The 57,671-nt window shown below is 47.6% G+C and carries 55 protein-coding genes, 1 rRNA gene and 1 riboswitch (1 of these 57 running past the window's edge); of the genes, 3 read left to right on the plus strand and 53 right to left on the minus strand.

Annotated elements, in window-relative coordinates; all coding sequences use genetic code 11:
• Nucleotides 1-92: ribosomal RNA gene (locus tag CRO25_RS30845) — 16S ribosomal RNA — on the minus strand; the annotation flags it as partial.
• Between the two features lie 511 nt (nucleotides 93-603).
• On the minus strand, nucleotides 604-1,161 hold the full coding sequence (locus CRO25_RS30850; RefSeq protein WP_306291832.1) for a hypothetical protein: 558 nt from the start codon (nucleotides 1,159-1,161) through the stop codon (nucleotides 604-606).
• Nucleotides 1,162-1,238: 77 nt separating this feature from the next.
• Between CRO25_RS30850 and CRO25_RS30855 the strand changes: the two genes are divergently transcribed.
• Nucleotides 1,239-1,838, plus strand: coding sequence for a TetR/AcrR family transcriptional regulator (locus CRO25_RS30855; RefSeq protein WP_063568393.1), 600 nt, complete (start codon nucleotides 1,239-1,241; stop codon nucleotides 1,836-1,838).
• 150 nt (nucleotides 1,839-1,988) lie between these two features.
• Here CRO25_RS30855 and CRO25_RS30860 read toward each other — a convergent pair whose 3' ends face one another.
• The 37 genes from CRO25_RS30860 to pth form a co-directional block, all read right to left on the minus strand.
• Nucleotides 1,989-3,326 carry a TrkH family potassium uptake protein gene (locus CRO25_RS30860; protein ID WP_063568394.1) on the minus strand — a complete coding sequence of 446 codons (1,338 nt, stop codon included), beginning with the start codon at nucleotides 3,324-3,326 and terminating at the stop codon, nucleotides 1,989-1,991.
• 192 nt (nucleotides 3,327-3,518) lie between these two features.
• Nucleotides 3,519-5,036, minus strand: a complete 1,518-nt coding sequence (lysS, locus tag CRO25_RS30865; protein ID WP_064641381.1) for a lysine--tRNA ligase — start codon at nucleotides 5,034-5,036, stop codon at nucleotides 3,519-3,521.
• A 121-nt stretch (nucleotides 5,037-5,157) separates the two neighbouring features.
• Nucleotides 5,158-5,634: a transcription elongation factor GreA gene (greA, locus tag CRO25_RS30870; RefSeq protein WP_053778901.1), complete on the minus strand. Its 477-nt coding sequence runs from the start codon at nucleotides 5,632-5,634 to the stop codon at nucleotides 5,158-5,160.
• 244 nt (nucleotides 5,635-5,878) lie between these two features.
• Nucleotides 5,879-6,898, minus strand: a complete 1,020-nt coding sequence (gene dusB / locus CRO25_RS30875) for a tRNA dihydrouridine synthase DusB (RefSeq protein WP_063568396.1) — start codon at nucleotides 6,896-6,898, stop codon at nucleotides 5,879-5,881.
• A 113-nt stretch (nucleotides 6,899-7,011) separates the two neighbouring features.
• Nucleotides 7,012-7,215: a helix-turn-helix domain-containing protein gene (locus CRO25_RS30880; protein ID WP_063568397.1), complete on the minus strand. Its 204-nt coding sequence runs from the start codon at nucleotides 7,213-7,215 to the stop codon at nucleotides 7,012-7,014.
• On the minus strand, nucleotides 7,167-7,715 hold the full coding sequence (gene folK, locus CRO25_RS30885; protein WP_024633743.1) for a 2-amino-4-hydroxy-6-hydroxymethyldihydropteridine diphosphokinase: 549 nt from the start codon (nucleotides 7,713-7,715) through the stop codon (nucleotides 7,167-7,169). Before folK ends, CRO25_RS30880 begins: the two co-directional genes overlap by 49 nt.
• Nucleotides 7,716-7,724: 9 nt before the next feature.
• On the minus strand, nucleotides 7,725-8,087 hold the full coding sequence (folB, locus tag CRO25_RS30890; RefSeq protein ID WP_053778905.1) for a dihydroneopterin aldolase: 363 nt from the start codon (nucleotides 8,085-8,087) through the stop codon (nucleotides 7,725-7,727).
• Nucleotides 8,088-8,189: 102 nt separating this feature from the next.
• Entirely contained in the window at nucleotides 8,190-9,053 is an 864-nt protein-coding gene (folP, locus tag CRO25_RS30895) for a dihydropteroate synthase (RefSeq protein ID WP_079697624.1), read from the minus strand.
• Nucleotides 9,050-9,934, minus strand: coding sequence for an aminotransferase class IV (locus CRO25_RS30900; RefSeq protein WP_079697625.1), 885 nt, complete (start codon nucleotides 9,932-9,934; stop codon nucleotides 9,050-9,052). Before CRO25_RS30900 ends, folP begins: the two co-directional genes overlap by 4 nt.
• Before the next feature lie 2 nt (nucleotides 9,935-9,936).
• Nucleotides 9,937-10,512 (minus strand): aminodeoxychorismate/anthranilate synthase component II, encoded by a 576-nt coding sequence (gene pabA, locus CRO25_RS30905; protein WP_063567564.1) that lies wholly within the window; start codon nucleotides 10,510-10,512, stop codon nucleotides 9,937-9,939.
• A gap of 48 nt (nucleotides 10,513-10,560) precedes the next feature.
• Nucleotides 10,561-12,132, minus strand: coding sequence for an anthranilate synthase component I family protein (locus CRO25_RS30910; protein WP_079697643.1), 1,572 nt, complete (start codon nucleotides 12,130-12,132; stop codon nucleotides 10,561-10,563).
• Nucleotides 12,133-12,273: 141 nt separating this feature from the next.
• Nucleotides 12,274-13,212, minus strand: a complete 939-nt coding sequence (cysK, locus tag CRO25_RS30915; protein WP_063567563.1) for a cysteine synthase A — start codon at nucleotides 13,210-13,212, stop codon at nucleotides 12,274-12,276.
• Between the two features lie 338 nt (nucleotides 13,213-13,550).
• A complete protein-coding gene (locus tag CRO25_RS30920) occupies nucleotides 13,551-14,501 on the minus strand; it encodes a peptidyl-prolyl cis-trans isomerase (protein ID WP_079697626.1) in 951 nt (316 codons plus the stop codon).
• A 24-nt stretch (nucleotides 14,502-14,525) separates the two neighbouring features.
• Nucleotides 14,526-15,416, minus strand: a complete 891-nt coding sequence (hslO, locus tag CRO25_RS30925; protein WP_072735832.1) for an Hsp33 family molecular chaperone HslO — start codon at nucleotides 15,414-15,416, stop codon at nucleotides 14,526-14,528.
• 95 nt (nucleotides 15,417-15,511) lie between these two features.
• A complete protein-coding gene (locus CRO25_RS30930; RefSeq protein WP_072735831.1) occupies nucleotides 15,512-16,282 on the minus strand; it encodes a type III pantothenate kinase in 771 nt (256 codons plus the stop codon).
• A 6-nt stretch (nucleotides 16,283-16,288) separates the two neighbouring features.
• Complete coding sequence (gene nadC, locus CRO25_RS30935; protein ID WP_072735830.1) at nucleotides 16,289-17,155, minus strand: carboxylating nicotinate-nucleotide diphosphorylase; 867 nt, start codon at nucleotides 17,153-17,155, stop codon at nucleotides 16,289-16,291.
• Complete coding sequence (gene nadB / locus CRO25_RS30940) at nucleotides 17,152-18,771, minus strand: L-aspartate oxidase (protein ID WP_079697627.1); 1,620 nt, start codon at nucleotides 18,769-18,771, stop codon at nucleotides 17,152-17,154. Before nadB ends, nadC begins: the two co-directional genes overlap by 4 nt.
• Before the next feature lie 36 nt (nucleotides 18,772-18,807).
• Nucleotides 18,808-19,746: a quinolinate synthase NadA gene (nadA, locus tag CRO25_RS30945; RefSeq protein WP_024633731.1), complete on the minus strand. Its 939-nt coding sequence runs from the start codon at nucleotides 19,744-19,746 to the stop codon at nucleotides 18,808-18,810.
• A gap of 298 nt (nucleotides 19,747-20,044) precedes the next feature.
• Nucleotides 20,045-22,090: an ATP-dependent zinc metalloprotease FtsH gene (gene ftsH, locus CRO25_RS30950; protein ID WP_079697628.1), complete on the minus strand. Its 2,046-nt coding sequence runs from the start codon at nucleotides 22,088-22,090 to the stop codon at nucleotides 20,045-20,047.
• A 101-nt stretch (nucleotides 22,091-22,191) separates the two neighbouring features.
• Complete coding sequence (gene hpt, locus CRO25_RS30955; RefSeq protein ID WP_024633729.1) at nucleotides 22,192-22,731, minus strand: hypoxanthine phosphoribosyltransferase; 540 nt, start codon at nucleotides 22,729-22,731, stop codon at nucleotides 22,192-22,194.
• Between the two features lie 53 nt (nucleotides 22,732-22,784).
• On the minus strand, nucleotides 22,785-24,224 hold the full coding sequence (gene tilS / locus CRO25_RS30960) for a tRNA lysidine(34) synthetase TilS (protein WP_063567557.1): 1,440 nt from the start codon (nucleotides 24,222-24,224) through the stop codon (nucleotides 22,785-22,787).
• A gap of 44 nt (nucleotides 24,225-24,268) precedes the next feature.
• A complete protein-coding gene (locus CRO25_RS30965) occupies nucleotides 24,269-25,216 on the minus strand; it encodes a protein kinase (RefSeq protein WP_024633727.1) in 948 nt (315 codons plus the stop codon).
• Complete coding sequence (locus tag CRO25_RS30970) at nucleotides 25,200-25,952, minus strand: VWA domain-containing protein (protein ID WP_064641402.1); 753 nt, start codon at nucleotides 25,950-25,952, stop codon at nucleotides 25,200-25,202. The genes CRO25_RS30965 and CRO25_RS30970 overlap by 17 nt, the downstream gene beginning before the upstream one ends.
• 85 nt (nucleotides 25,953-26,037) lie before the next feature.
• Nucleotides 26,038-28,545, minus strand: coding sequence for a stage II sporulation protein E (gene spoIIE, locus CRO25_RS30975; protein ID WP_179132319.1), 2,508 nt, complete (start codon nucleotides 28,543-28,545; stop codon nucleotides 26,038-26,040).
• 502 nt (nucleotides 28,546-29,047) lie between these two features.
• Complete coding sequence (locus CRO25_RS30980) at nucleotides 29,048-29,581, minus strand: S1 domain-containing RNA-binding protein (RefSeq protein WP_063567555.1); 534 nt, start codon at nucleotides 29,579-29,581, stop codon at nucleotides 29,048-29,050.
• Nucleotides 29,582-29,780: 199 nt separating this feature from the next.
• A complete protein-coding gene (locus tag CRO25_RS30985; RefSeq protein ID WP_063567554.1) occupies nucleotides 29,781-30,116 on the minus strand; it encodes a septum formation initiator family protein in 336 nt (111 codons plus the stop codon).
• 12 nt (nucleotides 30,117-30,128) lie between these two features.
• Complete coding sequence (gene yabQ, locus CRO25_RS30990; RefSeq protein WP_063567553.1) at nucleotides 30,129-30,698, minus strand: spore cortex biosynthesis protein YabQ; 570 nt, start codon at nucleotides 30,696-30,698, stop codon at nucleotides 30,129-30,131.
• Nucleotides 30,695-30,979: a sporulation protein YabP gene (gene yabP, locus CRO25_RS30995; protein WP_053778920.1), complete on the minus strand. Its 285-nt coding sequence runs from the start codon at nucleotides 30,977-30,979 to the stop codon at nucleotides 30,695-30,697. The genes yabQ and yabP overlap by 4 nt, the downstream gene beginning before the upstream one ends.
• Before the next feature lie 179 nt (nucleotides 30,980-31,158).
• Nucleotides 31,159-31,437: an RNA-binding S4 domain-containing protein gene (locus CRO25_RS31000; protein WP_024633720.1), complete on the minus strand. Its 279-nt coding sequence runs from the start codon at nucleotides 31,435-31,437 to the stop codon at nucleotides 31,159-31,161.
• The gene (locus CRO25_RS31005; RefSeq protein ID WP_017691362.1) at nucleotides 31,437-31,709 is read right to left on the minus strand and encodes an HU family DNA-binding protein; all 273 of its coding nucleotides are present in this window, start codon (nucleotides 31,707-31,709) and stop codon (nucleotides 31,437-31,439) included. The genes CRO25_RS31000 and CRO25_RS31005 overlap by 1 nt, the downstream gene beginning before the upstream one ends.
• 303 nt (nucleotides 31,710-32,012) lie before the next feature.
• Complete coding sequence (gene mazG, locus CRO25_RS31010; protein WP_079697629.1) at nucleotides 32,013-33,506, minus strand: nucleoside triphosphate pyrophosphohydrolase; 1,494 nt, start codon at nucleotides 33,504-33,506, stop codon at nucleotides 32,013-32,015.
• 249 nt (nucleotides 33,507-33,755) lie between these two features.
• Nucleotides 33,756-35,456: a polysaccharide biosynthesis protein gene (locus CRO25_RS31015; protein ID WP_079697630.1), complete on the minus strand. Its 1,701-nt coding sequence runs from the start codon at nucleotides 35,454-35,456 to the stop codon at nucleotides 33,756-33,758.
• 189 nt (nucleotides 35,457-35,645) lie between these two features.
• Nucleotides 35,646-36,188 carry a stage V sporulation protein T gene (gene spoVT / locus CRO25_RS31020; protein WP_024633717.1) on the minus strand — a complete coding sequence of 181 codons (543 nt, stop codon included), beginning with the start codon at nucleotides 36,186-36,188 and terminating at the stop codon, nucleotides 35,646-35,648.
• A gap of 318 nt (nucleotides 36,189-36,506) precedes the next feature.
• On the minus strand, nucleotides 36,507-37,649 hold the full coding sequence (locus CRO25_RS31025; RefSeq protein ID WP_063567550.1) for a peptidylprolyl isomerase: 1,143 nt from the start codon (nucleotides 37,647-37,649) through the stop codon (nucleotides 36,507-36,509).
• A complete protein-coding gene (gene mfd / locus CRO25_RS31030; RefSeq protein ID WP_076292118.1) occupies nucleotides 37,633-41,160 on the minus strand; it encodes a transcription-repair coupling factor in 3,528 nt (1,175 codons plus the stop codon). Before mfd ends, CRO25_RS31025 begins: the two co-directional genes overlap by 17 nt.
• Before the next feature lie 278 nt (nucleotides 41,161-41,438).
• Nucleotides 41,439-41,669, minus strand: coding sequence for an anti-sigma-F factor Fin family protein (locus tag CRO25_RS31035; RefSeq protein WP_024633714.1), 231 nt, complete (start codon nucleotides 41,667-41,669; stop codon nucleotides 41,439-41,441).
• 98 nt (nucleotides 41,670-41,767) lie between these two features.
• A complete protein-coding gene (pth, locus tag CRO25_RS31040; protein WP_079697631.1) occupies nucleotides 41,768-42,328 on the minus strand; it encodes an aminoacyl-tRNA hydrolase in 561 nt (186 codons plus the stop codon).
• Nucleotides 42,329-42,657: 329 nt separating this feature from the next.
• Here pth and CRO25_RS31045 point away from each other — a divergent pair, with 329 nt between their 5' ends.
• Nucleotides 42,658-42,858 (plus strand): hypothetical protein, encoded by a 201-nt coding sequence (locus CRO25_RS31045; RefSeq protein ID WP_064641977.1) that lies wholly within the window; start codon nucleotides 42,658-42,660, stop codon nucleotides 42,856-42,858.
• A 109-nt stretch (nucleotides 42,859-42,967) separates the two neighbouring features.
• Here the strand turns inward: CRO25_RS31045 and CRO25_RS31050 are convergent, their stop codons facing one another.
• The 13 genes from CRO25_RS31050 to CRO25_RS31110 all read right to left on the minus strand — a co-directional run bounded on the left by CRO25_RS31050 (nucleotide 42,968) and on the right by CRO25_RS31110 (nucleotide 55,936).
• A complete protein-coding gene (locus tag CRO25_RS31050; protein WP_017691370.1) occupies nucleotides 42,968-43,921 on the minus strand; it encodes a ribose-phosphate diphosphokinase in 954 nt (317 codons plus the stop codon).
• Nucleotides 43,922-44,022: 101 nt separating this feature from the next.
• Nucleotides 44,023-45,414 (minus strand): bifunctional UDP-N-acetylglucosamine diphosphorylase/glucosamine-1-phosphate N-acetyltransferase GlmU, encoded by a 1,392-nt coding sequence (gene glmU, locus CRO25_RS31055; RefSeq protein ID WP_371121682.1) that lies wholly within the window; start codon nucleotides 45,412-45,414, stop codon nucleotides 44,023-44,025.
• A gap of 392 nt (nucleotides 45,415-45,806) precedes the next feature.
• Complete coding sequence (spoVG, locus tag CRO25_RS31060; protein ID WP_017691372.1) at nucleotides 45,807-46,091, minus strand: septation regulator SpoVG; 285 nt, start codon at nucleotides 46,089-46,091, stop codon at nucleotides 45,807-45,809.
• A gap of 188 nt (nucleotides 46,092-46,279) precedes the next feature.
• Nucleotides 46,280-47,107: a pur operon repressor gene (gene purR / locus CRO25_RS31065; RefSeq protein ID WP_064641410.1), complete on the minus strand. Its 828-nt coding sequence runs from the start codon at nucleotides 47,105-47,107 to the stop codon at nucleotides 46,280-46,282.
• A 98-nt stretch (nucleotides 47,108-47,205) separates the two neighbouring features.
• Nucleotides 47,206-48,060 carry a 4-(cytidine 5'-diphospho)-2-C-methyl-D-erythritol kinase gene (gene ispE, locus CRO25_RS31070; protein ID WP_063567568.1) on the minus strand — a complete coding sequence of 285 codons (855 nt, stop codon included), beginning with the start codon at nucleotides 48,058-48,060 and terminating at the stop codon, nucleotides 47,206-47,208.
• 149 nt (nucleotides 48,061-48,209) lie between these two features.
• Entirely contained in the window at nucleotides 48,210-48,386 is a 177-nt protein-coding gene (locus CRO25_RS31075) for a small, acid-soluble spore protein, alpha/beta type (RefSeq protein ID WP_079697632.1), read from the minus strand.
• A gap of 224 nt (nucleotides 48,387-48,610) precedes the next feature.
• Entirely contained in the window at nucleotides 48,611-48,886 is a 276-nt protein-coding gene (gene veg / locus CRO25_RS31080; RefSeq protein WP_053778931.1) for a biofilm formation stimulator Veg, read from the minus strand.
• 153 nt (nucleotides 48,887-49,039) lie between these two features.
• The gene (gene yabG / locus CRO25_RS31085) at nucleotides 49,040-49,936 is read right to left on the minus strand and encodes a sporulation peptidase YabG (RefSeq protein WP_079697633.1); all 897 of its coding nucleotides are present in this window, start codon (nucleotides 49,934-49,936) and stop codon (nucleotides 49,040-49,042) included.
• Nucleotides 49,937-49,995: 59 nt separating this feature from the next.
• Nucleotides 49,996-50,898, minus strand: coding sequence for a 16S rRNA (adenine(1518)-N(6)/adenine(1519)-N(6))-dimethyltransferase RsmA (gene rsmA / locus CRO25_RS31090; protein WP_079697634.1), 903 nt, complete (start codon nucleotides 50,896-50,898; stop codon nucleotides 49,996-49,998).
• Between the two features lie 4 nt (nucleotides 50,899-50,902).
• On the minus strand, nucleotides 50,903-51,448 hold the full coding sequence (gene rnmV, locus CRO25_RS31095; RefSeq protein ID WP_079697635.1) for a ribonuclease M5: 546 nt from the start codon (nucleotides 51,446-51,448) through the stop codon (nucleotides 50,903-50,905).
• A 156-nt stretch (nucleotides 51,449-51,604) separates the two neighbouring features.
• Nucleotides 51,605-52,789: a 3D domain-containing protein gene (locus CRO25_RS31100; protein ID WP_063567543.1), complete on the minus strand. Its 1,185-nt coding sequence runs from the start codon at nucleotides 52,787-52,789 to the stop codon at nucleotides 51,605-51,607.
• 273 nt (nucleotides 52,790-53,062) lie between these two features.
• A riboswitch (cyclic di-AMP (ydaO/yuaA leader) is annotated at nucleotides 53,063-53,316 on the minus strand.
• A gap of 241 nt (nucleotides 53,317-53,557) precedes the next feature.
• Nucleotides 53,558-54,328 carry a TatD family hydrolase gene (locus CRO25_RS31105; protein WP_179132320.1) on the minus strand — a complete coding sequence of 257 codons (771 nt, stop codon included), beginning with the start codon at nucleotides 54,326-54,328 and terminating at the stop codon, nucleotides 53,558-53,560.
• 327 nt (nucleotides 54,329-54,655) lie between these two features.
• Nucleotides 54,656-55,936, minus strand: a complete 1,281-nt coding sequence (locus CRO25_RS31110) for an HD domain-containing protein (RefSeq protein WP_079697636.1) — start codon at nucleotides 55,934-55,936, stop codon at nucleotides 54,656-54,658.
• Between the two features lie 318 nt (nucleotides 55,937-56,254).
• Here CRO25_RS31110 and CRO25_RS31115 point away from each other — a divergent pair, with 318 nt between their 5' ends.
• Nucleotides 56,255-56,509 carry an AbrB/MazE/SpoVT family DNA-binding domain-containing protein gene (locus tag CRO25_RS31115; RefSeq protein WP_024633700.1) on the plus strand — a complete coding sequence of 85 codons (255 nt, stop codon included), beginning with the start codon at nucleotides 56,255-56,257 and terminating at the stop codon, nucleotides 56,507-56,509.
• A 291-nt stretch (nucleotides 56,510-56,800) separates the two neighbouring features.
• Here CRO25_RS31115 and rsmI read toward each other — a convergent pair whose 3' ends face one another.
• On the minus strand, nucleotides 56,801-57,671 hold the 3' portion of the coding sequence (gene rsmI / locus CRO25_RS31120) for a 16S rRNA (cytidine(1402)-2'-O)-methyltransferase (protein ID WP_063567541.1). The gene runs 11 nt beyond the window's last position; 871 of the gene's 882 nt are visible here — the last part of the coding sequence; the start codon falls outside the window, past its right edge; the stop codon is at nucleotides 56,801-56,803.

The raw sequence follows: 57,671 nt of genomic DNA on the forward strand, positions 1-57,671 counted from the left end.
GAGAAGCAAGCTTCTCTTCAAGTCCGCTCGACTTGCATGTATTAGGCATGCCGCCAGCGTTCGTCCTGAGCCAGGATCAAACTCTCCAATAAAGTATTGAAAAGAGCGATAAGCTCATTTTGAAACTGACGAGATTAAAAATCTCATTTATTTTGCTTTGAAATCATACAGTCCGAAGACGTGTACCGATTTCTCAGCGTCGATCTTGCAAGCAAGATCGTTACTCACTCGTTGTTCAGTTTTCAAAGATCAAACTTGTTTCATTGCCGTGTGTTGTTCACCTCAGCAACTTTTATATCTTATCACATCCGAACCAACTTTGCAAGCTCTTTTTTTAAGTTTCTTTCGAAGCTTATTTCATTCGCTTGCGGCACCGTGTTTCTCGTGTTTTCTTGGCCGGAATTAGAATATACCATGTACAGATTCGGAACGCAAGCTTTATTTTCAATAAATTATATTTAGTCTCTCGTATAGCTATTCACTTAATGCCGGAGTTATTTAAGATCCCTTCAATCCTTATTAAACACTCTCTTCCCAGAACATGTGATTCACCTTTCCTCCATGGATAATCCGCATGTTCCTCCCGCCCTATCCGATTATATGTTACTTCAATTTCTCCACAGGCATCTTTCGCGGCCATAAGCTATAACTGAAGCTGATTATAAAATCGATCCCCAGTATAATCCCCCATACTCTTATGAGATTAGAAAATGCCGCAGTACGCTCCGTATCCCCAATCCACCAGATCATCGCGAGCAAGAACAAGCTACCTATACCCCAAGCCAATAGATGTCTAAGCCATCCCACTCTTTCACGACTAGCATGCTCGCTGCCATACACCTTGCTGCTCCGAGGATTATCCCCTCCCTTAAACCAGTAAAGGAAATAACGATCAGCCCAAGCGATCATCTGATGACCATAAGCAATACTCACACCTATATATATAGCTGCAATGCCGTGAACCATACTTGCCGTAGCACCCCGTTGAAGATCCATCACCGTCGCTACCATAAGAAGAACATCCACAATGGGCGTTGCCATTAACAGCGCGACCCCTGTCCGTTTCATCCCAAACAGATAACGCACACTCAGACCTGAAGCGACAAATACCCAGAAGGCAATCTCACATCCAATAATAAAATAGGCAATCAAATGATTCACTCCTTTTATAATACGAATGTATTAAATATAATTTAACACGTTTGTATTATAATAATCAACAATGATATAATCTTTTTATGCCAAAAATAGTTGATCACGATAAACAACGTCTGCTCGTAGCCGAAGCGGCTTGGCGTGTCATCCGAAGAGATGGCATGGAACAGGCCTCCGTTCGAAATATTGCGGTAGAAGCTGGAATATCGGCCGGGTCTATGCGCCACTACTTTTCAACCCAATCAGAACTACTCCTATACGCAATGAATCTGGTATCCGAACGTGTATCGAATCGAATCACACAGATTTCCTTTGATGCATCTCCTTTGGAGAATATGAAGCTTCTGTTGTTAGAACTCTTGCCAAGTACGGATGAAAAAATGGCCGAAATGGAGGTGTGGTACGCTTTTACAGCCAAGTCCAAGACTGACCCTGTTCTCAAAGAGCATGCCGACAAAGTATATGATGAACTCAGACACGCGATGGCTAAAGTTATCACCTACCTCATGGAACTCAATCTCTGCCGAACAGACATCGACAAGGAACTGGAAATTGAAAGGCTGTACGCACTGGTCGACGGTTTGGGTATTCATGCGATTCTTCGTCCTGACCAGATGAACACCAAGATTATGGAGAACATCCTTACCACACATCTTGCAACGTTATGCCGGGATGCAGAATAACATTCGATCACATAATTAAATACAGCTCAATCCTTCGTACCAGCAAGAAACAAGTAATTGCTTCTATGAAACAAAAAAACCGTCAGGCATTAGTTGTAACTAACCTATTCCATGATAGGGTTAGTCCTAGATGCGTGACGGTTTTTCTTTTTATCCAATAATAATTCGGCCCTCCGGATGGCGATACAGCTTTTTCTCTTTGCGCGGACGAAGCGCGTATGCGATGGTTAGTGGTCCAATACGTCCGATAAACATCGTGAAGGCGATGATCACTTTTCCCCATACCGTTAATTCATGCGTTACTCCCACCGACAGACCTACTGTCCCAATCGCCGAGGCCGCTTCAAACATAAGTGAAAGGAACGGTGCATCCTCTGTGGTAAGTAGTAGCATTACTACAACCATGAATATGATCAAGGAAACCATAATAATCGTCAATGCTCTCATCAGCAAATCTTTCGGAACACGCTGACGGAAAAATACAATATCTTTATTGCCACGAATCATGGCATACACCGCTCCAATCATGATCAGGAACGTTGTCGTCTTGATCCCACCCCCGGTTGATCCCGGAGATGCCCCAATGAACATCAACAGAATGAAGAAGAACTGGGTGGCCTGCCTCATCTCGGTAATATCAATGGTGCTCGTACCCGACGAACGTGTAGAGACCGATTGGAAGAACGAGGCGTATATCTTTTCACTCCAACTTAGAGACGCCAGTGTGTGTCCATTGGTGAACTCAAATACAAACAGTACAATTGCTCCAATACCAATCAGTGCACCTGATACGGACAATACCAGTTTGGACTGCAACGATAAGCGACGGCGCTTGCGGAACTCAAACAAATCATTCAGCACCACAAAGCCGAGTCCACCCGATACAACCAGCACGGAAGCTGTCAGGTTAAACAACCAGTCCCCTGTATAATACTGAAAACTGTTGCCAAACAGATCGAAACCACCATTATTAAATAATGAAACCGAGTGAAACGCCCCATAGTATACCGCCTGCCAAAAGGGCATCTCCGTTGCCCAGCGTAGTGCCAATATAACAGCAGCCACCCCTTCAATGGTAAACGAAAAAATGAGCACTTTGCGGATAATACGTACAATGCCTTCCATACTGTCAGCGTTGATAGCCTCTTTCAGCAGAAGCCTGTCCTTTAGCGAGATACGCTTACCCAATACTAATGCAAACAACGTTGCGATGGTCATGAAGCCAAGTCCACCTAGCTGCATAAGCACCATAATCACGATTTGACCAAACAGGTTGAAAGTCGTCCCTACATCCACAACGACCAGCCCGGTTACACATGCGGCAGAGGTAGAAGTAAAAAGCGCATCAATAAACGCCAAATGCTCGCCGCTTTGATTGGAGATAGGTAACATGAGCAGAATCGTACCGATCATGATAATAAGCATAAAACCACCAACCAGAATCAATGGGGGTGATAGGAATTTAGCAATGTGAAGCCTAAACTTCATGGAGGGCACCTCTTTTAACATAATACAAGCAGGTAGGCGAACAAAATTCTGTCACCACACTTTAGTCACACATGTTGTTTCGACGAATCTGTCACTTTCAATGCCTATGTAAACCTAAAGAGGAACTTGCCACCAGCATCATACTGAACGGCAGGTTCCTCTTCTATTATGAACGAGTTAAACGTTCCTTATTTAATCCTGTGTACGAGGACGCATGTGCGGGAAGAGCAGTACGTCACGAATGGACGGCGAATTGGTCAACAACATGATCAGACGGTCGATACCGATTCCCAGTCCACCTGTTGGTGGCATACCATATTCGAGCGCACGGATGAAATCATCATCCATTTCGTGCGCTTCGTCGTTCCCGTGTTCTTTCTCCAGCAATTGTGCCTCAAAGCGCTGACGTTGATCGATTGGATCATTCAGCTCTGTAAATGCATTTGCATGCTCACGTCCAACGATAAACAGCTCGAAGCGGTCCGTGAAACGTGGATCTGCATCGCTCTTCTTCGCCAGCGGAGAAATCTCAACCGGGTGCCCCATAATAAAGGTTGGTTGAATCAACGTCTCTTCTACAAAATGTTCGAAGAATGCATTCAGAATATGACCAAATGTCATATGCTTTTCAACCGGAACTTTATGTTCTTTCGCCAAACGATGAGCTTCCTCGTTCGTCATGTGCACGGAGAAGTCCACGCCTACAACTTCCTTAACCGCGTCTACCATCGTTACACGGCGCCATTGTGGTGTAAGATCCACTTGATAGTCTGCATATTGGATAACTTGCGTACCAAGCACTTCCTGTGCGATGTGAGCAACAAGATTCTCAGTCAAACGCATAATATCCTGATAATCGGCATATGCCTCATAAAGTTCAATCATTGTGAACTCAGGGTTATGACGTGTCGACATCCCTTCATTACGGTATACACGGCCGATCTCATATACTTTCTCCAGACCGCCTACAATCAGACGTTTCAGGTGAAGCTCAATCGCAATCCGCATGTACAATTCCATATCAAGCGCATTATGATGCGTGATGAATGGACGCGCAGCGGCACCACCAGCGATGGTGTGCAGCGTCGGAGTTTCGACTTCCAGATAGCCCAGAGAATCTAGGTAACGGCGCATCGACTGAATGATTTTGGAACGAGTAATGAAGGTCTGCTGCACTTCACGATTCATAATCAGGTCAACATAGCGCTGGCGGTAACGCAGCTCTACATCCGCGAGTCCATGATATTTATCCGGAAGTGGGTAAAGTGACTTGGACAATACTTCGAGATTTTGAACTTTAACCGAAGTTTCACCTGTCTTGGTTTTGAAGATTACCCCAGAGACACCTACAATATCCCCTAAATCGAGCAGGCTGAACGCGGCGTATTTGTCTTCCGGTACAGTATCCTGACGAACATAGATCTGGATTCTGCCGCTCAGGTCCTGAATATGTGCAAAGCTCGCTTTACCCATTCCCCGCTTCGCCATAATCCGTCCGGCAATACTGACTTCGATGTGCTTCTCTTCCAGCTCTTCCTTGGTCAGTTCTTCATACTTCTTCAGAATGGAGCCGGCTTCTTCCGTACGTACGTATTTTTGGCCAAAAGGGTCGATCCCCAATTTGCGGAGCTCGTCCAATTTGTCGCGGCGAATTTGTAAAAGCTCACTTAGTTCGGTTTCGGTTTCCTGATTCAAGACTTCATCCGTCATGATCTATATTCATCTCCTTATTTACATTGCAGGCATCTTCAGAGGTATTCTGCCTCAAATGTTGAAAAAAGCTTCCCTAAGGAAGCTTTTGTCTCCGTACCCGACTGCTTCATTGCTTATATTACTTTTTGATGTCTACAATTTTATATTGAATTACGCCAGCAGGCACACTTACATCAACAACCGTACCTTTTTTCTTGCCCAGAATGGCTTTGCCAACAGGGCTTTCGTTCGATATTTTGTTTTGCAGCGGATTGGACTCCGCAGAACCTACAATCGTATATTCCGTGATATCACCGAATTCCAGATCTTCTACAGTAACTGTTGCACCCACGCTTACAGCTTCGGTATCGATCTCGTCGCTGTTGATAATCCGTGCATTCCGAAGCAATTTCTCCAACGTAATAACGCGGCCTTCAATGAAAGCCTGTTCGTTCTTCGCGTCTTCGTATTCGGAATTTTCACTAATATCTCCATACCCGATGGCTACCTTAATCCGTTCAGCCACTTCGCGGCGCTTCACCGATTTCAGCATTTCCAGTTCTTCTTCAAGCTTCTTAAGACCCTCTGGTGTAAGGATAACTTCCTTATCGCTCATCTCAACCGATTCTCCTGTCATGGGAATAATTTGATTGCACGGCAACGGAACCAGTGCTGTTTACAGAGCTCCGCCCGCATACATCTTCAAAACTATATGAAGTTCTCCGGAGAAACAGAACGTTCCTCCTGATGCACTAGCCTTATGACGCACATGGCGAATTTATACTGTGAAATTATAGGGTAACGGTCTCGAAAAGTCAATGTTACGCCCCCTATAGCTGTAAACGTTTTACAGCAGCAGATCAGGAAGCATTTTCGGCTACTGCTGGTTCTGACTCCAGATTGCCTTCCATATGCAGCTGGCCTACAAAGTTCTCCAGTATGTGCACCATCTCATCACGTTTGGTTTCTTCCATAATAACGTCTTTGATACGGGCAGATCCTTTCAGACCTTTCAGATACCAAGCCAGGTGTTTACGCATCTCGCGAACAGCAACAGCCTCACCCTTCAGTGCTATCAGACGGTCCATATGCAAAATGGCAACCCGAATCTTCTCTTCCCCATTCGGGTCAGGAAGCAGTTCGCCGGAACTCAAGTATTGAATGGTGCGATACAACATCCATGGGTTACCCAGGGCGGCACGACCGATCATAACTCCGTCACAACCCGTTTCATCCAACATACGACGGGCATCTTCCGGTGAAGATACATCTCCGTTCCCGATAACCGGGATGGAGACAGCCTCTTTGACATTTTTGATGTGTGACCAGTCCGCTGTGCCTGTGTAGAGCTGCTCACGTGTACGGCCGTGAACACTTACCGCTTGTCCGCCAGCACGTTCAACCGCAAGTGCATTCTCAACTACGTAGATATGCTCGTTATCCCAGCCGATCCGCATCTTGACTGTTACGGGCTTATCTACCGCGTCCACAACAGCGGATACCATTTCATAAATTTTGTTCGGATCAAGCAACCAGCGTGCACCTGCATCACAGCTCGTCACTTTTGGCACAGGGCATCCCATGTTGATGTCGATGATGTCAGCATTGGTTTCTTTGTCCACAATTTTGGCTGCTTCTACGAGGGCTTGACGATCTCCCCCCCAAATTTGCAGGCTCAGCGGCTTCTCACGCTCATCTACAAATAACATCTCACGTGTACGCTTGTTACCATGCACGATGGCTTTTCCACTAACCATCTCCGCACATACGAGGCCTGTTCCGAATTCTTTTGCGATCAGACGAAAAGCCGGATTACACACGCCAGCCATCGGCGCAAGTACAACCTGGTTTTTCATTTCAATGTCACCAATTTTAAGCATGGTAGTCGTTCCACTCCTTTTTAAATCCGACTCTTGCATGAATCCTGGTTGTGTTTTAGTTTGTATAAAATAAACGAATAATGACGATATTTTCTTGTTAGTAAAAAGCGACCTTAGTTCCCCTGTAACTCCTCAATGCTGATCGACAGCACCCCGGCAATTAGATTCAGCTCCCGTTCAACTACTTTGCGGTTGCCTCGTTCAATCATACCCAGAATGGCCAGCGATATGCCCGTCTCAGCAGCGAGTTCCTGTTGTGTTAAACCTTTCAGCTTCCGGAAAGCCCGGATTCGATTGGCCAATTGCACGTTTTCCAAAGCTGTATTCCATCCTTTCCATCCAGTACAGACAACGATGATTGTACAAAGGTATACAAACCTGAATGCTCATCTTCGGTTACGATATCAGCCAGTGGCACCAATACAAACGCCCGTTCACCCATCCGTGGATGTGGTAATTGCAGCCGTTCGGTATCACTCGTCTCTCCATCCATCCAAAGCAGATCCAAATCGACTGTACGAGGGCCCCAACGGATATCACGAACCCGCCCAAGCCGTGTTTCAATATCCAGCAGTTCCGTGAGCAGCTGCTCCGGCAAAAGTGTAGTCTGTACCGCAGTTGCCATATTCAGAAACGCTGGCTGGTCCACATAACCTACCGGCTCCGTTTCATATAGCGCAGAACAGCGCAGGACAGATATATGAGGATGTGCATCCAGCAACGTTAACGCCTCAAGCAGCGTCTGTTCCCGGTCACCCAAATTAGCCCCTAAAGCAATATAAGCCTCTGAAGATTCAGAGGTCGAATGTGCAATCATGATCGGTTCTCACTTTCTTGTGCGGCGAAGCTCTACAGTTACGCCCCCAAAATGAATATCGAAAGGCGGATGCGGCTTCGTCACCTTGACTGTCAGTGCATTGATAATAGTATAAGTGTCTAGTAAAGAAGATGCAATATGTTCGCCCAAAGCTTCAATTAACTGGAATGATTTATTTTCAACGATCTGTTTGACCAGCTCATGGATCTCCGCATAATTGATGGTTTTGGTTAAATCATCGTTACGCCCAGCCTCACCCAGATCCATATCGATCTCCAAATCAATATAATAACGCGCCCCCAGCTTCCGTTCCTCGGCAAATACGCCGTGATATCCGTAATACTCCATTCGATGCATTACCATTCTATCCATAAGTTCCGCCTGCCCTCTATATATAATGAATTCATGGTTCGATGTTTGTTCTTATTGCAAAACGCTGCGCTTCCACTGCACGGGTCACTTGACCCGCCAGCATCATTTCCTCCGCAAGCCTGGAGATGCATACAACATGGCATCACACATGTCCACTGTGCGCCGAATCGGCTTCACATCATGGACCCGGACCATCTGGCATCCTTGGGCTATGCCAAAAGCAACCGTAGCGGCTGTACCCTCCAGCGCATCATCCGCCTGTACCTGTAAGGTGTTCTGGATGAACCTTTTACGCGAGGTGGCAAGCAGAACGGGATAGCCCATCTCATTGAGCAACCCGAGCGATGACATGAGCACTAGGTTTTCGTTCAGATCTTTCACGAAGCCAATGCCCGGGTCCAGAATAATCTGATCGGGATGTACTCCGGCCTCTAGCGCTATCTGTATACTCTCCTCAAGATTACGGACTACATCAACCAAATAGTTGGTATAGTCTCGTTCTTGCCGGTTGTGCATTAGGATCAGAGGACATCCCAGTTCTGCCGCAGTGCGTGCCATCTCCGGGTCAGCCTTAGCACCCCACACATCATTGATGATGTGCGCTCCAGCTTGAATGGCCTGGCGAGCGACATCCGCTTTATAGGTGTCTACCGATATCGGAATATGTGGAGCCTGCTGCCGCAGTGCCTCAATGACCGGAATGATCCGGCTGAGCTCTTCATCAGCGCCAACGATATCTGAACCTGGACGTGTAGATTCCCCGCCAATATCAATGAGATCCGCGCCATCTTCCATCATCTGAATGGCGTGAGCCACCGCACGCTCCACATTGGTATAATGTCCCCCATCCGAGAAGGAGTCCGGTGTGACATTCAGAATGCCCATAATAAGTGTACGTGTGCCAAGTTTTAGCTCTGCTGGACCCCACGCATAATTCCGTTCATAGATGACTGGTGTAAGTGTCATGAAGTATACCCCGCTTTCTGCCGGTACATACCCAGAAGTACTTCTGTAACCGGGCCTATATGTCCGCTGCTGATTACCGTTTCCGTTCCATCCTCATCCCGCAATGTAGTAACTGGAACGAGTTCAGCAACAGAGCCTGTCAAAAAGATCTCATCTGCCTGTAACAGCTCCTCCCAAGGGAACAATCCTTCCTGGCAAGGTAATCCTTGGTGAACTGCAAGCTCCAGTACAACGGCTCTGGTGATTCCCGGCAAAATGCCAGTCGCAAGTGAAGGCGTGTAGAGTACGCCCTGTCTCACCCAGAACACATTGCTGACAATCCCCTCAGCTATGTAGCCATCTCGAGTTAATTGCAGACCTTCCGCACTTTGTACATGCTGCCCGTATCCGTTTAGTTCCCGTTTCGCCAAGATGCTGTTCATGTAATGTAGCGATTTGAACCGCACTTCTCCTTCAGGCGTGTTACGGGGCGTCGACAGACGTTGAAGCATTTTACCATTTTCATATAGAGATGGAGAGGGTACAGGTAGTGCTTTTGCCAATACGATATGATTAGGTTTCACATAATCCCCCGAAGGTAGCCCCAGCGGGGCTTCGCCCGCAGATACCGTATATCGCACATAGGCATCCTGGAGTTCGTTAGCAAGCAGCACACTTTTGATCCATTCCGTTACCTCCGCTGCTGTTGCTGTGAAAGGAATGCCCAGTTCACGACACCCTGCAGCCATCCGCTCCAAATGACGTTCCAGCAGAAAAGGAACTCCCTGATACGTTCGAAACGTCTCGAACAATCCGAGTCCGTACAAAAAGCCGTGATCCGTCACCGGAACCACGGCTGCCGCCATATTGACCAATTCTCCGTTTATCGCGGCATATTTCATCTCTATACCTTTACCTGCTGAGACAGGAAGTTACGCAGCATTTGATGACCGTGATCCGTAATGATGGATTCGGGATGGAACTGAACACCTTCAATCGCATATTCCTTGTGACGCAAGCCCATAATCTCACCTTCCGCCGTCTCGGCCGTAATCTCCAGACAATCTGGCAGACTGCTGCGCTCCACGATCAGAGAGTGATACCGCGTTGCCGTAAAGGGAGATGGTAATCCGGTAAATACGGATGTTCCGTTATGGTGCATCTCCGATGTTTTGCCATGCATCATGCGGTCCGCACGAATAACATTGCCTCCGAAAGCCTGTCCAATCGCCTGATGTCCCAGACATACGCCAAAGATCGGAATACTACCCTTGAATTGATCAATGACCGCCAGACTAATGCCGGCCTCATTCGGAGTACAAGGACCGGGTGAGATCAAAATATGATCAGGTGCCAATGCCTCGATGCCTGCCAGATCAATTTCATCGTTACGGCGAACTTCCACCGTCTCCCCCAGTTCACCCAGATATTGAACCAGGTTGTACGTGAAGGAATCATAATTGTCGATAACCAGTATCATATCGTTGTTCCTCCTGTTCTTCCGTCCACACAGGGGACGGCTGCTTGATTATTTTAATTTAACGGCTTCAGCTTCCTCGCTGTAATTCACAGCCCTCATCATGGCTCTTGCTTTGTTCCGGCACTCCTTATATTCCCGATATGGATCGGAGTCAATAACGATGCCTGCTCCTGCCTGTACATATCCCACTCCATCTTTAATGGAAAGTGTACGAATGATGATGTTCAATTCCATATTGCCACTGTAGTCCAGCCACCCAATCGAACCTGTATACGGTCCACGACGCACAGGCTCCAGTTCTTCAATGATTTCCATGGTGCGAACTTTGGGTGCACCCGTAATCGTTCCACCTGGGAACGTCGCTGCGATTACATCAAATACGGATAGTCCCTCGGCCAGCGTTCCCTCAACTTGAGACACCAGATGCATAACATGCGAATACTTCTCGATCGTCATCAGTTCAGGCACATGCACTGATCCATAAGCTGCAATTCGTCCGATATCATTCCGCTCCAGATCGACCAGCATAATATGCTCTGCCCGTTCCTTCTCACTGTTCAGCAGCTCAGCGGCCATCAACTCATCCTCAGCTTCATCCCGGCCTCTTCTCCTTGTTCCTGCGATCGGACGAGCACTCACCTTGCCATGATCCACTTTGACTAGCAATTCAGGCGAACCGCTCACCAGTTGGAAATCCGGACTACGCAGCAATCCCATGTAGGGAGAGGGATTTACTAGACGAAGCCATTCATAGATGTGCTCTGCACTGGACTTGAGACGTTTTTCCTGCCGCAAGGACAGATTCACTTGAAACACATCCCCCTGCCGGATATATTCCTGCACTGTACGTACCGCCTGCTCAAAGTCCTCTTGAGGAAAGGAGGTGTGCCATCCTTCCGTTTCCCGCTCCGAATCCGCTGATTGCGCAGTGAGATGAATGTGGCTATGGCGATGCTCCAATGCCTGCTGCTGCTCTTCCGCCTGGGCAAAGCCCAGAATATGCAGCCATCGCTGCTGCATGGCTGCTGCTCGCTCTTCTGCTTCTGCGTACAGCTTGCGAAGCTGAGCTTCATCCTGATCCGGCTGTACAGCCAGATGAACCATGCAGAACAGCGCCTGCTGTTCATGATCATACGCCCATATTTCTTCAAATCGCATCCACCAATAATCCGGAAGAGCCGGGTTGTCTTCTGCCAAGGTTGGCAGCTTTTCCAGGGATCTGGCTACGTCATAGCTTAGATAGCCTGCACATCCACCACCAAAGTCTGGAGCCCCGCTCACCTTTGGTGCCCTGTATGGCGCAGCCCACCTTTTTAATACTTCAAGTGGTTTACCACCGTCCGTTCGGGTACCGCCTTGAATAAGATCATGAATAACAGCTTCGTTGCCCTTGCCGGAGATAACGGATACCGGGTTTAATCCCAGAAAGGTATACCTTCCGCCTTTACCATTCTCCAACACCATTGCATAGGGTGACGCCTGCTGCCAGGCTGCTTCCCACGTTAACGGTAAACCGCCATGATACGGTCCCTTATCCGACTTAATCATATACGGCATCATGGTCCAACCTTTTCCGGCCCACTCTGTCCAGTCGGCGTATGTTGTCATCAGGTGTGTCATTGCGGTTTGCCGCCCTCCATCTGTCACTAGTTCTATTGTCTGATAGTATACTAAAGCGCCGCTGCTTTTAAAAGCATTCAGCAAAAAATCCTCCACACCCGGCATGCGGGCAAGGAGGATTTGTTTCATCACTTGTTAGGCTTAAGCTTCGAAGTTGTAAAGTGGCGTACTGAGGTAACGTTCGCCGTTACTTGGCACGATCACGACAACGCGTTTGCCTGCACCCAACTGTTTAGCCACTTGCAGACCTGCGCGGATGGCTGCACCGGAAGAAATACCGGATAGAATACCTTCTTCCTTCGCTACCTGACGAGCCGTCTCGAACGCATCATCATTCTCGATGTGAATGATCTCGTCATAGATTTCCTGATCAAGAATCTCAGGAATAAAGTTAGCACCGATCCCTTGAATTTTGTGAGGACCCGGTTTGCCACCTGCCAAGATTGGCGAAGCTGCTGGTTCAACGGCAACGATTTTAATCCCAGGGTATGATTCCTTCAATACTTCACCTGTACCTGTAATCGTTCCGCCTGTACCGATTCCTGCAACGAAAGCATCCAACGTACCGCCTACAGATTGAATAGCTTCAACAATCTCAGGGCCAGTCGTTTCACGGTGGATCTTCACGTTAGCTTTATTTTTAAATTGCTCAGCCATGAAATAAGATGGATTTTCCTTAAGCAATTCCTCAGCTTTTTTAACTGCACCATTCATACCTTCGGCTCCCGGTGTGAGCACAAGCTCAGCTCCATAGGCGCGAAGCAGGTTACGACGCTCCATGCTCATCGTTTCCGGCATAACAATAACAGACTTATAGCCTTTGGCTGCAGCCACCATAGCCAGTCCAATTCCTGTGTTACCACTTGTTGCTTCGATAATGGTATCACCCGGTTTCAGCTTGCCTTCTTTTTCCGCTTCTTCTACGATGCTAATCGCGATACGGTCTTTGACGCTTGAACCTGGATTCTGGTATTCCAGTTTCACGAATACTTCAGCACTGCCTTCAGGTACGATACGGTTCAGACGAACAAGCGGAGTACCTCCGATAAGTTCTGTTACGTTATTAACTACTTTAGCCATATGAATGCCCTCCTTAGTGGGATGAATACTACTTAAGTCCTGTTGCCATATACATGTGTGGCCGAGCAGCCTCTAGATGTTATAGAAGAACTTCGGAAATCCGCCTGAGTTCATTCCGTCTGCAATAAATCGGACAGAACCTGGGTTTTCGAAGATTTCTTTGTTCATATAAATGGTTTTATTCCGAGTAAATGAGTAGGTTTTTGATTATTTTTATCTTATCAACGTTACACCCTATTGTCAATATGAGTACTCAAAAAAATACTCCGCCCTGGGCCCTAAGGCCGTAGACAGAGTATTTTTATCAAGATGCAGTAGGACATTCGTTTGCAGGATAATCAGGATGCCGGAATTTCAGCGATGATGACAGCTTCATACTTGCTCCGCAGCCTTTCCTCCACCTGGGGCAGGGGATCAGCCTGGCTGAGAGCAAGCTGCATCCGAATTTCTTCGCGAACCTCTTCTGCAGGTTGCACCTGACGCTCTTGTTTGTCATTCATTTTAATGATGGCGTATCCTTCTTCCACCTTCACCGGCCCTGCAATATCGCCAACGTCCAGTTGAGCTGCAAGTTTGAGGATCGCTTCGGACTGAAACGGATCGTTCTGCTCAACCCATCCCAGACGACCACCCGCATCACGGGAGTAAGTGTCCGTCGATTCATTACGCGCGGTTTCTTCAAAGTCTGCTCCCTTGTCGAGCGCATCCAGGACTGATTCAGCCTGTTCCTCTTCCTTCAATACAATGATAGACAGATCATATTTTTCTGGGGAAACATAGTCTTCATGGTGTTCGTTCCAGTAATGCTCAATATCTGCATCCTTGATCTGTATACCGCTCGTCGCGATTTTCTCAAGCAGAAGTCGGTATCCTGCCTCCAACTCAAGATCTTGCCTGGATAAACCCAGTTGGGACTGCATCTCGTCAAAATATGCCTTCTCCGAATCATATCCATCCATGGCCGCGGCAAGTTCCTTCGCAATTTCTTTGGGAGTCACCATCAGATTACGATCGAGCGCTTCTGCATATACAGCTTTACGATTGAGCATCTGAAGCAGCAATTCACTGCCATAGCGCCGTTTCAATGCCTCGGTCCATTCCTTGTCGGTGATGACCTCCCCATTGATCGTTGCTACCGCATTTCCCTCTTCTTGATTGGTATCCTGAGGCGAATCTGCTCCTTCACGTCCAATTCGTAAGCCTTGCACAACCATAACCGAACCCATCACCAGCATTCCAAGCGTCAAGACAATTACAGCCGTCCATAACCCTTTTTCCTGTCTTGTCATTCCGCGTCCCGTCCCCGCATAAAATCAGTTCTTGGCTTGCTCTAGGATGGTTTCAAGTTGTTCCTTGTTGAAATCGTAAGCCTCATTGCAGAATTGGCAGACCACTTCAGCCTGGCCTTCTTCCTCAATCAATTGTTCCATTTCGGATTGACCCAGACTGATCAACGTTTTCTCTACCCGCTCACGTGAACACTCACAGTGGAAATGAATATCCATTTCGTCCATGACCTGTACATCAGGCAGTACGCGACGAAGCAGTGCTTCCAGTTCAAGCCCCTCAGCCAACAGAGACGTCACTGGCGGCATTGTACCAATGGCATTTTCAATCACCGTAATCTCATCATCCATCAAACCTGGAAGCAACTGTACAATGAATCCACCGGCTACAATAACCGAATTATCGGTATCCACTAGTACACCAACGCCTACAGCAGAAGGCGTCTGCTCCGATTTGGCAAAATAGTACGTAAAGTCTTCGCCAAGTTCCCCCGAAATAATCGGCACACTGCCGCGATAAGGCTCTTTCAGCCCCAAATCCTTCGTTACGTTCACGAATCCCTCTGTTCCGACTGCGCCAGCAACGTCCAGTTTGCCCATACTGTTGCTCGGCAGATGTACATGCGGATTGCTTACATAGCCACGAACTTCACCCTTCGCATTAGCATCGGCAACAATCTGTCCAATGGGGCCGTCGCCTTTGACTTGAATTGTCAGCTTCTCTTCTCCCTTAAGCATAGCCCCCATAATGGATGCTGCTGTAACCGTACGCCCCATAGCTGCTGTAGCCGTGGGAAACGTATCATGTCTTCTGCGCAATTCCTCAACCAGTTCCGTCGTTTGAACAGCAAAGGCCCTAACCCGTCCGTTCATTGCTGTACCGCGAATTAACCGGTCTTGTTTGTTGTTGTTTTCCAAGTCATTCAGCCTCCTTTGGCGTAATCGCCAGTTATAGAAAAAACGGCATAACATATAAGACTGTAACCTCAGCCCGCTGTTTGCCGTCTCTGTTCTTACCTTTCCCGGTTCCGCTCATAAACGATACGCAGCCCTTCAAGCGTAAGCAGCGGATCCACTTCATCGATGCTGCGTGTTTCTTCTGCAATCAGCTTGGCAAGGCCTCCGGTTGCAATGACTCTAGGCTTGGCTCCCATTTCCTCGCGAATACGCTCCACAATGCCGTCCACCTGTCCTGCATAACCAAATATAATGCCGGCCTGCATCGCATGAATGGTGTTGCGACCAATGACTTTCTTGGGCTTCTCCAATTCAATACGAGGTAGCTTGGACGCTCGTTCATAGAGTGCTTCGGTTGCAATATGGATGCCGGGTACGATAGCCCCGCCCAGATAATTTCCTTTCTCGTCAATACAGTCAAATGTAGTCGCTGTACCAAAATCGACCACAACGAGAGGGCCGCCATACTTCTCAACGGCTGCTACTGCATTAACAATGCGATCCGCGCCAACTTCACGAGGATTCTCATACCGCAGGTTCAGGCCGGTTCGAATACCAGGCCCAACGAGTAGCGGTTTTTTGCCTACGTATTTCTCACACATGGCTTCAATCACATTCACCAGTGGTGGAACCACGGATGAGATGATCACACCTTCAATGTCGCGTGTTGAAATCCCCGACATATGAAATAAATTATAAATCAATACGCCGTATTCATCCACTGTCGACTGACGGGATGTACTCAGGCGAAAATGGTGGAGCAACTCCCGGCCTTGATACACGCCGAGTACGATATTGCTGTTGCCCACGTCTACCACAAGAATCAAAGAGGTTCACCCCTCTTTCTTTTCGTTTAAATCCAGGCTGATATCCAGGCTCTCAAAAGAGTAGGTTAACCTGCCAACTGAAATTACATCCACTCCGCTCTCTGCAATACCACGAATGGTATTTAGCGAGACGTTGCCCGATGCCTCAACTTTCACATGCGGAGCCTGCTCACGAATAAGAGCGACGGCCTCACGCATCCGATCTGGGTGCATGTTATCCAGCATAATGATATCTGACCCAGCCTGCAAGGCTTCTCTGACCTGTTCCATGTTTTCGGTCTCTACTTCAATGGTCATTGTATGCGGAATGACGGCTCGCGCACGCTGTACCGCTTCAGTGATCCCGCCTGCGCCCTTGATGTGGTTATCCTTAATCATGACGGCATCATAGAGACCGAACCGATGATTTGCTCCGCCACCAACCCGCACTGCATATTTTTCAAGCAAGCGGTGTCCCGGTGTTGTTTTACGAGTATCGACCAGTCGTGTAGAAAGGCCTTCCAGCGCGTCAACATAAGTACGTGTACGGGTAGCGATACCAGACATGCGCTGAAGCAGGTTAAGAGCCAGACGCTCTCCTGTCAGCAAGCTATGTGTGCTTCCTTCTACCTCAGCCAGAATCGTACCATGTGTAACTGCATCACCGTCTTTTACCATTGGTGTGAACGCAAGACCAGGATCCACTACCTGAAACACGAGTTCTGCTACCGTAATTCCTGCAATGATTCCATTGTCTTTGGCATGTATAACGGCCTTGGACTGACTGCCAGCGGGAATCGTCACATTTGTTGTGACATCCCCTGCACCAACATCCTCACGAAGCCAGTTTTTGATTGATTCGATGAGTCCTTCATTATATCCGTTCAGTATCATGACATCAATTCCTCCACAATCGCTTGTTCTCGCTGCTGCAGACTATGCTTCTGCCATACGGCATCGTCACGCTGCGGGAAATCCTCACGGTAGTGGGCTCCCCGACTTTCCTCGCGGTGTAATGCTCCAGTGGTAACCAACCAGGCACAGGTCAAAAGGTTGGCATATTCCATCTCTTCTTTGTGAGTAAACTTCTGATCAAAAAATTGCAGTTCTTGTTGCAGTTTCTCTATTGCTGCTTGCAGGTTAGCGCCATTCCGGCGCAGCCCCACTTGACGCACCATCATTTTTTGCAGACGCAAGCGTCTTTCGGACACCGGCTTCTGCTCTTCCTTTATGATCCTGCGAATAGTTGTTAATGTGGGAATATTTGTCTGGAGTGAAGCAAGCGGAGGAAGGGATTGAATACGATCCACGATTCTCCGGCCAAATACGATTGCTTCAGACAGAGAGTTGCTCGCCAGGCGATTGGCTCCATGTACTCCAGTAGAAGATACCTCACCGCAGGCAAATAACCGGCCAATGCTGCTCTCCCCACTGAGATCCGTCTTCACTCCGCCCATCATGTAATGTGCAGCAGGAGCAACCGGAATCCAGTCTGTGGTCATATCCAGTCCGTATCGCATACAGGTCTCATAAATAGTAGGAAACCGATGCTTAATCATCTCCGCCGGTTCATGAGTGATATCCAAATATACAAACGTACTCTTTGTCGATTCCATCTCACTGACAATTGCCCGCGCGACGATATCACGTGGTGCCAGTTCAAGCTGTGTATGATACCGTTCCATGAAGCGTTCGCCTTTCACATTGCGCAAATAAGCTCCTTCGCCACGTACAGCCTCGGACACCAGGAAACGTGGTGCTCCCGGATAACAAAGGGAGGTCGGGTGAAATTGGATAAACTCCATGTCCCGGACAACTGCCCCGGCACGATAGGCCATCGCCACACCATCTGCTGTAGCCACTTCCGGATTAGTCGTATATCGATACAATTGTCCAGCTCCGCCAGAGCATAGTACGGTTGCCTCTGCCTTCACAAATACTTGCGAACCGTCAGCCTTCTGAACCAGCGCACCTACACATTCTCCCTGCTCTGTAATCAGGTCAATGACAAAATGCTCATCCCACACTTCAATCCCCGGATGTTCATTCGCCTGTGCAGCCAGTGCACGCACAATCTCATATCCCGTTGCATCCCCATTGGCATGCAAAATACGGCGGTGGCTGTGCGCACCTTCCTGCGTCAACGCCAACTCGCCGTTCTCCAGATCAAACAAAGTACCCAGTCGAATCAGTTCTTTCACTCCGTCCGGGCCCTCGTTCACCAATGCTTCGACTGCTTCGGAGCGGCATAATCCCGCTCCTGCAACAAGTGTATCCTGCAAATGGTAGGCAGGTGAATCATCCTCAGCAATAACCGCAGCGATTCCTCCCTGCGCATACCGGGTGTTACTTTCCAGTAACGACTTCTTCGTGATCATCAACACACTGCGTTGTTCACTCGCCTTGATCGCAGTAAACAAACCAGCAATGCCCGAACCAATAACCAGCACATCCGTCTCCACCATCGGCAGCGCGGACAGATCAAAATCCACTAAATATTGCGGTATCATGTTATTTCACCTGTCTTGGAGCAAGAGTAGCGCATGCTACTTCACCAGTAACATGCGCTCTAGTGATTCTCTGGCTTTGTCGGCAACCGCTGGCGGTACGTAAATTTGCGGCTTCATCGTTTCCAGACATTTAACCAGCTTTTTCAAGTTGTTGACCTTCATGTTCGGGCATACGAGGAACTTGGTAGCAAAGTGGAATTGTTTATCTGGGCTATCGAGACGCAGTTGGTATCCTGTACCATCCTCGGTACCTACGATAAATTCTTTAGCGGACGAATTCTTACAATATTCCAGAATGGCGGTTGTGCTACCTACGAAGTCACCCATCTCTACAACCTCAGGACGACATTCCGGGTGAACAACGAACTCGGCATTTGGATGCTTCGCTCTCATCTCAACCACGTCTTTGACCGTCAGCATATCATGGGTATTGCAGTAACCTTCCCAGATAATCATTTTCTTGTCTGTATGTTGTTGCACATAATGTCCCAGATTTTTATCCGGTACCCAGATGATTTCATCGGAATCAACAGATTGAATGACTCTGACAGCATTGGCCGATGTACAACAGATGTCGGTCTCTGCCTTGATCTCAGCTGAAGAATTGATGTACGTTACAACTTTGGCATTCGGGTGCTGTGCTTTCAATTTACGTAAGCCTTCAACGTTCACCATGTCTGCCATTGGGCAGCCTGCACGCTCGTCGGGGATGATAACCGTTTTGTTAGGGGCAAGAATTTTAGCGCTTTCACCCATAAAATGAACCCCGCAGAAAACGATAACATCCGCATCGGTTTGTGCCGCCTTCTGGGCCAGCAAAAACGAATCTCCCCGGAAATCAGCGACCTCCTGTACCTCGTCACGTTGATAATAATGGGCAAGAATAATGGCATTACGTTCCTTCTTCAACTCCATCAGCCGCTCGCGCAGCTCCCGGTTCATCTCAGCCTTGCGCTCTAAAGCCAGAGCTTCCACCTGTGATCCTCTCCTTATCGGGACAGCCTTATACGCTGTTTCATATGGCAAATCCAAGTCGTTATTTTCGCTTGAGAAACGAATCACAAGCGGTTTAACACCTAATGTACACAACGTTCACGACTCTGTCAATAAATGAAAACGCCCCAGAACAAGGGCATAACCGCCCATTTCCTACGTGGTTCGCCCTATAGCTCCCCGTTATCATTATCTATACAATTTAAAGGAATATATAAAAAAAGAGAGCCCGAAGGCTCTCTTTGTTCATCTGCCACTATAAACAGATGGTTGTTATAAATTAAGACGTTGGCTTCGTTCCACCATCATCCGGGTCATTGCTGTTTCCTTTGTCCAGATTCGGAGCTTCGTTAGGAATATCTCCGGCTGGTGGCTCAGGCGTTTCATCTTTGCCTTGGATACGGACGCGTACATCACCGATGTTGTCGATGATCGCCTCTCCGCTTTCGCTAGGCGTGCCTTCTCCATCATTGCTGTTCTCACTTTTTGGAGTCAGGGAACCTGTCTCGATCAATTCCTTGATCTGATCCATTTCCAATGTCTCCACTTCGAGCAATGTTTGTGCGATCAGATGCATCTCTTTCGAATGTTTTACGAGCAAGTCCTTACATTTCTCGTAACAATCGTTAATGAAGCGTTGCATTTCCTGATCAATCTCATATGCGATGGAATCCGAGTAATTCTGTTCATGACCAATATCACGGCCCAGGAATACCTGTCCCTGTGAACTTCCGAATTGCATAGGACCCAATTTCTCACTCATACCGTACTCCATAACCATACTTCGAACAATACCTGTCGCTTGCTGGAAGTCACTGTATGCGCCAGTACCAATTTCACCAATGAACAATTCTTCTGCAACACGGCCCCCAAGGAGTCCCGTTATTTTGTCCAACAGCTCCTGCTTGGTTACAAGCATACGATCTTCTTTTGGCAACATGATTACATATCCACCCGCGCGTCCACGCGGAATAATGGTAACTTTATGTACCATATCGGCATGTTCCAGGAAGTAACCTACAATGGTGTGACCTGCTTCGTGGTAAGCAATGATACGTTTCTCACGATCACTGATGACACGGCTTTTCTTCTCCGTACCTACGATAACACGGTCAATCGCCTCGTCTACCTCACGCATGGAAATATCTCTGCGATTACGACGTGCCGCAAGCAATGCCGCTTCATTCAAGAGATTTTCCAAATCTGCACCGGAGAATCCGGTAGTACGCTTCGCAATAATGTCCAGCTTCACATCTTTGGTGAGTGGTTTGTTGCGTGAGTGTACTTTCAGAACCGCTTCACGACCTCTCACGTCAGGGCGATCAACCGTGATTTGACGGTCAAAACGTCCTGGACGCAGCAAGGCAGGGTCCAGAATATCAGCACGGTTCGTTGCAGCAACGATGATAATACCTTCATTGGCTCCGAATCCGTCCATTTCAACGAGCAACTGGTTGAGTGTTTGTTCACGTTCGTCGTGACCACCACCAAGGCCAGCACCACGCTGACGTCCTACAGCATCGATCTCATCGATAAAGATGATACATGGGGCGTTTTTCTTCGCATTTTCAAACAAGTCACGTACACGAGATGCACCGACACCGACAAACATTTCAACGAAGTCAGAACCGGAAATACTGAAGAATGGTACACCCGCTTCACCGGCAACAGCACGAGCGAGCAAGGTTTTACCTGTACCCGGAGGACCTACAAGCAATACGCCTTTAGGAATCCGCGCACCTACTGCTGCGAATTTACGAGGGTCCTTGAGGAAGTCCACGACTTCAACCAGTTCCTGTTTCTCTTCGTCAGCACCCGCAACATCTTCAAACGTAACCCGTTTTTTCTCTTCGTTATAGAGACGAGCACGGCTTTTACCAAAGTTCATTACTTTACCGCCGCCGCCTTGAGCCTGATTAAACAGGAAGAAGAACAGCAGGAACATAATGATCAAAGGAATAAAGGAAGTCAGCAACGTCAACCAGATGCTGTCACCTTTCATAGGTTCCTGATGATATTGGAATTTGTTCGCTTCGCTTGCAGCTACAAGCTCACTAATCGCCTCATCCGTAGGAGGAATATACGTTGAGAAATTTTCTGATTTGGCCCCGTCAGGTATCTTTCTGTATTGACCGGTCACGAGGTACGTCTGACCGTTGAATTGAACCGTCAATTCAGAGACGTTGTTGGCCTTGATTGCCGTGCGCAACTGATCATATCTAGGATTATCGGTGGCTTCGCCGCCATTGCTGACGAACTGGACTATCCCCACCACAACTAAAAAAAGAATCAAATAAAAACCAGAATTCCGGATGAACCGATTCATCCCCTACCTCCTCTCGAGACACTTTAATTATTTTAACATAGCCCGACATGGCTTCTCAACAGAAGCCACCAACAGATATGGGCTTGGAACTAGCTTAAGCATTAGTTGCTGTAAACTTCCGGTTTCAGAATCCCGATGTAAGGGAGGTTCCGGTACTTCTCGGCATAATCCAAACCATAGCCAACGATGAATGCGTCCGGAATGTCAAAGCCGGTGTAATGAGCTTCAAGTTCGACTTTGCGACCTGAAGGCTTGTCAAATAGCGTAACCACACGGACGGATTCAGCACCGCGGTTCTGCAAGAGTTCGATGAGATAACTGAGCGTGAGTCCACTATCAATAATGTCCTCTACAATCAGAACCTCGCGTCCCTCGACGGATTCATCCAGATCCTTAATGATTTTAACAACGCCTGATGATTTGGTGGAAGCACCATAACTCGATACTGCCATGAAGTCCATCTCAACAGGTACCGTTATGTTCTTAACCAAATCAGCCATAAATATAAACGCACCCTTGAGCACACAAATGACCAAAGGATTGCGATTTGCATATTCGGCACTTATTGTTGCGCCTAATTCCTTGATTTTACTCTGAATTTCTTCTTCACTGATCAATACTTCCTGAATGTCGTTCTGCAACTGTGCGAACCTCCTAAGTTATACATATGAAAGCCTTACCTGAACCATAACCACTACCCCTGAATCGCTGAATCGCCTACAGTCATGTACAGGATTGCGGAAGTATCCTCCCTGACAGGAGCTACACTAGACCGGCGAACACCCGGTAACCAAATGACATTGCCTGCTCCATCACATACCACGGGAACCCGTGAACGGACAGATGGGGGAATTTTCTCATCGATGAAAATATTTTTCACCTTTTTGCTTCCGTTTAATCCCATCACTTTCATGGTATCTCCAGGTAACCTTGAACGCACAACCAGCGGCATAAGCAGTTGATCCGCATCAAATGCGGCATGATCCGCCGATTCCGGTACATGATAGTCCTCGGGACTCATCGGAACGATCCGAACATGCCGGTCGATTTCCGCGAGAGAAAGCTCATAAGTTCCGCTCCATTGAGCAAGACGATATTCGTAAGATTGATCCTGTACGTCAGTCCGTATGCCGAAAGAGATCAGATCATACTCCCGGGTGCAGGCGAGTGTCTGTCCTATATCCAGGCTCCAGGTCGTCGCGTCAGGCTGAATTACCTTGCGGCGAATGGTCTCAATACGGGTAAAGTCGACAAAATCACTGTCCAAAGGCAGATAATTCAATATTAGTTTAATCAACCTTCGTTGTAAAGCGACATGTAACTTCAAAAAGGAAGGCACCTCAAAGGTTTGCCTTCCGCCGTTCGCCTGCACTAGACACCTGTATGCGTCATATGCACCTTGTTCCATGAAATCGTCTTCATCGCCTACAATTTCGGCAAGTCGATTCAAAGACGGCGTCAACTGTCCATTATATTGCCCCAAAAAAGGAAGCACATCCAAGCGAATGGCATTACGCCGATATTTACGCAGGGAATTGCTTTCATCATTAAAATACAGAAAACCCTGGGTATTACAAGCTTCTACAAGGTCTGTCTTGTTTATACGAAGGCATGGACGAATAAGTTCCACATTTTTTTCTCGCCGTTTAAACTTCATTCCAGCGAGTCCGGAAAGACCACTTCCTCGCAGCAAATGGAGCATAACCGTCTCTGCCTGATCGTCGGCATGATGGGCCAGTGCAATGCTCGCCGCATCGTATTTGACAGCCACTTCATGCAAAAACTCATATCTTTTGTTGCGCGCAGCTTCCTGAGAGCCTTGACCGGTAAGCTTCATATAAGAAGGTACGTCGGCCTTAACCCATTCAAATGCAATGCCAAGTCGGTGCGCAAGTTCCTTCATCATCTCGGCTTCATGATCGGATTCAATCCGAAAACCATGGTGTACATGGGCGCAGATCAATTCCAGCGGGACATGCCTGGTACTGATCTCATGCATGATATGCAAAAAAGCTACCGAGTCCGGTCCGCCCGATACTGCGACGACAATCCGATCCCCGGGAACCCATAACTGATGCTCTTCCGCTGCATCCAGCACGTTATTCACCAGCTTGTTCCAGCGTAAAGCTTCCATACCTGTTCCTCATTCCTTACGTTATGTATATGCACTCTCACAGGTCAGAATCGCAGTGCATAGATGAGTACCCCAATAAGTAATATAACGGAGACGGCAAATGCATTTTTGAGCCAACGCGGAGTTGTACTCTTGGAACGGCGACGAAGAGGAGAAGGGCGTGCCATCATCTCTTTCCAGACCTTAGCCGCGTGTCCGGCATCCTGAAATTGACCTCGTAATGCCTGAATAGTCCAGTTTCGAAAAGGGCGGAGACGTTCGCTGCGCTCCACGAGAGCTGTGAGCTGATTTACACTTCGCAGTTGAGGTAATCCCTCTGCAGCTAGCGCTTTGAGTGCATCAGCTTCAAGTACATGAATCAATAATAGCGCAAAAGCAAACACATCATAGGTACCGTCTGCTGTTCGACTGCCTGCATTCCAGAATCCGCGATCATACCATTCAGTGAACTGCTTGACGCTCCGGCCGATAGAAGTCACTCCGCCATAGTCGATAAGTTCTACCTGCCCATAATCCGATACCAGTACATTTTGAGGTTTGAGATCGCCAAACACCCATCCAGCCTGATGCAATTGAGCCAGCTTTTGCAATAGTCTGAGTCCAACCAGAAGTGTCCAGTCCGTTCCCTGACGCCGAATGAAGTGGTGCAAAGACTCCCCCCGAACGTAACGCATCACATAAAAGGGAATATCACGACCACGAATAGCGTAGTCATCCACATCTTTCAGATAAGAAGGAATGCCACTCTGCCGAAGGGCCTCATGATTACGCTGTAATTGAAAAGATTTGAGCACATTAATTTCCGATTGCAGATCTACTGGGTCAAATCCCATTTTAAGCGCATAATGTTTGCCATTCTCACCCCGCTGGACAAGAAAAACGATGCCGTTGGCTCCTTTGCCCAGCAGCTTCCGAATCGTATAACGGCTGCGATTCCATTTCCCTGTGATGACTGTTCCTGGCGGGAAAGAGGCGTCAGACAACGTTGTCACCGAGCATCCCTTCTCTTTCAATGCGATAGTTCCCTTCTATTTCCTGCTGTCCCTCCAGTGTACCATAACGGTAAAAATCAATCACCCTTTGAATCGCAGGACCTGTCGGCGTCGCTCCCTTCATTTGCAAACGTCCAAATAGTGAACGAACACGGCTCGGGTCAACTGTCCAGTCGATATCCATGACAGCTTCTTCTCCGCTATGGCGCCCAGGAAAATGAAAGACGGAAAGATGGCTCTGACCCATACGTGCCTGCAAGCTAAGCATTAAATCGCGAATCCCTTCCTCCACCGCAGCAAGCTTCGGCTTCATACTGGCACTTACGTCAATGAGAAGCACGACCTGAAGTGGTGTTGTCTCGGCCATATCATCCATCACTTCAACGACCTGCGCACGTTTTGCCGGTTCAAGGTCTGTTACCGTTTTCGGCTCGTGCTCTCCCAGAATTTGTGTTAACTCTCTATTAACCGCCTGTTGAATGGTCTGAACCACCGTTTTTCTTGTCATCATCTGCATCGTATGGGCAAGCTGTCTTGTGCCTACGATCTGACTGATTCCACCTCCGGCTTTGGCAATATCCTCGATCTCCCGACTACCCAACTCACCAATGGTTCCATAATCAATAACGCCGACCACGTTGACCGTAATTCCTTCTTCTCGCGCTTCCGCCGCAGCCAGCACTGGACTTGGGCCTACATTGGAACAACCGTCGGTGATCAACAAGATTTGTTTCATCCGATATCCCTCCGTTTTGGGTTACTCTCCAACTCTATGACTAGCATTGCCAGAATGAAGAGACTTCAAACAGAGGAATATGCAATTAACTGACAGTGCGCGGACGCTCCATCCGGCTTATTCCGGGTACTCTCAATGTGGCCCACTCCGGGCGATAATGTTCTATTTTGCCTACAATTACAGTCATATCATCATAGATCTCATGTTGCTGATAACGTATAACACTTTCAAGCAGACAGTCTGCTACCTCCTGAGGATCATCACTATCAATTTCCTGAATGAGCCGCTTCATCCATAGTTCTTTATTGACGGCATACCCCGGTGCATCATAGATACCATCTGTCATCATAATTAAAACATCCCCTGGCTGAAGCTGTACGGTTACCAGATCCACCTCAATATCTTTGATAATACCAATCGGCAGATTGCTTGCCGAAACCTGAATAACCTCCTGCCCTCGTTTAATAAAACTTGGAGTCGATCCGATTTTCATAAACGTGGTCTCTGCCGTATATTCATCGATCAGAGCCATATCCACTGTTGCATACATTTCTTCAGGAGAACGCAGCATCAGAACGGAATTCACCGATTTGATCGCCAGCTTCTCATCCATGCCCGACTGTAACAACTGCTCCAGTATATTTAGCGCAGCACTGCTCTCCATGCGTGCCCGTTCGCCATTGCCCATGCCATCGCTAAGCGCAACTGCAAAGGTCCCGTTACCCAGTTCAACCGTGCTGAAACTGTCCCCGGACATCACATCTCCCCCTTTGGCGGCAGCAGCAACACCGGTTGTTATCTCGAACGTTTTGGCAGAACCAAAGGTGACTGTCGCCAGCCCTTGGCGAGGATCGAGCATGGTCTCATTCAAGACGGCAATATGCTCGTCCAGTACATCCGAGATCAGCGGAGCAATTATTTTCCGGCACTCGTCAAATCCGCGTGTATAGGCATGAACAATCTCAATTTCCACATTCCCCGCTTCCAGATTAATGATCTCAATAGAATGTATGGACAGACCTAACGACTCAAGCGCATCCCGAATCTGCTCCTCCTGTTGTACCATCTCCTCACTTTCCCGTTGAATTTCTTTCGCCAGGTCCTCCATCACCTGGGATACCCCTGATAATTGTTCTGCAACCAGCTGTCGACTATCTATAATCTGACGTTTCCATTGCATGTTATGTTGATGCAGACCATACTGGGCACGCATCACTTCAAGTACCTCCTCCGGTTTCGCACATACCCTGTTCCATTCCACCGGAATCTGCTTGCCTGACATCTCCGGGTTGGCTTCAATGGAACTCATCACGTCCGTCATGTATTTATAGGTTTGAATAAACTTCACATCCCAACATTGATCCTTCTTAAAGCAACCCGAACATGTGCCTTCGGCTACGGCATTCATGAAGTGTTCCATCCCGCCTTCGTTCTGTACCGGCTCCCCCGCGCCGGACATCTGATCGAAGCTGCGTGACAACTGACGGAATACCTGAGAGAAGCGGGTAACCCGTTCTGCGGTGACATCCCGAATTCTCTTCGCATATTCATGTTGCGATTTCGTGTGATCCTGCGTACCAGGAACATATTTGGAGATGGCCGTCAGCATACTTTTTGGCGTTAACATAAACAGAACAATGGCTGCGCATGTCTCCCATAAGGAGTTCATGACATCTCCCGGTCCACCCAGGTATATGGATAGAATAGAGGAACCGAGCAGCATGCCCAGAGCAACCGCCGCACGTTTTCCTTCCCGGAGCATACCCGCCAGCATACCAGCAAAAGCAAGCAGACTCATCTGATATACCGCCGACATATCGGCCAAACTCAGAATGAGACCAGTAATGACCCCAACCGATGCTCCGAGGGGGGCTCCGCCCACCAGCGCGAAGATTAGAATGAGATAACGAGAGAGCATATGCTCTACAGACAGGGACTGGATCGTCCAGCCCACCGCCCCCGTCATTACGGAAGCCAGCAAGATGATCAGACAGAGGATCTCCTCGTTCTTTAGGTTGAATTTTTTTTTGCGATACGTGAAGATCGGTATGGCCTGTATGAAAACTAAGGTAAGCACAAAGCTGAGTACGGAATCCATCGTGAGCATTAGCATGGCGTACCAGCTGAAAGACGGCCCAATAACAACGGCGAATAACTTGACCATAAAAGTAGTCGTAAACACCATCGTTGGCGCATAAGATAATTCAGCGCGGTCATAAGACTCCAGTCCTCTGAACAACAGATAGAAGATAGCGAGCTCCGAAGCAACAATCAGAGGTACCGGAAACGGGGCGAAGAGACTTCCTGCCAGCAACGCAGCTCCTACCGGAATAATATAATCCCTGCGCATGAAGGCGATAACCGCAAAGTAAGCAATCGCAAAGGGTGATAATTCATTCAGAATCATGGCCTTACCTAGCAAAAATCCCATAAAGGTAAGAAGCAGCACCCATTTACGTGCAGCAACGATCTGGACGGCCTTGCGGGAGCTAATCCACTGTTTGAGACGTACCGACAGCTCCTCCCGAGCTTCTGTACCTCCTTTACCAGCTTTCATTCCCGGAAATTGAATGACATTCCACTTTTCCATCATCCTCAAGGCACCCCATTCGATTAATTTAATTTTCGTGTTTCGTTCTCGATGGTTCTGATTATAGATAGAATAGAAGACGTAGTTTGTCACAATTGGTGGGTAGGGTCCAAAAACTTTACGACAAAAGAAACAGACGCGGCGCGGTGGTGCGAAACCCCCGGCCTTATTGTGGTTTCATACATTTGCCACAACCCTTGCCGACAAGGCACTTGTCTGATTTTGAACCGGACGCGCTTCGTCCTCGCCACGATTTGAGCAGGATACCTGTGGAATGCCACGGAAACCTGTCGGTAAAAAATGGTAGACGACAAATGTTCTTATGTACTTTTTTTCTTGTGCAGAAAAACTGGGGATATGGAGCTTCACTTTACAAAAACGGCTATGAATCCAGTTAATTGTCTATATCTGAACGGTTAAACTCCAAAATTAAAAACAAACGCAAAAAAACCGTCAGCCCCAAGGCTAACGGTTTTTCTTATATTTTAAATCAGGTTGAACCAGATTACACGCGTTTGGCTCCACGGCCACCACGTTTGCCTTCTGTGTTCTTCTTCAGCGAAGAGATTCGTTCTTCGCTATCTTTCAGGAAGCGTGACATTTTATCCTCAAATGAAGGTTTGCCTGCTGCGGGCTTGAAAGAACGGCCTCCGCGGTCACGGTTAAAACCACCACCACCGCCACCGCCTCCACGGCCTTGGCCACCACTTGGGCCTCCACCGCTGAATCGTTCGCGATCTCCTCCACTGCGTTCCGGTCTAGGAGCTCTTGGGGGTCTGGACTGTGTTTGTTGCTCAACCGGTTTGTCAACAGCTTGCTTAATGGAAAGCCCAATCTTGCCATCCTTGTCAACGTTGATGACCTTAACGGTAACGAGGTCATTAAGCTTCAGGTGGTCGTTGACATCTTTGACATAATTGTCGGCGATTTCCGAGATGTGAACGAGACCCGTGACACCTCCTGACAGATCCACAAATGCTCCAAAATGCGTGATGCCTGTCACCTTGCCCTCTAACTTGGTGCCCACTTCAATTGCCATAGAATAAAATGATCCTCCCTTAAAAATATACAACCCGATTTTTTTGAATGCCAAAATCAATGCTGTGCTAATTTAATTATACCTTATGCCGCAAACCAAGGTCAACTGAGCACTACCCCTTAAGGTAGCCTATTTTTTCCGGTATAACGGCTTCAGACATATAGATAACAATCCTTGCTCGATAATGAGCCAAATTACATCAGTTCCCTGACTCTTCAACCTGAATTGGTGTTTCCTCAGGCAGATAGTATCCTTTTTTCCGAGCCAGCTGTCCTATGTATTCGGGATCCTTCAACCGACTGACTTCGTACTTCAATTGATCCAGCTTCTTCAACGTCTCTTCCTTTGAAGATTGCTGGGCAGCCAGATGAGAACTCTTGTCCGAAATTTGCGCAGTCTGCACAAGGAACGTATATCCTGCCCAAATGATAAACACAACCATAAAGGTCATCCATAGCATGAGACGCCTTTTGGCACCTGCAGATTTTCCTTGGCCTGCTGGAGCTTTTGATTTGTTCATAGGTGTTTTACCCATTATCGGACCTCCTTAAAACCAGCGTTTCCACATCGCTGCGATACTTGAACCCGCACGGATCAGGAAGTGTGGCGTAACCCAATGTTTCAGGATTGGCCTAAACATCCAGCGGAACAACTTGCCGAAAGGTACCAAACATTGCAGCACCAGCTTACCCAGGAATAACAGTATGGCGAGTACGAAACCAAATAATACACGCACTAGCTTGTAAAGTCCTTTAGCGGGCATAACGATCAGGATGTTAAGGATATGTCCACACCAATGAATCAGCGTTCTTGCGAGTTTAATTAACATTACCACAAAACGCTGGGTTGTAACACTTAAAAGCCAAAAATAGAAGCAAACCCCTATAATCAGCCCCAAAAAGACATAAAACCGCAGCTGTCCGTGGTTTCCGGCGTACAGCATCCGGAAGACGAACAGCGCGGAAGCGACCCAATACAACAGATCTAGCGTGTGGACGCTCCATCTCGGGAACCGTAGCTGACCGGACAGTACCCGGTAACTGTCGTAGGCCATCCCCATCACGGCTCCCGACATCAGCATCCACATCAATGTGATCCATTGAGTATCCGGACTCATCGGAACATCTTGCCGAACAGGCCTTTACCGTTTTTGGACTGAGAACCGGGGTCCAGATATTGAAGAGAACTGACAGTGCCCTCGATGGATAACAAACCGTCCTCCAGGCTCAGGTTTTTGATATGTAAATTGTGCCCCCGGATGGTCAGATGCCCAAGTTCAGTTTGCAGCAAAAATTCCTCACTGTCGAAGCTCTCCACATTGGAGACACCCGTCAGATCCAGCAGTTTCCGATTCTGCATGCTCAGATGATGCTGTTTCGTCTTACTTTGCTCAACCATGGCATGTACCCCTCCTTCTTAACCCTAGCTTATGGACCAGAAGTGCAGAATAGAACCAAGGTTGTATGAAAGCAAATGTCCGGATAACGGTTGAGCACAAAAACGCCCTTCCCTATACGGGAAAGGCGTTTCTTTTCATTTTGCAATGAATGTGTATAAAAGTATATCAGGCATCCCTGTTACCAGTTCAGACCGTTATCCTTGGCGATCGGCTCTTCCTTAACCAAGGTGTAGAGGCTGCTCGCCTCATCCTTCTTGGTACTCTCGGCAAGACGTTCCACCTTCACGGTGACCAGCTTTTGACCGAACTGAACCGTAAGCTCATCGCCCACTTTGACAGCGGCGCTTGGCTTCGCTTCACGTCCGTTCACCAGCACACGTCCCTGTTCGGAAACGTCCTTGGCTACGGTGCGGCGTTTGATCAGCCGGGAGACCTTCAGGAATTTATCAAGACGCATTATTTTACGGCTTCTTTAAGTTTGTTGCCTGCTTTAAACGCAGGAACGGTGGACTCAGGAATCACGATTTCATTCCCTGTTTGCGGGTTACGTCCGGTACGACCGGAACGTTTGCGGGTCTCAAAAGTGCCAAAGCCGATCAGTTGTACTTTGTCTCCGCTGGCAAGTGCATCTGTAATTTCTCCCAAAAAGCCGTTCAATACGGACTCAACGTCTTTTTTAGTCAAACCGCTTTTGGTGGAAATGTTGTTAATCAGATCTGTTTTGTTCATTTTTAAAAGCCTCCCAAATTGAAAAAAAAGTATCTGCGAATCCGTGACAACAGATCTGCTGCTGCTGGCTCCGCGCAAGGTTACTACACATGTATTCTGGCTTGGCATCTGAAATCCTGCCTCGGTCTTCGACTTTTTTCACTTTTTGTCGGTCCTGCCCAAGAACAGTCTAAGTCCAGTACCCGAAACGCCTCTGCATTAATCACACGGTTTCTCGTGCAACCGCACCCGAGATGCTTCGACGACACGATACGCATGATGCAACTAATGATATCGGATCAGCGCCCAAAATGCCAGAACCCTTTACAATCCAGCCTTCTTCGCTGCCTGCCAGTATTGCTCCATTTCATCGACATTGCTGTCTGATGGAGTTCTTCCCTGTTCACGCAGACGCTCCTCAATATACTGGAAACGCTGAATGAATTTCCTATTGGTGGCGGCAAGCGCCTCCTCTGGATCGGTATCAATAAATCTCGCTACATTGGCAGCTGCAAACAGTAAATCGCCCAGTTCCAGCTTCCGTTCTTCCGCAGACTGGTTATGCTGCACTGCTTCTTTTAGCTCTGCCAGCTCTTCCTCAATCTTGGCAAAGACACCTTCCACGTCATCCCAATCGAAGCCAACTTTAGCCGCTTTTTTCTGTAATTTGTACCCTTTCATCAAGGCAGGCAAGTCGCGGGGAATACCGTCTAGCACAGAAGTCTGCTGTAGATCCTGTCCCTTGCGCTTTTTCTCCTCTGCCTTCATCTGTTCCCAGTTTTGCAACGCTTCATTCGCATTCTCTGCCTGTTGTTCACCGAATACGTGCGGATGACGGAAAATTAGCTTGTCGTTCAACCCTTCGATAACGTCGTACACGTTAAATGTGCCAACCTCTTCTTCCATCTGGGAGTGCAGCAAAATCTGCAACAGGAGGTCGCCCAGCTCTTCCTTCATGTGATCAGGGTCATCTTCATCAATCGTTTCAATAACTTCATAGGTTTCCTCAATCAGGTTTTTACGAATCGACTGGTGGGTCTGCTCCTGATCCCATGGACAGCCACCTGGACTGCGAAGGATATTCACGATTTCATGCAGTCGTGCGAAGGAGCGCCGACGAAGCGCGTCATCCGTATTCTTGGGCACATATATCAATGAGAGATTACCGTACCCTTCAATCCGATCCAGATCATGCAGCGGCACCTTGTGTATGATCTCCTGTCCCTGTACACCCAAGGCATGTCCGACAAATACCGGATAATCGTCAGGGTAAACGTCCATCAGGCACAGTTTTACGTCGGAAGCGGTAAACACATCATATACTTGTCCAATCAAGGTATGAAGCTGTGGCTGCACCAGTTCCGTATTCAGACTGCTGGCATCGAGAAGCTGAAAACCTTCAATCGGATCGAATCCAAGACGAATAAACGCTTCATCCAGAAAGCTTTCCCCACCCATAACGCGCAGCGAAATGCCCATTTCTGGGCAGCGCTCCTTCAACAGGCGTACGCTCGCTTCAGCGACCATGGGATGCCCTGGCACGGCATAAACGATCTCGGTACCCGGCTCGCCCTTACGTGCGGCCTCAATCAGTCGATCTGCAATTTCGTCGTACACTTCCGGAAAAGAATCCTTCGTCTCATAGATGGCATCGAAGGATGTCATCTCCAACCCTTCCTGCTTGAGATCATTCAATACGGGATGATCCAGTGTGCGTACATACAGCGTCGCTGCATGTTTCATTTTTTTGATGATTCCTACCGTTAGCTGATCTGCATCTCCAGATCCAAGACCGACTACTGTCAAAGCTGCACTCATCTTTATAAGCCTCCATCCGAACTATCCCGTTCCGACTCCCCATCCTTGGTCAACCAATCTTGGATGGGTCATACATAGTACAGAACAGGGCTCTATAATTAAACGTATTATACCAGAATTAGACGTTATCCTATAATTGCATTTGCATATGACACGGTGTGACTCATTCAATCACTTTTGCTCCGCTTTAATGTGGGAGCCGGGTTGAATGGCTGACGTAGCGCTAACTGTAGCAGCGCAACGCGAGGGTTAGCGCAGCATACGCAGTCTGCGCAGCAGCTTCGCCAGCAGCGGCCCCAGCTTAGGCACGGCCGCCAGCTCTGCGGCGGTCAGCAGTCCCGTCCGTGCCGCGGCCAGCAAGAACACGGCCGAGCCTGCGGCTATGCCTAGCAGGCTCACGCCCATCGCGGCCAGCCTACGATCGGCCGCGATACCGATGCCGCCGAGCACTGCTTCGGCGGCCCAGGCCGTGCCTGCCGCCGCCAGGCTCATGGCTGCGATCACCAGCGCCGGCTTCGCCAGAACGGCGCCCGGGGCCGGGCGCATGGCGACAAGTCGCGCCAGCAGCGCCACATTCAGGCCAGCCGCCAGCATGTAGGCGACTGCGCCTGCCAAGGCCGCGCCGCTGATGCCCAGCGCCGGCACAAGCAAGACGTTCAGCAGCGCCTTGACGCCTGCGGCGGCCAGCATGCTGAACGCGGGTGCGCGCACGGCGCCGAGGCCTTGCAGCAGCGCCGCCGCAATAATGCTGACGGTGCTGCCCGCAGCCGTCAGCGCCATGTACCGCAGAGCTTCGGTGCCTGCGGCATCGCCGTACAGCATGCGGTTAATCGGCTCTGCCAGCACCGCTAAACCTGCGGATGCCGCCAGGCCGATCAACCAGAACCAGCGCAGCGCAAGGCCTGCTTGCTGCCTCACGGCTTCTGGCCCGCCTTTCAGCCGGGCTTCGGCCATCGCCGGAATAAAGAGCACAGACAGCGACGTGGCAAGCATCGTCACCAACTGAACCAGCGGCAAGCCCCGGTTGTAAATCCCGAAGGACACCATGGATTCGAGCTCATCCAACCCTTCTCGTCTTAGCAGTCGGGGTACCGTAAAGGTATCCACCAAATTCATCAATGGCACAGCCAGTGATCCGAGACAAACCGGAATGGCATAGATCAGTAGCGTCCGCATCCACTCACCGTTGGATCGCCGCTCCTCAGACAGAAGGCTGCTCTCCCCGCTTCGGTGTTCTTTGGTTTTCTCCATTTGCCCAGCTGTCTCAGTACTTTTCATAACAGCGAGCCTTTCCCCATTTTTCCGTCGATGATGGTACACATATCCAAGCATCGTAACTAACCCGGCAAACCCTCCTGCCACTGAACCAATCATGGCTCCAGCTGCAATGGTCTCCAATGAAGCGTCCCGTCCCATGAGCCACAACAACAGAACAATCATCACCGTGACCCGAACAGTTTGCTCTACCACCTGGGATACCGCCGTAGGCACCATTTGCTGCAACCCCTGGAAATATCCGCGCAAGCCTGTCATCACCGGTACAAACAACAATGCCATTGAAGCTGTGCGAATGGACGGTACGACACTTCCATTTCCAATCAGATCTCCAATAAGCGGTGCACCTATATACATCAATAAGGCCAGCGCTAGTCCAATTCCACCGAGCAGCATCGAGGACAAGCGTATAACCCGTCTGCCCTCCTCCGGTCGACCAAGAGCATTCTGCTCGGCTACGAATTTGGATACAGCCACAGGCAGCCCTGCAGCAGCAAGGGTAATGATGAGCATATAGAACGGGTACACCGTATTGTAGATGCCAAAAACACCGTCTCCCCCCAGATTCTGTAGCGGAATCTTCTGAAAAGCACCAATGATTTTGGATATAATGGCGGCAAGCCCAAGCACAAATGCGCCCTGAAGCAATCTTGAGCCTGTAGACAACTGTTTCATATGTCCCTCCTGCGTATGTCCGTGCATTCATTCCTTCAAAGTATACCTAGCTATTATACCTGTCCCAAGGCGCACAGACTAACCCCTCAAGACACCATGCACTTCAGGACATCATCCACACTATCTACAGCTTCCCTAAAATGCAAAAACTCCTGGTTGCCCTCTGGGCACCAGGAGTTGATCTGCTATTTATTGCTCCATCTGTTTGCCAAGGAACCCGGCAGCTGTCTCGGACATTTTAATTTCCATCTGAGACATCTTCACCGATTCATCCTTGTTGAAAAGGATAACCGTTCCGATGGGGTCACCACCTGAAATGATCGGGGCAATAACAAAAGACGATAACGTCTCGTCATGATCTTTGCTAAGCTCATAAGAACCATTGTTGGTCTCCAAAATCGTCTTCCGGTTTTCCATACAACTCTCCAGCAAAGGACCTACCTGCTTGTCCAGATACTCTTTCTTGGAGCCACCTGCCACGGTAATAATCGTATCACGATCAGAGATCATCGTTACATGGCCTGTACTTTCATACAGCGATTCTGCATATTCTTTGGCAAAATCACCAAGTTCGCCAATCGGCGAGTATTTTTTAAGAATAACCTCTCCATCGCGGTCCACAAAAATCTCAAGTGGATCGCCTTCACGGATACGTAACGTACGGCGGATTTCTTTCGGAATGACCACTCGACCGAGGTCATCTATACGGCGGACAATACCAGTAGCTTTCATTTCACATGTTGCCCCACTTTCTCGAGAAGATTTTTCAACTACTGTTCCTTAATGGGTAGAGGAAAGTCCCAGAACGTTTAGTGTGATATCTTGACCATAGTATTCATCTGTTCCCATTTCCTTATACATACTTTGGAGAATATAGTTGTGAAACTTCCACAGAAGGCGACCATGTACCCACTTTGCTCCATAGATACAAGGAAAAGCAAGAGGGAGGCCTTAAGTCCCCCCCTTGCTTTTCTGTATGGTTGTCCATATTAGAAGCGTTCAGTGTATCACCCAGACAAACGTATTTGCTGAATGTATGCACTCGCTATCTTACTTACCGCTTGTATCTGTACCTTCACCTGTTGTTGTATCTTTGTCGGTTCCAGTTGTTCCTTGATCCGTTTTGGTATCCGTACCCGCATCGGTTTTTTCACCCTCAGTACCTTTTTCCGTTCCTGTACCGGTTGTGCCTTCAGTTGTGCCTTCTTCAGCTTTGTCTGTTTTCGGCAGTTTTACTTCTTTTACGATTTTGTCCAGTTCACTGGTCATGAATGTGTCGATCTCAGCAGCGGCCAATTGACTTTTCAGTGTTTCTTTTTGTTCAGCAGTCAATTTCGTGTAGTCCGCTTCTGTACGTTTTTCTACTTTCATGATGTGATAACCATATTCAGTCTCTACAGGATCACTGATTTTGTTCAATGGCAGTGTTTTAGCAGCTTCTTTGAACGCATCTACCCAGCTGGCTACAGGTGTATCTTCATACAAGCCGCCTTTTTCTGCAGAACCTGTGTCTTCGGAGTATTTCTTCGCGATTTCAGCAAAGTCTGCTCCGCCGTCCAATTTCGCTTTCACTTCTTTCGCAAGTTTCAGAGCATCTTCCTTTTTACGCTCTTTTTGCGTTTTTGGATCAGTGAAATTGATCAGTACATGACGAACAGACGCCGTTGTGAACTGATCTTTATTTTTCTCAAATTCAGCTTTAATCGCATCTTCAGTAACGCCAGTTTCTTTATCCTTAATTACCGTCATGATGCGAGTCATGTAATCCTTAATGTTCTGGTCTGTCAGATTCTGAGCTTTCAGCATCTCAGTCCATTGGTCAGCTTGAACAGAAGCTTTCATTTTGTCGAATTGCTCTGTCGCTGTTTTGGCACCCTCGGTTTTGGCTGCATCACTTGCTTTTCCACTCAAATATTCATAAGCAACTTCCTGTTTTACCAGGTACTCCTTGAAATCATCCATATCCATCATTTGTGCATATTCCGGATAGAGGAATTTCATGACCCGTTGCTCCATGTCGAATTCATTGGCTGTAATTGTACCGCCATCATACGTAGCGACTACAGCACTTGTATCCTTCGGTTCTGTTTTCGCTTCTTCCTTCTTGCCACAAGCAGCAAGCAGTGATAAGGACAGTACTGCTACCATACTCACAGACAGTACTTTCCCTACTTTTTTATACTTTGCTAACATCCTTTAGTTCCCCCTTTGATTTAAAAGCACTTTTCATGGACTCCAGAAATTTCTCTACCAGCTCCATCAGTTGCTTGTCCCCAAGCCCTTTGCCCTTGACATGAATAAGCATATGGGGTCCTTGTTCAAATTGTACACGTCTTTCGAACTGATTTCCAATGTGTGCGATTTTTGAGAGCTCAAATGCATGTTCTCGGCCTTCGTAGAACTTCACTGTAAGATCATCTCCGCGTTGGGAGATTGATTCAATACCGTAGATCTTGCCATAGACTTTCATTCTGGCCACCGCCAGCAGATTGATCACGGCTTCCGGCAGATCTCCGAATCGGTCAACCAATTCGTCTTCCAGTTCCATTGCATCGTCGAAGGAGGCAATAACCGCCACTTTTTTATAAATTTCAATCTTCTGAATACTGTCATAAATATAATCAGACGGCAAGTACGCATCGATACTGAGATCCAGTGTTGTGTTCCACTGATCGGATGGCACCGGCTCTTCGCCGAGCATCGTAACTTTGCGTTTGTTAATTTCCTCTGCCAGCATCTGAGAATATAGATCGAATCCGACAGACGCAATAAAGCCGTGCTGTTCAGCTCCGAGCAGATTACCCGCGCCGCGGATCGACAAATCACGCATCGCGATCTTGAATCCCGAACCCAGTTCGGTGAATTCCTTAATCGATTGCAGACGTTTCTCAGCAACTTCGGTCAGCACTTTGTCCCGTTGGTACGTGAAATAGGCATACGCGATCCGGTTGGAACGTCCCACCCGTCCACGCAGCTGGTACAGCTGGGAGAGCCCCATTTTGTCCGCGTCATGCACGATCAGAGTATTTACGTTAGGAATATCCACCCCGGTCTCGATGATGCTAGTGCTGACGAGTACGTCGTACTCACCATCCAAGAAGTCCAGAATGGTCTTCTCCAGCTCCGTTTCCGACATCTGGCCATGTCCCACACCAACCTTGGCCTCAGGCACCAATTCGGAAATTTCCGCAGCCATCTCCTGAATTCCCTGAACACGGTTATACAAGTAGTAGACCTGACCGCCACGAGCCAATTCACGTTCAATCGCTTCACGAACAAGTGCCTGACTGTGTTCAACGACATACGTCTGTACCGGAAAACGGTTTTCTGGCGGAGTCTCAATAACCGACAGATCCCGAACGCCCAGCATGGACATGTGAAGGGTACGCGGAATCGGCGTTGCTGTCAGTGTCAGCACGTCCACGTTTGTCTTCAGCTTTTTCAGCTTTTCCTTGTGCGTTACACCAAAGCGCTGCTCTTCATCTACAATTAACAGCCCAAGATCCTTGAAGACTAGATCCTGTGACAACAACCGATGGGTACCGATGACGATATCGACGGTGCCTGCCTTAATACCTTTGGCCGTCTCGTTCTGTTCTTTACGTGAACGAAATCGGCTAAGTACATGAATGTTGAATGGATAACCCGAGAAACGCTCACGGAACGTTTCATAATGCTGCTGCGCCAAAATGGTTGTAGGGACTAATACAGCAACCTGTTTCCCCTCAATGGCAGCTTTAAATGCAGCACGGATTGCAACCTCGGTTTTGCCGTAACCGACATCCCCACACAATAAACGGTCCATCGGACGATTTTGTTCCATATCCTTCTTGATTTCTTCGATGGCACGCACCTGATCACGTGTCTCATCATAAGGGAACATATCCTCGAACTCCTGCTGTTCCGCAGAGTCTTTGTCGAAGCCAAAACCTTTTGACGTCTGACGTTCCGCATAAAGCTTGATTAGATCATCAGCAATATCCTGTACAGATGTGCGGACTTTATTTTTAACCCGTGTCCACTCATTGCCGCCCAGCTTATATATTTTCGGCTCTTTCTCTTCCGAACCGACATATTTCTGAATTAGATCAATCTGCTCAATCGGTACAGACAGTTTGTCTCCACCTGCATAGAGAATATGCATGTAGTCCTTGTGAATACCGCCAACCTCAAGTGTGCCGATCCCGAGATACTTACCAATCCCGTGATTCTGGTGAACGACATAATCGCCCACTTTCAGCTCACTATAGGATTTAATTCGTTCAGCATTGTCCACATTGCGAATCGGTTTGCGTACTTTGCGCTGCTTCTGTGAGAACATCTCGCCTTCGGTGACGACAGCCAGATGAATAGAAGGCATTTCAAAACCCGTTTGCAAGTTGCCAATAAGCATCTCCGGCTCAGGGATATCATAGTCCATGAGTACCCGGCGCATCCGATCAAGTCTTTCCTCACCGTTAGCCAGCATGAGCACCTGAACTCCGGCTTTCTGCCAGCGCTCCATCTCTGCTTTGAGCACGTTCATCTGACCATGGAAGTCCTGCATTCCACGGCTGATAAAGTTGAGGATATTCTGCGGCTGGGTATGAGGAACCTGACGCAAAAAGATGGACATAAACAGCGTCTGGAATGGACGTTCATATATCAGATCATCCCCATCGGCCGACAGATGCAGGTCTGGAAGGGTCTTCCCGTTTTGCATCAAATGCAGATTCCACTCCGACTCATCTCGGTCAAGCTGTTTCGACGTCTCTGCGAGCCTTGCTGGCTCGTCGAGTACAAGCAACGTATCTTCTGGCATGTAGTCGTAGATCGTCTTGTTCTCCGGATAGAGCGGTGAAATATATTTATACATTTCGGAGAAATACACATGCTCCCGCAGAAGTTCGATCTCGCGATGAATTTCTTCTCGCAGACGCAGCTTTGCCTGCCGGTCCGTCATTTTCTCCAACTGTTGGTCAAGCAAAATAACGGCCGCATCCGCAGCCTTCTCCATACGTTCACGATCTGCAATTAACTCTTTGCACGGCAGAACCGTTACTTCGTCAATTCGTTCAATGGAACGCTGATCTGCAGGATCAAATGTACGAATGGAATCGATCTCATCGTCGAATAATTCCACACGATACGCAATGGACGATGTGACTGGATAGAAATCAATAATTCCTCCACGCACGCTCATCTCACCGCGTGATTCTACACGCTCTACACGTTCATATCCGAGCTTCACCATCTCCAGCAGGAATGAATCCAACTCGAGCGTATTGCCTTGTTTAATTGTAATCTGAGCATTAGCCATCACTTCTGGAAGTGGAACATAGCGCCGTACCCCGGAAAACGGGATAACAACAACGCCCCTAAATCCCTGGGCGCAACGGACCAACACGTCAATACGCTGACCCAATGTTTCCGGACTGGAAACAGCAGCTTCAGCGGCAACAAGTTCGTTGGCAGGATAGAGCAACACCTGATCAGGTGAAAGCGCTTCCTGTAAATCTTCTGCGATTTTTTGAGCGGAAAACATATTGTGTGTCACAACGAGCAGGGGTCTGTTCATTTCCTGATGTAGAGCAGCCAGCATAATCTGACGCGCCGAACCGGATAAGCCCGAAACCAATTGCTCTTTCATGCCGGATGTAATCCCGGCCGTAATGGACCCGAAGTCCGGATCTTTGGAAAAAGCCTGTATAAGTGCTTGTAACAAAAGGGGCACCTCTCTTATAACTTACTTGAGTATCTCACGCATGCGCGCAGGTTCACCACATTAAAAATTGGATACAAATTCCTTTTTGTCCTGTTTCATCATAAAGGATTAATCGCTACTTTGCCACATCCGTTTGATGTGGCTGGGGGCTAATTTGGATATAGTCTGGTTTCATCCCAACTGAAAAGAAGCCTCAGCAGGCTGCCAAGGCTATAAAGGTGGAGCGGTATTCCGCAGCCGCCATCATCTGTCATAAGTTCTTGCTGCGGGCGAGTTAATTATTGAAGCGGACTCGCAAGCAGGCTCAGCTCAGGATTGAACTCCAGAGCTTCTTTGCAATAATCACATGTAATCCGAACGGTTATATCGCCACCGGAATTATACGCTATTATATCCCTCCGCTCGTCGGGGGTCAAGAAATGAAAGCCCAATTGCGCTTCCGTTATCCGGGCAGAATCGATTCGTCCAATAAAAGTACGGCAATGCCTACACACATAATTCACTGACATGTTTATGCCTCCTGAACATGGTTTATACGTCCAGTATGCCCATTAAGACCGAATCGAACCCGAATCTTGATCATTTTTCCAGTGTCACTTGCAGCGGTTCATCCGTTGAACTTTGCCATCGTCTGCTCAAACGTATGATCCAGACTATATTCCAATGCATCACAGGTCTGTTCGATCGTTTGATCGAGCGCTTCCTTTTCGTTTTTCATAAACTTCGACAGTACGTAGTCTACAATGGCATGTCCCGGTTCTGGTCGGGATATTCCCATCCGTACCCGGTTAAACTGCTGTGTACCGGTATGCTGGATAATGGATTTGATTCCATTGTGACCACCTGCACTGCCCTGGTAACGCAATCTGACTTTGCCTGTTTCCGTGTCCATGTCGTCGTAGACGACAATCAGGTCTTCCAGACTAACTTTATAAAAGTCCATATAAGCCCTTACCGACTCACCGGACAGGTTCATAAACGTCATTGGTTTAATCAGCACCGTTTTGACGCCATCAATTACACCTTCTCCAATGAGCGCCTTGCATTTGCTCTGCGTTATAGAGATATTATGGCGCTCTGCAAGTCGATCAAGTGCCATAAAGCCAATATTATGACGGGTTTTAGCGTAGTTCGGGCCTGGATTTCCGAGGCCGACAATCCACTTCATCTTGTTCCCTCCTTCGGATCAGCCTAAGGTGAAGCATAGACTTCGAATGTTATATTTCATATAATATCAACAAAGTGAGATTCGAATTGGTTATATAATTTGAACTAAAGAGTATTTACACTGGCACTCCGATGACAGAACAACTTTCCGATCGCTGTTATCCCCGGATTTTTTTGATTTCTTTATGAAAAGGTGAAAATCTGGGGATAAAGGCGCACGCTTCGCTTCTTCAAGTTATTTCTGTCCTCTCCGTTATCGTGTAAATGTTTAGTTGATCTTATATAGTGTTTACATTTATTATTTCATCAACCCAGGAAGGTGAGCGGGTTTTGCGCGAAGACAACGGACAACTGACTCAACATAGCGATTTTATCTATCATCTGGAATATCATATACCTGTACAGGTATATGACCGCGACACCCATATTGAGATCGGACTAATCACACGTTTCGATAATCAATTTGTCGAAATTGCCGACACTCTTTTTCATCGGCGCCGGTTCCGTTTTATCTCCCGCCCCGGATACTAGAAATCCGGCAGGCAACTGCTTCACTTCCAATATAACGGAACGCCGACAGGGGTTACATTTTCCATTGATCCGGAAAACGTAACCCCTCTACTACTTTATGCAGACATCCTTATTCAATTTCAAACAGCTTGCTGATTGACAATTCCTCATGAACCCGGATAATGGCTTCTCCGAGCAAAGGTGCTACAGACAACACTTTAAGTTTGCTTGTCGGGTTAGCATGCGTAATCGGAATGGTATCCGTTACGATAACTTCCTTCAGTGGTGCATTCTCCAAGCGTTCCATCGCAGGTCCGGACAATACTGGGTGAGTACAGCAAGCGTATACTTCCTTCACGCCGCCTTCCATCAGAGCATTCGCTCCCAATACAATCGTTCCCGCCGTATCAATGATGTCATCGATCAGAATTGCTGTTTTACCTTCGATGTTACCGATAATGTTCATCACTTCGCTGACGTTCGGCTCTGGACGACGTTTGTCGATAATTGCGAGAGGTGCATTCAGGAAGTCCGCCAGTTTCCGAGCGCGTACTACGCCGCCGTGGTCAGGCGATACAACAACCGGATTTTCGATCTGTTTCGAGCGGAAATATTGAGCCAAAATCGGCACGCCGAGCAGATGATCAACCGGAATATCGAAGAATCCTTGAATCTGCATTGCATGCAAGTCCATCGCGATTACACGGGTTGCACCCGCTTTTTCGATCAGATTGGCAACCAGTTTGGCTGTAATCGGGTCACGCGAACGGGCCTTACGGTCCTGTCTAGCATAGCCATAGTACGGAATAACGACGTTAATCGTCTTGGCAGATGCCCGTTTAAGTGCATCAATCATAACGAGCATTTCCATCAGGTTGTCATTAACCGGCAAGCAAGTAGACTGCACGATATAAACGTGACAGCCCCGAACACTCTCAGAGAGTTTCACTTGGATCTCACCATCACTAAAGCTAGTTGTGTGAGATTCACCCATAGGAATTCCGATATAATCAGCAATTTGATGGGCAAGCTTGGGGTTAGAATTGCAAGTAAATATTTTTAATTTCGAATCAAAATAAGTCATAAAATAAAAACCCTCCGTGCTGGTTCATTGGAATCTATAAGCGTCTGCGACATGTCGGCACCCCCCGATGTTCGGGAGGCAATTCTTAATATCAATACCCCTTATTCGGGTTTGGCATTTTGTTTCTTGGCTTTGGCACGACCACGGATTTTCTCCGCATATCCAGGTTTGTTCTCCTGGCGTGGGCGGGCAATCGCGAGATCATTGTCGGGAACTGAATGGGTAACGGTAGAGCCCGCAACAACATATGCGCCTTTTCCTACCGTGACAGGTGCAATCAGATTGACATTGCTGCCTACGAACGCATCGTCTTCAATCGTCGTTACAGCTTTATTATATCCATCATAATTCACCGTTATTGCCCCGCATCCAACATTTACGTTTTTCCCTACTTTAGCATCCCCAATATAACTGAGATGAGATACTTTGGAGCCTTCATCAATTGTAGCATTTTTCACTTCAACAAAGTCACCAATTTTTACTTTACGGCCCAGTTTGGTACCTGGACGCAAATAAGCAAATGGACCTACAGTTGCTTCTGATCCAACCTCGGCTTGTGACAGTACAGAATGCTTAATTGTAACCCCATCCTGAATGATACTGTCTTCCACATCTGCCTGAGGACCAATATGGCATGCTTCACCAATGGTAGTTGTACCTTTGAGTATGGTACCCGGATACAATACTGTATCTGATCCAATGGTAACATCCGCCCCGATATATGTCGATGCCGGATCGATGATTGTAACACCGTTCAACATATGTTTTACCGCCAAACGTTCACGCATGAACGCTTCTGCTTGTGAAAGAGCAAGTCGATCATTAACTCCGATGGATTCCGCGATGTCATCTGACATGTAGGCTTCCACCACTTCTCCATCATTACGGAAAATGCCAACCACGTCAGTGAGATAGTACTCTCCCTGAGCATTCTGGTTCGTCACTTTCTCCAGCGCAGCGAACAACTTAGCATTATCGAAGCAGTACGTACCTGTGTTGATCTCGTTCACAGCATCTTCCTGCTCCGTGCAATCCTTCTGTTCCACAATGCGCTGTACAGAACCATCTTCTCCGCGAATAACGCGGCCGTACCCTTTGGGATTGTCCAGTTCAGCTGTGAGTACCGTTGCTGCTGCTCCGCGGCTCTCATGGAGTTTCATCAGTCCTTCCAGCGTTTCGCTGGTCACAAGTGGTGTATCTCCACAGACAACGATGGTTGACCCTGCTTCACTGCCGAGCAGAGATTTAACCTGCTTCACCGCATGTCCTGTTCCCAATTGTTCAGCCTGAAGCACGTACTCTGCTCTGGAACCCAAAAATGACTGCACCGCTTCGGCACCGTGACCGACCACAACGACACTGCGTTCAACGCCTGCGCGAAGAGCTGCATCCAGCACGTGACCCACCATCGGTTTACCGCATACGGGATGCAGTACCTTGTACAATTTCGATTTCATTCGTTTGCCTTGCCCTGCCGCAAGAACGATTGCCATTCTTTTCAAAATTTACGACCTCCTGTTCTGAAAAACCCATCGTCTGACCTTACCTGTATATATCCGATGAGTAACGTTCAGCCGGCCCTGCGCCGGTCTTGTTCATCGCCTGCTGTCTCTGTAATCACGCGTAACAACGCGGACACCAACAAATCGTGACCTATATGTATACGCCGTGTACTTGCGAGCTTAACCGATTCCCATGATTCCTAGATGCCGCCCTGTTACCAAGCGCACGCTGCGCTTTTTGTTCTTTCAACATTTTGCAACATTTAAGCTGCGAAAATGCTCTTCTGTGAATAAACTCAATACTGAATATATCTTATTCCGGTCAAAAAGAAAAGAGAGCCATAAGACATGGCTCTCTTTTCCTTCGAACCCCAATAATGTTCTCAGGCACCTTCTTCAATGACTTCTTCCTCAGTTGCTGCGCGATCATACTCAGTCAAAACAGCTGCTTGAATCTTCTCGCGAGTACCGGAAGAGATCGGGTGGGCGATATCACGGAATTCTCCGTCAGGAGTCCGCTTGCTCGGCATAGCAACAAACATTCCGTTATTGCCATCGATGACGCGAATGTCATGAACGACGAATTCGTTATCGATGGTAATGGATGCGATAGCCTTCATTCTCCCCTCAGAGTTAACACGGCGGAGTCTGACATCCGTAATTTGCATGTGTGTGTTCACCACCTTTTTCCATCAGAACTTGGTGTATAATTCCACACAGCACATACGAACTCCTTCTTTTTATAACCACAAAAATGTCCTAATTTCAGGAATTTTTTTATTTAATACACAATTCGACAATGTTAGTGCCAGGTCGATGGAAAAGAACCTTTCCCGACATGTAATTCGTCATGATTCTACAGGTCAAAATAGTTACCAGGCTTGACGGAAATGTGTCTGCTCTTCGCATCAACCGCCGTCAGCTTCGCCAGAGATATGTAATCCGTCAGCAGTCGTTCTTCCGAATCAACCGATCCAGATTCTACTAATACGCCTACCCCAGCTACCGTGGCATTAAACTCGGCCAATAGGTCGATCATCCCTTGGACGGTTCCCCCAGCTTTCATAAAATCATCTACAATGAGCACTCTGGAGTGCTCACGCATTGCCCTGCGAGATAGGGACATGGTATGTAGGCTTTTATGGGACCCGGATACATAATTGATACTTACGGCCGATCCTTCCGTAGCCTGATGGTCCCTGCGCACGAGCACTACAGGCAGGTTGAGCTGGGCTCCGGTCGCATAAGCAAGTGGAATCCCTTTGGTTTCGACCGTCATCACCACATCAATATTCATATTGCCAAAGGCCGTTGCAAAAATCTTGCCGGCTTCATTCATCAATGCGGGCTGTCCAAGCAGGTCGGACATGTACAGATATTCACCAGGGAGTATCCGATCCGGCTGCGCGAGCTGGGTAGAAAGTCGTTCTGCAAAAGCCAGTGCCAGTTCTCTGGACACCTTTGGAATCCACTTTACTCCCCCGGCTGCTCCAGCCAGTGTATGCAGTTCTCCCGAACCACCTTCTTCGAACACTTCCTTGATAATCGCCAAATCTTCACTGATCGACGACTTCGCAGCTCCATAGCGTTCGGCAAATGTAGTCAACGGAATAACCGTATGCGGTCTAGACAATAAGTACTGCGTCATTTCAACCAGCCTTGCGCTTCGTTTTAATTTCTTCACAGAGATCCATCCTCACGATCACGGAAAACATCCAAATCCGAATAATTATTTAAAAATATACCACCTTTATACGTGTTTGTACATTATAAAAGCGAATTTTAAGTTAGCATACGTACGGCATATACTTCTTTACAGAAGCCTCGTAGTCCATTGTATATCCGAGCAACCTTGGACTCCTTAGAGACCAGTCCAAACACAGTTGGACCGCTGCCTGACATTAATACTCCGTCTGCTCCAAGCCGAATCATGGCATCCTTCAGATGCTGAACTTCCGGATACAGCTTCAACGTTACGTCCTCAAGCACATTCCCCATCTGCCCGCACACTTCGGCAAAGGATTGGTTGCGAATGGCCTGCTCCATTTTGGCAGCACTCGGATGACGAACAATCTTGTCGCTACGGAAACGCCCATAGACATCGGCTGTAGACACATTAATCGGCGGCTTGGCCAAGATCACCCAACATTGCGGGGGATTCGGCATCGGTGTCAGCTTCTCCCCACGGCCTGTGGCGAGTGCTGTTCCGCCTGTAATGCAGAAAGGCACATCCGAGCCCAGTTCTGCTCCAAGTTCCTGCAGCTCTTGATCCGGAATGTTGAGACGCCAGAGGCGATTCAATCCACGCAGCGTTGCTGCTGCATCACTGCTGCCACCAGCAAGTCCGGCGGCCACCGGTATTTTTTTGTCCAGATGAATATGAACTCCGGTTTTCACGTCGTAACGCTCTTTGATAAGCCTGGCTGCCTGAAAAGCCAAGTTCTTCTCATCCAGGGGGATATATCCCGCCTGACTGGAGATAAAGATCGTGTCACGAGGCAGCTCAGACATTTCCAGTCGATCGGCAAGATCGACCATCGTCATGATCATCTCAACTTCGTGAAATCCATCTCTTCTTTTATGTAAAACGTCTAGCATCAAATTGATTTTAGCAGGCGCTTTTTCGTAAATTTTCAAGGCGTTCACCCGTCCTCACCTTTTCCCTAAGACAACTTAACATATTATATCAAAATGGGGCTGTCAAGTCATTTCTATTCCGCATCCATGGGGAAAAAGCGAGGTCATTCCTGCCGGATTGCCCCGCTCTCCAAACCGATTGAACCGGATTACGATTTGCGTGCCGCTTCTTCCGCAAGTTGAATGGCCCGTTTCACCATATTGCCCGCATCCTTCGCTTTGATCCCGCCCCAACCTTCCTTCTGGACGGTATCATAGAATCCTAGGTCTTTTGCCAGTTCATTCTTGAGTTCATCCGACATTACACTTCTTCTTCTCCGGCTCATGGGTCATCCTCCTCGAAATAGTTCATTCATGATAAGTCCATTTGTATCCGGGACTATTTGCCCCCAGGCCAAGAAAAATGCCTTGAACCTGTCCAAATAGTATGCCGCTTCTTCCCCAGACTCATTCCCGAATCATATATGCCTCTCCGATGAATCGAGCGGGATTATTGCAAAAATAAAAAAAGCGACCTGCCCAAGGGGGCAGAATCGCCGTAAATCGATACTTACGTCTCCATGTAGGAGCTATGCGTCTGGCTGCCTGGATCAAATACCATGACTTCCACCGATTCCGTAAGTATATCAGCATAACTGTAGGATACTCGCTTGAAAGTTTCTTGCTCCTCATCAAGCTTAACAATAAAAACAGAAGGGTACGTTTCTTCCAATACACCCGTACGCTCAATGGTCTTACGGCGGCCACCATTAGCCCGCAGCATAATTTTCTGACCGATATGTGCATCGAGATTGCGTTTGATATCCAATAGCGTATTTTTAGCCATTGTCGACGACCACCTCTTTTCTTGTCCATTATACCGGATTTTACAGTCATTGTCAAATCAAAACTAATTATTATATCAGTATCAAAAAGTTGTTGTCAATGAATTTTTTTGCAAACAAAAAAAGCCCCTAAATGGGACTTTCTTCTGCCATCATTAGACGGCTGATGGATTCACTTTTAACGTGGATAAATCGTTCAATCCGGGCAGACCTACCCGATAACTTCCCCGTGTCTCTACGCCGCCCACACCCTGGCTACCACTAATCGTGTTATGCAAAATGTCATTCATGTTCACCGTTTCCCGCACCGACGTGAAGGCTGCCTTAGCTGCCACATAGACCGGGTCCAGGGCATGAATGAGAATTCTTCCTGGTGAACTGGCAAAGTTCGCTCCAGCCCGCAGCAAGGCCTCAAAGTGGGACTGACACGCTCCAGCTACAATCGTGAGTGCATCGAGATGACGTTCATATTGCCTAGCCACCTGAATAGCGGATACAAAGTTCTGCGAATTCTTGTAGCTTCCCAGACTATATAAGTCATAGGGCTGTCGGGTCTTGAGTACCCCATCATGGCCAGTAATGACAACGATATCCGGACGCACTTTGGGCAGCAGACGATATAAAGTGTCCGCCATGGCAGACTCGTGTACATATTGACCCTCTGCGGGAACACGAAGCTGCTCATAAAGGTTCATGCTTTTTTTTAGATAATTAGGATCGCCATCCAAGTGCAGCACTTTGCCAGGCATCTCGAAATAAGCGGGTTCTTGTTGAACAGACCATTCCTGAACCAAACCTTCACGATTGCGCTCAGCCTGTTCCATTCGATTCTGCTGCAGGCGTGAGAGCGTCTGATGTGCCTTCACGTGGGCCTGCCTCGTCTTAGCACTCTGCGGTTCATAAGGAACCTGTATCAAATCGTCCACAGGGGAATCGGCTAACAGCCGGAACTCGGTCCCTTTAATGATGGCACCGTCCGACTGGAGGCCTTCCAACCGGAAAGTCACATCTCCACCGTATGACTTTCGAACGACCAAGTCTCCGATATTCATCAACATAATCACCTCTACCCCATCGTATGGGCAGAAACCCGGATTGGTTCATCCGAATTTTACAGAGCTGATCGTACCCCAGCTTCCCACATTACGGTACTGAGTGTCGCATACTCCTGCAGGCTCAATGTTTCTCCCCGTCTTGAAGGCTGAATACCGGCCTGCTCCAACAACTGATCAGCCTGTTCTCTGTTCTCCTTCGTGAAGAAACGGGCTTTCAGATTATTGGAGATGGTTTTTCTACGCTGCGCAAAGGAAGCCTGTACCACTTCGAAGTAATGTGCCTCGTCGGGAACTTCAACCGGTGGTTGTTCACGCACCTTTAACTTAATTACAGCCGATTCCACGTTAGGCTGCGGAATAAAGACCGTGGGCGGAACAATACAGACCAATTCCGGCATACTGTAGTACTGAACCGCAATGCTCAAACTGCCATAGTCCTTTGATCCTGGTGCAGCAGCCATGCGTTCAGCCACTTCCTTCTGGATCATGACCACGATGCTGTCTACAGGCAGCTTCTCTTCGAGCAGCTTCATCATGATTGGTGTCGTTACATAATAAGGCAGATTGGCTACAACACTCACTTTATCTACCGTTCCAAAATCGGTGCGGAACAACTCAGCTAGATCCAGCTTCAGCACATCCCCGTGATGCACACGAACGTTTGGATAAGGCTGCATCACTTCACCCAGAATCGGGATCAATCGCTGATCAATCTCTACAGCCGTTACAGGACCGGCTACCCGAGCCAGACGTTCTGTGAGTGCGCCGATCCCTGGCCCGATCTCAAGTGCGCCCTTGGACTCGTCCAGATCAGCTGCATTTACAATTTTGTTCAATATATTTTGATCGATCAGAAAGTTCTGACCTAAGCTCTTCTTGAATGAAAATCCGTGTCTTTGAATAATTTCTTTGGTTCGTTTGGGTGTTGCAATTTCTACGGTTTCTTCCATGCCTTTCATACGCTCACAATCCTTCACGTTCAATTTGCGATAATGCTTCGGAGAACTCTTCCCGGGTAATCTGGAATACACTCAACCGCTTGTGGAACTGTTTTCCATTGCAATAACCTATGCCCAGTAGATTGCCCATTTCCATACGACGTGCAGCAGCCTGTGGGTGCACAATCAGACCCGCCGCAATCAGATCCTCCCAATCGATCAAACTTGGTGCGCCTTCATATGACGTGTGTACACGTTCTAATGCATGACGAATCGCCTCCGGTGAAGCGTTCTCCACTCCGATGTCGCCTTTGCGCGTAGCATCTGCCTCCGGAATGAAAGCATGCTTGCAACCAGGTACTTTATTGGCGATGATTTTACGAATACGTTCACCAGCATGATCCGGGTCTGTCAGTACGATGACACCACGTCTCTCTTGAGCAAGTGCAATCCGCTTTAGAATGCGTTGGTTGATGGCCGACCCACCGGTCTCGATCGTATCTGCCTGAACCGCACGTCGAATGGCTACGGTGTCGTCACGGCCTTCTACCACGATCACTTCTTTTATCATGTTCCATTTCTTCCTTTCTAACGCAAAAAGAAGAGGAATATCCCTCTTCTCTGCCAAACGGCGGGGGAGACTGAATTCAGACCCCTCCGCCGCATATTCCGCATGAATCATTCATGCTTATATTTTATAGCATTCCCATTTCAAAGTAAAACGATTTTAGTTCGCTTCCGGCTTCACCGGACCAATCACATATACCGTCTTGCCTTTCTTCCGTCCGAAGTTCAGGGCATGCTTCACACTATCATAATACACATCAATTTTGTTGCCTTTAATGGCACCACCTGTGTCTTCCGCACGACGGAAGCCAAGGCCCTCGATATACACCCACCAGCCAATCGGAATGATTTTGGGATCAACCGCAATGGTACGTCCCTCAGTTACCCGAGTACCTGATGCTGTTTTTGTGCCGATACCGGGCTCTTCAGAAGAGTATGCCGTCATGGATACATTTTTCAACACTTTTGAATATTTAAAAGAACTGCCTGAGACGGTAATTACTTTGCTGCCCGAGGCAGCGGTTTTCTTCGAGTTCGTGGTTGTTGCTGTTTTTGTCGTGGAAGTCTGCGCCGATACCGTCTGAATCACTGGCTCTTTCACAACAGGTTTGGCTTTGGTACCAATGGCAATCACTTTATCGACGCGATTCGTTGCGACCGATTTACCCACCATTTTTTTGGAGACCAATTCTCCATCCTGAAACACTTTTTCAATATGCTGTACAAGTGTGCCTTCTTTACCGCTCACAACGACACGATTGTCGCCTTTGTACAAGCTAGGGTCAGCCGTTTTGATCACTTTATAAGCAATCGGATGTTCCACTTCCACCGTACGCTTTGTTACCCGCACTACACGGATTTTCATATCCGCTTCAATAGTGGTTCCAAGCGCCGGATATACTTTGTCTTCACTTGCAATCTGAATACCTGATTTTTTAATCGCATCTTTTACCGATGAATCGGTTGTATACAGAGTCTTGGTGTCCCCGTCTGCCGTAATATTAACTGGAACGGCCCGCTCAATAACGATGCGGTCTCCATCTGTGATAGCCCCATTCAAGGGCATGGATACCTGATCGTGAGGGCTGACTGTGATTGACTGCTCCTCCAGCATTTCCTGAAGCATTCCTGTACGAGTCTCTACCGCTTGAGCTTTGCCATCAATAACCAGTGAAATTTGTTTCCCGGCCTGACCGTAAACGACTAACAAGATCATGATTGTAAGCGCAATTGAGAAAATCGCGATCAATGCCATTTGACGCAAGTTCTCATGCTTCCACCGCAACGCGAAAGACTTACTGGATGATCGTGACTCATGGGTCTCTTCTGGTTGGAATGTGCCCACTTCTCCGTCCTCCTTCATAGCCTCGCCGTCTAAAGTAATGCATGATGTCTTTGACGCGACTATACCAAATTTTCTACAGAACACAGATCGGACCAACATAATCCGGTTCTGCACCATGAATCAATCTTCGCAACATGATGTCATCCTCCTGAATACTTACCGTATGATGACAGTATTTCTTTTATTCAAAAACAAAAAAGCCAAAGAAAGAGTTTAAGAGGAACTCTTTCGTGGCTTCCGAATGATTCTGAATATCGGAAATTCATGCACGAGGTTGCCTCTCTTTTTCCGCTTGCGAGGTTAGCTGTCGGGTTCGGGCGAAAGAGAGCCGCCCTATCTCCGGTCATCCGCTCATGGCGGACGCCCTTGAATTCACCCCGAGACCCAAAGAAGAAATCAAATACGGCTTCGCAGATTCATACGCTGCTTTTGGGTCAGCGCATGTTGCGCATCGGCTGCAATCACCGATGTTTAAGCCCTATTGGTTCCCCCGCTCTCCGTTAACGGAGACTCAGCGAGACTGATTCATGAAAGTAATGTTGTTTCATCGGAAAGTGTCCCTTTGTTCATCCCCCGAACATCTGTCCAATTTTCCGCACAACAATTCACTGAAAAGATGATATCCTGTTTCTATGCATGTTGTAAAGCGTTGTTCAAGTACGTTTTTCTAAATATTTGGTTAAAATATTGTAATATTCTTGATTTATTTGGATCAAAAAGCAAATTAACTCCGCCTAACTCACTTTTTCACCCGTTTTGCTCGATCTTTTAACGAATCCCAAATCGTTCCATGGCATTTTTGGTCGTTATTGCTGCAATTTCCTCTACCGAAATGCCTTTAATTTCCGCAGCTGCTTCTGCAACCAGACGTACATGCGCTGTCTCATTTCGTTTTCCACGATAAGGGTGCGGTGTCAAATAAGGAGCGTCCGTTTCGATGAAAAATCGGTCCATAGGAACCTTCTCAAGTACCTCTTTGGGTTGCTTTGCATTTTTGAACGTGATTGGCCCTCCGAAGGAAAGATGAAAGCCTAAATCCAGACACATTTTCGCAGTTTCCCAGCTGCCAGAGAAGGAATGCATGACACCGCCTACTTCTCCAGCTTTCTCTTCACGCAGAATCTTTACAATATCCTCATGCGCATCCCGGTTGTGAATGACAATCGGAATATTCAACTCACGGGCAAGACCAATCTGTTGTCGTAATACGCGATGTTGAACCTCTTTCGGGGAAGTGTCCCAGTAATAGTCTAGACCAATTTCACCGATGGCTACCACTTTTTCATGCTTGCATAAAGATGCAATCCATTCCAGATCACCCTCTTGCATTGTGATTGCATCCACTGGGTGCCAGCCTACGGCAGCATATATAAAATCATAGGTTTCAGCCAGCTTCATCGTGGTTGGAATGGTCTCCCGGTTAAAGCCCACATTAATCATGCGACCAACGCCTGCATCCACAGCACGCTGAATCATTTCCTCGCGGTCCTCGTCGAATTGTGGTGCATCCAGGTGTGTATGTGTGTCGAACAACATCATGCTGTATTTCTCCCTTCATGTCGAATAAACGACTATCTCTTTTTAATCCATCCTGCAGTCTTAACCAGAACATAACTATTGCTAAATTGGATCATGTTTTTTTATATTTCTTTCATTGTTTGTTGAGCACAACATGTAGAACGAACAAGTTCCTTCATATCTATATGTGCTCATTTTTAGGCAATCGGGTTGTATTCTAATTACTTTGATTACAAAATTATGTCGATCTACATGTACTCTCCATTAAAGCAGATTACTGTATCATGAAAAATAGCTCTTTTCGAAAGCTTTTTTGCATCATGATTCTTGAACAGCATTGCGCATCATTTATTGGGAGAAATAGGGGCGTATATGGGACGGTAATTCATGAACAATCGCATCCACCTTATTTTGCGGATAATACAAATGATGCTTTCCACGATGAAGACCACTGATTGAACGGACAATGTCGGACACCTCTGACAACTCATGTAACTTGTCTTGCCGATCAAGCAGCAGAATCTGCTTGTCCGTGGATTCATCCGGACGAAACACATCATACGGATTATCCGTTGGAAAATCAATTTCAAGATCATACTCGGGATTGAGACCGGCTACAGTGAAGGCTTCCCGAATCTCTTCAATCATGTTTACGTCGATCTGTTCAATCTCTACATACTTATATAATTTGCGATCTATAAATCGTTCGCATAACTCACTCAGAACAGCATCGTCCTCTTTGCGCCACTGCATAAATGCCGTCTGAATCAAAGCTTCGTCCAGTTGTAAATATTCATCCACCGATAGATCTCCAGCGAATAACTGGGGTAGTGGATCAATCATGAAGCGGAATTGAAAACCTTGCTGTATGAGACTTTTTGCCCGCTTAAAAATTTGCCGCAATATAATTTCCGAACTTCGGGTAACCGGATGAAAGTAAATTTGCCAGTACATCTGGTACCTGGACATCAAGTAATCCTCCACGGCGTGCATGCCCGACTCCTTGACCACAATTCGTCCGTGATATGGACGCAGCATACGCAAGATACGGTCAAGGTCAATCGTCCCATAGTTTACACCTGTAAAGTAGGCATCCCGAAGCAAGTAATCCATGCGGTCCGCATCGAGCGGACTGGTAACCAAATTAACGACAATAGGTTGCTCATACGTTTTTTGAATAACAGAAGCCACTTTCTCGGGAAAATCAGGAGCATACCGTCTTAAGATCGCCCCTACTTCGGTATCACCTGTAATGATCCGACAAGTCCAATCCTCATGATTCATATCGAAAGCTTCTTCTATAGAGTGAGAGAATGGCCCATGTCCAAGATCATGGAGCAATGCTGCACAAAGGGCTACCGTTTTTTCCTCCTTTGGCCAATCTGAATAGTGACTTCTTTCGAATTGGGAAATAATCTTACGCGTAATTTCGTATACGCCCAAGGAATGTGAGAAGCGGCTGTGCTCTGCACCATGGAAAGTAAGAAATGATGTTCCCAATTGACGGATTCGGCGTAAACGTTGAAACTCAGGCGTGTTGATCAACTGCCATATAATCGGATCTTGCACATGGATATAATTATGTACCGGATCTTTAAACACCTTTTCTTCCGTTAAACGCTGTTCCATGTCTATTCACTCCTTTAAATATCGTTTGTATTTGTCGCTTTTCAGTATAATAGCACCAAGGATTCGACACACTTTGACGAATCTTGTCGAATAAGGTAGTTTTGTCGTTTTCCAAATCGACAAAGATGACATTGATGTTTAAATACGAAAAATGGCTTCCAATCCCTTACCACTCGTAATCTTATCAAAAACAGCCTTTATTTTAAGCTAATTTTAAGGTTGACTGTTTTGGGAATCGTTGGTATGATGAGTATCATAAAACATAAAATAATGTCGAATAATGACAATGATCGTTAGCTGAGAGGAGCACTGATTATAATGATGAAATCAACAGGTATTGTAAGAAAAGTGGATGAACTGGGACGGGTAGTTATTCCAATCGAATTGCGCCGTACGCTCGGTATTGGTGAAAAGGATGCTCTTGAGATCTATGTTGACGGCGAGCGCATCATGTTGAAAAAATACGAACCAGCTTGTATCTTCTGTGGCAATGCAGAGAACGTTACTTATTTCAAAGGTAAAATTGTTTGTAACGAATGTATTTCCGAAATCCCTGCACCTGTGACAAAATAAGAAATATCAGGTATAATGGTCTTATTAAATTGTTATTTCTAACCTTTTTATATTCCTTGATCGCCTTCCCGGTGTGAACCCCACCGCTGGAAGGTATTTTTTTGCTTTATTATTGGTTTTCATTACCCAAAAAATTGGGCTACGAGTCTGTTCAACTCCAAAAAGAAGAGCGGTGACGTTCGTAATATATTTTTTTCTCCGCTCTGCTCGTTTTCATATTCCATTAAGGTTAGATCTAAGGTGCCTTTAAGTTTATGTTCCCTATTCGAGCATATTTTTGTTGATTCGTTATTAAATTAAAGCGTTATATACATCTCGTTTCGTCAAACCTCGATCCGTTGCCGTTTTCTTCATCGCATCTTTACGACTAAGTCCTTCATTCTCATAATGGCTCACATGATCCTCCAAGGACAGCAGTTGCCACCAGGCTTCCCGCTCCGCCTTACGCTCTTCTTCCCTGATACCTTCTACAAGCAAACAATATTCCCCAAGTGGCGGATGTTCCTCAAGCCATTCTATGCACTCTTGGATACTGCCTCTTGCGAACTCCTCATGACGTTTCGTCAGTTCACGTGCTAGTACGATCGACCGATCACCCAGAATCTCTTCGAGATAGGCCAAAGTTTTACGAATACGGTGAGGGGACTCATAAAATAGCAACGTACCGTTGGACTCATTAAAAGCTTCCATCACTTTTCGCATGTCTTTTTTCTCCCGCGGCAAAAAGCCGCCGAATGTGAAACGCTCCGTCGGTAAACCAGATACGATCAGAGCTGATAACGCGGCATTGGCTCCAGGGATGGGAATGACCGTAATTCCAGCTTCAAGCGCAAGTTTTACAAGATCGGAACCAGGGTCCGAAATGGCCGGCAGACCGGCATCACTGACGAGTGCCAAATTTTTTCCTTCTATTATATAGCGTATGAGTTCAGGCCCACTAGCTCCCTTATTATGCTCATGGTAACTGAACAACATCGATGGTGTAATTTCAAAATGGGTAAGCAGCTTTCGGGTCTGACGTGTGTCCTCCGCTGCAATGATGTCACAGCTCTGCAATGTTTTAATTGCTCGAAATGTCATATCGTCCAGATTACCGATTGGTGTTCCTACCAAGTATAGTTTACCGGCACCACCCGACTGCTCCGCGTAGCTCTTCTGAATA

The organism is Paenibacillus sp. RU5M (assembly GCF_900221055.1).
In the GTDB taxonomy this organism is placed as follows: Bacteria; Bacillota; Bacilli; order Paenibacillales; family Paenibacillaceae; genus Paenibacillus; species Paenibacillus marchantiae.

What these genes read in the sequence shown, in the direction of transcription:
- ftsH (WP_079697628.1), bottom strand. Translation starts at nt 22,090, where the DNA reads ATGAATCGGTTCATCCGGAATTCTGGTTTTTATTTGATTCTTTTTTTA.
- yabG (WP_079697633.1), bottom strand. Translation starts at nt 49,936, where the DNA reads ATGAATATCGGAGACTTGGTCGTTCGAAAGTCATACGGTGGAGATGTG.
- CRO25_RS31075 (WP_079697632.1), bottom strand. Translation starts at nt 48,386, where the DNA reads ATGAGCCGGAGAAGAAGAAGTGTAATGTCGGATGAACTCAAGAATGAA.
- folP (WP_079697624.1), bottom strand. Translation starts at nt 9,053, where the DNA reads ATGACACTTACACCAGTCATCTATGAACGGAATTATGCGTGGGGTCCA.
- CRO25_RS31015 (WP_079697630.1), bottom strand. Translation starts at nt 35,456, where the DNA reads ATGAAACAGTTGTCTACAGGCTCAAGATTGCTTCAGGGCGCATTTGTG.
- rnmV (WP_079697635.1), bottom strand. Translation starts at nt 51,448, where the DNA reads ATGATAAAAGAAGTGATCGTGGTAGAAGGCCGTGACGACACCGTAGCC.
- spoVG (WP_017691372.1), bottom strand. Translation starts at nt 46,091, where the DNA reads ATGCAAATTACGGATGTCAGACTCCGCCGTGTTAACTCTGAGGGGAGA.
- pabA (WP_063567564.1), bottom strand. Translation starts at nt 10,512, where the DNA reads ATGATACTGGTTATCGACAATTATGATTCCTTCACGTACAACCTGGTT.
- CRO25_RS31005 (WP_017691362.1), bottom strand. Translation starts at nt 31,709, where the DNA reads ATGAACAAAACAGATCTGATTAACAACATTTCCACCAAAAGCGGTTTG.
- glmU (WP_371121682.1), bottom strand. Translation starts at nt 45,414, where the DNA reads ATGGCAATCGTTCTTGCGGCAGGGCAAGGCAAACGAATGAAATCGAAA.
- CRO25_RS31000 (WP_024633720.1), bottom strand. Translation starts at nt 31,437, where the DNA reads ATGCGTCTTGATAAATTCCTGAAGGTCTCCCGGCTGATCAAACGCCGC.
- CRO25_RS31115 (WP_024633700.1), top strand. Translation starts at nt 56,255, where the DNA reads ATGATGAAATCAACAGGTATTGTAAGAAAAGTGGATGAACTGGGACGG.
- CRO25_RS31035 (WP_024633714.1), bottom strand. Translation starts at nt 41,669, where the DNA reads ATGTCAGTGAATTATGTGTGTAGGCATTGCCGTACTTTTATTGGACGA.
- CRO25_RS31105 (WP_179132320.1), bottom strand. Translation starts at nt 54,328, where the DNA reads ATGATGTTGTTCGACACACATACACACCTGGATGCACCACAATTCGAC.
- CRO25_RS30910 (WP_079697643.1), bottom strand. Translation starts at nt 12,132, where the DNA reads ATGACACACCTGATGACAACATACGCCGACTGGACAGAGTGGGCCGGA.
- yabP (WP_053778920.1), bottom strand. Translation starts at nt 30,979, where the DNA reads ATGGTTGAGCAAAGTAAGACGAAACAGCATCATCTGAGCATGCAGAAT.
- spoVT (WP_024633717.1), bottom strand. Translation starts at nt 36,188, where the DNA reads ATGAAAGCTACTGGTATTGTCCGCCGTATAGATGACCTCGGTCGAGTG.
- folB (WP_053778905.1), bottom strand. Translation starts at nt 8,087, where the DNA reads ATGGATAGAATGGTAATGCATCGAATGGAGTATTACGGATATCACGGC.
- CRO25_RS30855 (WP_063568393.1), top strand. Translation starts at nt 1,239, where the DNA reads ATGCCAAAAATAGTTGATCACGATAAACAACGTCTGCTCGTAGCCGAA.
- veg (WP_053778931.1), bottom strand. Translation starts at nt 48,886, where the DNA reads ATGGCTAAAAATACGCTATTGGATATCAAACGCAATCTCGATGCACAT.
- CRO25_RS31050 (WP_017691370.1), bottom strand. Translation starts at nt 43,921, where the DNA reads ATGACTTATTTTGATTCGAAATTAAAAATATTTACTTGCAATTCTAAC.
- tilS (WP_063567557.1), bottom strand. Translation starts at nt 24,224, where the DNA reads ATGGAAGCTTTACGCTGGAACAAGCTGGTGAATAACGTGCTGGATGCA.
- greA (WP_053778901.1), bottom strand. Translation starts at nt 5,634, where the DNA reads ATGAGCGATAAGGAAGTTATCCTTACACCAGAGGGTCTTAAGAAGCTT.
- CRO25_RS30985 (WP_063567554.1), bottom strand. Translation starts at nt 30,116, where the DNA reads ATGGGTAAAACACCTATGAACAAATCAAAAGCTCCAGCAGGCCAAGGA.
- folK (WP_024633743.1), bottom strand. Translation starts at nt 7,715, where the DNA reads ATGATTGCACATTCGACCTCTGAATCTTCAGAGGCTTATATTGCTTTA.
- CRO25_RS30980 (WP_063567555.1), bottom strand. Translation starts at nt 29,581, where the DNA reads ATGGCAATTGAAGTGGGCACCAAGTTAGAGGGCAAGGTGACAGGCATC.
- pth (WP_079697631.1), bottom strand. Translation starts at nt 42,328, where the DNA reads ATGAAGTGGATTGTCGGCCTCGGAAATCCAGGCCCGAACTACGCTAAA.
- nadB (WP_079697627.1), bottom strand. Translation starts at nt 18,771, where the DNA reads ATGATACCGCAATATTTAGTGGATTTTGATCTGTCCGCGCTGCCGATG.
- lysS (WP_064641381.1), bottom strand. Translation starts at nt 5,036, where the DNA reads ATGACGGATGAAGTCTTGAATCAGGAAACCGAAACCGAACTAAGTGAG.
- CRO25_RS30900 (WP_079697625.1), bottom strand. Translation starts at nt 9,934, where the DNA reads ATGAAATATGCCGCGATAAACGGAGAATTGGTCAATATGGCGGCAGCC.
- spoIIE (WP_179132319.1), bottom strand. Translation starts at nt 28,545, where the DNA reads ATGATGGAAAAGTGGAATGTCATTCAATTTCCGGGAATGAAAGCTGGT.
- rsmA (WP_079697634.1), bottom strand. Translation starts at nt 50,898, where the DNA reads ATGAAAGGCATGGAAGAAACCGTAGAAATTGCAACACCCAAACGAACC.
- CRO25_RS30860 (WP_063568394.1), bottom strand. Translation starts at nt 3,326, where the DNA reads ATGAAGTTTAGGCTTCACATTGCTAAATTCCTATCACCCCCATTGATT.
- dusB (WP_063568396.1), bottom strand. Translation starts at nt 6,898, where the DNA reads ATGCTTAAAATTGGTGACATTGAAATGAAAAACCAGGTTGTACTTGCG.
- CRO25_RS30970 (WP_064641402.1), bottom strand. Translation starts at nt 25,952, where the DNA reads ATGAAACAAATCTTGTTGATCACCGACGGTTGTTCCAATGTAGGCCCA.
- CRO25_RS31110 (WP_079697636.1), bottom strand. Translation starts at nt 55,936, where the DNA reads ATGGAACAGCGTTTAACGGAAGAAAAGGTGTTTAAAGATCCGGTACAT.
- CRO25_RS30920 (WP_079697626.1), bottom strand. Translation starts at nt 14,501, where the DNA reads ATGACAAGACAGGAAAAAGGGTTATGGACGGCTGTAATTGTCTTGACG.
- nadC (WP_072735830.1), bottom strand. Translation starts at nt 17,155, where the DNA reads ATGATACTGAACGGATATAATGAAGGACTCATCGAATCAATCAAAAAC.
- mazG (WP_079697629.1), bottom strand. Translation starts at nt 33,506, where the DNA reads ATGAGTGCAGCTTTGACAGTAGTCGGTCTTGGATCTGGAGATGCAGAT.
- cysK (WP_063567563.1), bottom strand. Translation starts at nt 13,212, where the DNA reads ATGGCTAAAGTAGTTAATAACGTAACAGAACTTATCGGAGGTACTCCG.
- yabQ (WP_063567553.1), bottom strand. Translation starts at nt 30,698, where the DNA reads ATGAGTCCGGATACTCAATGGATCACATTGATGTGGATGCTGATGTCG.
- CRO25_RS31025 (WP_063567550.1), bottom strand. Translation starts at nt 37,649, where the DNA reads ATGTTAGCAAAGTATAAAAAAGTAGGGAAAGTACTGTCTGTGAGTATG.